Annotated in this window: 57 protein-coding genes, 9 tRNA genes and 1 rRNA gene (1 of these 67 running past the window's edge); 11 read left to right on the top strand and 56 right to left on the bottom strand. The window is 46.7% G+C overall.

Annotated elements, in window-relative coordinates:
* The 6 genes from tatC to FHS17_RS28275 all read right to left on the bottom strand — a co-directional run.
* Nucleotides 1–684, bottom strand: the 5' portion of a protein-coding gene (gene tatC / locus FHS17_RS28300; protein ID WP_167282646.1) for a twin-arginine translocase subunit TatC. 57 nt of this gene lie to the left of the window's left edge; only the first 684 of its 741 coding nucleotides appear in the window; the start codon lies at nt 682–684; its stop codon lies off the left edge, out of view.
* A gap of 106 nt (nt 685–790) precedes the next feature.
* Nucleotides 791–1,012: a twin-arginine translocase TatA/TatE family subunit gene (gene tatA, locus FHS17_RS28295; protein WP_167282505.1), complete on the bottom strand. Its 222-nt coding sequence runs from the start codon at nt 1,010–1,012 to the stop codon at nt 791–793.
* Between the two features lie 38 nt (nt 1,013–1,050).
* The gene (locus FHS17_RS28290) at nt 1,051–2,070 is read right to left on the bottom strand and encodes a molybdopterin-binding protein (RefSeq protein WP_167282504.1); all 1,020 of its coding nucleotides are present in this window, start codon (nt 2,068–2,070) and stop codon (nt 1,051–1,053) included.
* The gene (locus FHS17_RS28285) at nt 2,067–2,558 is read right to left on the bottom strand and encodes a MogA/MoaB family molybdenum cofactor biosynthesis protein (protein WP_167282503.1); all 492 of its coding nucleotides are present in this window, start codon (nt 2,556–2,558) and stop codon (nt 2,067–2,069) included. Before FHS17_RS28285 ends, FHS17_RS28290 begins: the two co-directional genes overlap by 4 nt.
* 36 nt (nt 2,559–2,594) lie before the next feature.
* Nucleotides 2,595–3,062 carry a cyclic pyranopterin monophosphate synthase MoaC gene (moaC, locus tag FHS17_RS28280; RefSeq protein WP_167282502.1) on the bottom strand — a complete coding sequence of 156 codons (468 nt, stop codon included), beginning with the start codon at nt 3,060–3,062 and terminating at the stop codon, nt 2,595–2,597.
* A 19-nt stretch (nt 3,063–3,081) separates the two neighbouring features.
* Nucleotides 3,082–3,678 carry a 5-formyltetrahydrofolate cyclo-ligase gene (locus FHS17_RS28275; RefSeq protein WP_167282501.1) on the bottom strand — a complete coding sequence of 199 codons (597 nt, stop codon included), beginning with the start codon at nt 3,676–3,678 and terminating at the stop codon, nt 3,082–3,084.
* Nucleotides 3,679–3,816: 138 nt separating this feature from the next.
* Here FHS17_RS28275 and FHS17_RS28270 point away from each other — a divergent pair, with 138 nt between their 5' ends.
* The gene (locus FHS17_RS28270) at nt 3,817–5,745 is read left to right on the top strand and encodes an ABC-F family ATP-binding cassette domain-containing protein (RefSeq protein ID WP_167282499.1); all 1,929 of its coding nucleotides are present in this window, start codon (nt 3,817–3,819) and stop codon (nt 5,743–5,745) included.
* A gap of 252 nt (nt 5,746–5,997) precedes the next feature.
* Here the strand turns inward: FHS17_RS28270 and FHS17_RS28265 are convergent, their stop codons facing one another.
* From FHS17_RS28265 to yyaC, 21 genes are all read right to left on the bottom strand, one after another.
* Nucleotides 5,998–6,654: a response regulator gene (locus FHS17_RS28265; protein ID WP_167282497.1), complete on the bottom strand. Its 657-nt coding sequence runs from the start codon at nt 6,652–6,654 to the stop codon at nt 5,998–6,000.
* Nucleotides 6,632–9,025, bottom strand: coding sequence for an ATP-binding protein (locus FHS17_RS28260; protein WP_167282495.1), 2,394 nt, complete (start codon nt 9,023–9,025; stop codon nt 6,632–6,634). The genes FHS17_RS28265 and FHS17_RS28260 overlap by 23 nt, the downstream gene beginning before the upstream one ends.
* Before the next feature lie 43 nt (nt 9,026–9,068).
* Nucleotides 9,069–9,242: a competence pheromone ComX gene (gene comX, locus FHS17_RS28255; RefSeq protein WP_167282493.1), complete on the bottom strand. Its 174-nt coding sequence runs from the start codon at nt 9,240–9,242 to the stop codon at nt 9,069–9,071.
* Nucleotides 9,243–9,369: 127 nt separating this feature from the next.
* Complete coding sequence (locus FHS17_RS28250; RefSeq protein WP_167282491.1) at nt 9,370–10,290, bottom strand: polyprenyl synthetase family protein; 921 nt, start codon at nt 10,288–10,290, stop codon at nt 9,370–9,372.
* A 30-nt stretch (nt 10,291–10,320) separates the two neighbouring features.
* Complete coding sequence (locus FHS17_RS28245) at nt 10,321–10,539, bottom strand: hypothetical protein (RefSeq protein WP_167282489.1); 219 nt, start codon at nt 10,537–10,539, stop codon at nt 10,321–10,323.
* A gap of 46 nt (nt 10,540–10,585) precedes the next feature.
* A complete protein-coding gene (locus FHS17_RS28240; RefSeq protein ID WP_167282487.1) occupies nt 10,586–11,314 on the bottom strand; it encodes an ATP-binding cassette domain-containing protein in 729 nt (242 codons plus the stop codon).
* Nucleotides 11,315–11,792: 478 nt separating this feature from the next.
* Nucleotides 11,793–13,334: a 2-isopropylmalate synthase gene (locus FHS17_RS28235; RefSeq protein ID WP_167282485.1), complete on the bottom strand. Its 1,542-nt coding sequence runs from the start codon at nt 13,332–13,334 to the stop codon at nt 11,793–11,795.
* Nucleotides 13,335–13,465: 131 nt separating this feature from the next.
* On the bottom strand, nt 13,466–13,633 hold the full coding sequence (locus tag FHS17_RS28230; RefSeq protein WP_167282483.1) for a hypothetical protein: 168 nt from the start codon (nt 13,631–13,633) through the stop codon (nt 13,466–13,468).
* Between the two features lie 588 nt (nt 13,634–14,221).
* Nucleotides 14,222–15,268, bottom strand: coding sequence for a tRNA (adenosine(37)-N6)-threonylcarbamoyltransferase complex transferase subunit TsaD (tsaD, locus tag FHS17_RS28225; protein WP_167282482.1), 1,047 nt, complete (start codon nt 15,266–15,268; stop codon nt 14,222–14,224).
* A complete protein-coding gene (rimI, locus tag FHS17_RS28220) occupies nt 15,268–15,756 on the bottom strand; it encodes a ribosomal protein S18-alanine N-acetyltransferase (protein WP_167282480.1) in 489 nt (162 codons plus the stop codon). Before rimI ends, tsaD begins: the two co-directional genes overlap by 1 nt.
* The gene (gene tsaB / locus FHS17_RS28215) at nt 15,753–16,553 is read right to left on the bottom strand and encodes a tRNA (adenosine(37)-N6)-threonylcarbamoyltransferase complex dimerization subunit type 1 TsaB (RefSeq protein WP_167282478.1); all 801 of its coding nucleotides are present in this window, start codon (nt 16,551–16,553) and stop codon (nt 15,753–15,755) included. Before tsaB ends, rimI begins: the two co-directional genes overlap by 4 nt.
* A gap of 2 nt (nt 16,554–16,555) precedes the next feature.
* Complete coding sequence (gene tsaE, locus FHS17_RS28210; protein WP_167282476.1) at nt 16,556–17,041, bottom strand: tRNA (adenosine(37)-N6)-threonylcarbamoyltransferase complex ATPase subunit type 1 TsaE; 486 nt, start codon at nt 17,039–17,041, stop codon at nt 16,556–16,558.
* 16 nt (nt 17,042–17,057) lie between these two features.
* Nucleotides 17,058–18,104 carry a thiamine-phosphate kinase gene (gene thiL / locus FHS17_RS28205; RefSeq protein ID WP_167282474.1) on the bottom strand — a complete coding sequence of 349 codons (1,047 nt, stop codon included), beginning with the start codon at nt 18,102–18,104 and terminating at the stop codon, nt 17,058–17,060.
* 22 nt (nt 18,105–18,126) lie between these two features.
* On the bottom strand, nt 18,127–18,999 hold the full coding sequence (locus FHS17_RS28200; RefSeq protein WP_167282472.1) for a YitT family protein: 873 nt from the start codon (nt 18,997–18,999) through the stop codon (nt 18,127–18,129).
* Nucleotides 19,000–19,175: 176 nt separating this feature from the next.
* Nucleotides 19,176–19,526, bottom strand: coding sequence for a hypothetical protein (locus FHS17_RS28195; protein ID WP_167282470.1), 351 nt, complete (start codon nt 19,524–19,526; stop codon nt 19,176–19,178).
* 88 nt (nt 19,527–19,614) lie between these two features.
* Entirely contained in the window at nt 19,615–20,700 is a 1,086-nt protein-coding gene (locus FHS17_RS28190; RefSeq protein ID WP_167282468.1) for an HD-GYP domain-containing protein, read from the bottom strand.
* Between the two features lie 152 nt (nt 20,701–20,852).
* Nucleotides 20,853–22,532, bottom strand: a complete 1,680-nt coding sequence (locus FHS17_RS28185) for a histidine kinase N-terminal 7TM domain-containing diguanylate cyclase (protein ID WP_243865589.1) — start codon at nt 22,530–22,532, stop codon at nt 20,853–20,855.
* A 97-nt stretch (nt 22,533–22,629) separates the two neighbouring features.
* Entirely contained in the window at nt 22,630–23,826 is a 1,197-nt protein-coding gene (locus FHS17_RS28180) for a class I SAM-dependent methyltransferase (RefSeq protein WP_167282464.1), read from the bottom strand.
* Between the two features lie 33 nt (nt 23,827–23,859).
* Entirely contained in the window at nt 23,860–24,504 is a 645-nt protein-coding gene (locus FHS17_RS28175) for a DUF6483 family protein (RefSeq protein WP_167282462.1), read from the bottom strand.
* A gap of 20 nt (nt 24,505–24,524) precedes the next feature.
* A complete protein-coding gene (locus FHS17_RS28170; RefSeq protein ID WP_243865584.1) occupies nt 24,525–25,355 on the bottom strand; it encodes an alpha/beta fold hydrolase in 831 nt (276 codons plus the stop codon).
* Nucleotides 25,356–25,376: 21 nt separating this feature from the next.
* Entirely contained in the window at nt 25,377–25,913 is a 537-nt protein-coding gene (gene yyaC / locus FHS17_RS28165; protein ID WP_167282460.1) for a spore protease YyaC, read from the bottom strand.
* 159 nt (nt 25,914–26,072) lie between these two features.
* On the opposite strand from yyaC, the gene FHS17_RS28160 reads away from it, so the two are divergent.
* Entirely contained in the window at nt 26,073–26,300 is a 228-nt protein-coding gene (locus tag FHS17_RS28160; protein WP_167282458.1) for a DUF1128 domain-containing protein, read from the top strand.
* Between the two features lie 227 nt (nt 26,301–26,527).
* Here FHS17_RS28160 and FHS17_RS28155 read toward each other — a convergent pair whose 3' ends face one another.
* The 4 genes from FHS17_RS28155 to FHS17_RS28140 all read right to left on the bottom strand — a co-directional run bounded on the left by FHS17_RS28155 (nt 26,528) and on the right by FHS17_RS28140 (nt 31,067).
* Nucleotides 26,528–26,995 (bottom strand): hypothetical protein, encoded by a 468-nt coding sequence (locus FHS17_RS28155; protein WP_167282456.1) that lies wholly within the window; start codon nt 26,993–26,995, stop codon nt 26,528–26,530.
* Between the two features lie 231 nt (nt 26,996–27,226).
* Nucleotides 27,227–28,816 (bottom strand): UDP-glucose--hexose-1-phosphate uridylyltransferase, encoded by a 1,590-nt coding sequence (locus tag FHS17_RS28150; protein WP_167282454.1) that lies wholly within the window; start codon nt 28,814–28,816, stop codon nt 27,227–27,229.
* Nucleotides 28,817–28,852: 36 nt separating this feature from the next.
* Nucleotides 28,853–29,839 carry a UDP-glucose 4-epimerase GalE gene (gene galE, locus FHS17_RS28145; RefSeq protein WP_167282452.1) on the bottom strand — a complete coding sequence of 329 codons (987 nt, stop codon included), beginning with the start codon at nt 29,837–29,839 and terminating at the stop codon, nt 28,853–28,855.
* Between the two features lie 58 nt (nt 29,840–29,897).
* Nucleotides 29,898–31,067, bottom strand: a complete 1,170-nt coding sequence (locus FHS17_RS28140; RefSeq protein ID WP_167282450.1) for a galactokinase — start codon at nt 31,065–31,067, stop codon at nt 29,898–29,900.
* Between the two features lie 186 nt (nt 31,068–31,253).
* Here FHS17_RS28140 and FHS17_RS28135 point away from each other — a divergent pair, with 186 nt between their 5' ends.
* The gene (locus tag FHS17_RS28135; protein WP_167282448.1) at nt 31,254–32,117 is read left to right on the top strand and encodes an AraC family transcriptional regulator; all 864 of its coding nucleotides are present in this window, start codon (nt 31,254–31,256) and stop codon (nt 32,115–32,117) included.
* A 55-nt stretch (nt 32,118–32,172) separates the two neighbouring features.
* On the top strand, nt 32,173–33,402 hold the full coding sequence (locus FHS17_RS28130; RefSeq protein WP_167282446.1) for an NAD(P)/FAD-dependent oxidoreductase: 1,230 nt from the start codon (nt 32,173–32,175) through the stop codon (nt 33,400–33,402).
* A gap of 52 nt (nt 33,403–33,454) precedes the next feature.
* Here the strand turns inward: FHS17_RS28130 and FHS17_RS28125 are convergent, their stop codons facing one another.
* A complete protein-coding gene (locus FHS17_RS28125; RefSeq protein WP_167282444.1) occupies nt 33,455–34,024 on the bottom strand; it encodes a general stress protein in 570 nt (189 codons plus the stop codon).
* Between the two features lie 164 nt (nt 34,025–34,188).
* Between FHS17_RS28125 and FHS17_RS28120 the strand changes: the two genes are divergently transcribed.
* Nucleotides 34,189–35,334, top strand: coding sequence for a magnesium transporter CorA family protein (locus tag FHS17_RS28120; protein WP_167282442.1), 1,146 nt, complete (start codon nt 34,189–34,191; stop codon nt 35,332–35,334).
* A gap of 4 nt (nt 35,335–35,338) precedes the next feature.
* Here FHS17_RS28120 and thrS read toward each other — a convergent pair whose 3' ends face one another.
* Nucleotides 35,339–37,252 carry a threonine--tRNA ligase gene (thrS, locus tag FHS17_RS28115; RefSeq protein ID WP_167282440.1) on the bottom strand — a complete coding sequence of 638 codons (1,914 nt, stop codon included), beginning with the start codon at nt 37,250–37,252 and terminating at the stop codon, nt 35,339–35,341.
* Between the two features lie 436 nt (nt 37,253–37,688).
* Here thrS and FHS17_RS28110 point away from each other — a divergent pair, with 436 nt between their 5' ends.
* Nucleotides 37,689–38,534, top strand: coding sequence for a lipase family protein (locus FHS17_RS28110; protein WP_243865583.1), 846 nt, complete (start codon nt 37,689–37,691; stop codon nt 38,532–38,534).
* 50 nt (nt 38,535–38,584) lie between these two features.
* Here the strand turns inward: FHS17_RS28110 and FHS17_RS28105 are convergent, their stop codons facing one another.
* From FHS17_RS28105 to efeO, 6 genes are all read right to left on the bottom strand, one after another.
* The gene (locus FHS17_RS28105; protein WP_167282438.1) at nt 38,585–39,289 is read right to left on the bottom strand and encodes a hypothetical protein; all 705 of its coding nucleotides are present in this window, start codon (nt 39,287–39,289) and stop codon (nt 38,585–38,587) included.
* A 69-nt stretch (nt 39,290–39,358) separates the two neighbouring features.
* Nucleotides 39,359–40,750 carry a glycoside hydrolase family 26 protein gene (locus FHS17_RS28100; protein ID WP_167282436.1) on the bottom strand — a complete coding sequence of 464 codons (1,392 nt, stop codon included), beginning with the start codon at nt 40,748–40,750 and terminating at the stop codon, nt 39,359–39,361.
* A 179-nt stretch (nt 40,751–40,929) separates the two neighbouring features.
* The gene (locus FHS17_RS28095) at nt 40,930–41,133 is read right to left on the bottom strand and encodes a hypothetical protein (protein ID WP_167282434.1); all 204 of its coding nucleotides are present in this window, start codon (nt 41,131–41,133) and stop codon (nt 40,930–40,932) included.
* A 43-nt stretch (nt 41,134–41,176) separates the two neighbouring features.
* The gene (locus FHS17_RS28090; protein ID WP_167282432.1) at nt 41,177–43,012 is read right to left on the bottom strand and encodes an FTR1 family iron permease; all 1,836 of its coding nucleotides are present in this window, start codon (nt 43,010–43,012) and stop codon (nt 41,177–41,179) included.
* Nucleotides 43,013–43,029: 17 nt separating this feature from the next.
* The gene (gene efeB / locus FHS17_RS28085; RefSeq protein ID WP_167282430.1) at nt 43,030–44,322 is read right to left on the bottom strand and encodes an iron uptake transporter deferrochelatase/peroxidase subunit; all 1,293 of its coding nucleotides are present in this window, start codon (nt 44,320–44,322) and stop codon (nt 43,030–43,032) included.
* A 3-nt stretch (nt 44,323–44,325) separates the two neighbouring features.
* The gene (gene efeO, locus FHS17_RS28080; RefSeq protein ID WP_167282428.1) at nt 44,326–45,183 is read right to left on the bottom strand and encodes an iron uptake system protein EfeO; all 858 of its coding nucleotides are present in this window, start codon (nt 45,181–45,183) and stop codon (nt 44,326–44,328) included.
* A 226-nt stretch (nt 45,184–45,409) separates the two neighbouring features.
* On the opposite strand from efeO, the gene FHS17_RS28075 reads away from it, so the two are divergent.
* Nucleotides 45,410–46,282: an SDR family oxidoreductase gene (locus FHS17_RS28075; protein ID WP_167282424.1), complete on the top strand. Its 873-nt coding sequence runs from the start codon at nt 45,410–45,412 to the stop codon at nt 46,280–46,282.
* 22 nt (nt 46,283–46,304) lie between these two features.
* Here FHS17_RS28075 and FHS17_RS28070 read toward each other — a convergent pair whose 3' ends face one another.
* Nucleotides 46,305–46,871 (bottom strand): hypothetical protein, encoded by a 567-nt coding sequence (locus FHS17_RS28070; protein ID WP_167282422.1) that lies wholly within the window; start codon nt 46,869–46,871, stop codon nt 46,305–46,307.
* Between the two features lie 324 nt (nt 46,872–47,195).
* On the opposite strand from FHS17_RS28070, the gene FHS17_RS28065 reads away from it, so the two are divergent.
* From FHS17_RS28065 to FHS17_RS28055, 3 genes are all read left to right on the top strand, one after another.
* Entirely contained in the window at nt 47,196–47,816 is a 621-nt protein-coding gene (locus tag FHS17_RS28065) for a hypothetical protein (protein ID WP_167282418.1), read from the top strand.
* Nucleotides 47,817–47,842: 26 nt separating this feature from the next.
* Nucleotides 47,843–48,775, top strand: coding sequence for a class 1 isoprenoid biosynthesis enzyme (locus FHS17_RS28060; RefSeq protein ID WP_167282416.1), 933 nt, complete (start codon nt 47,843–47,845; stop codon nt 48,773–48,775).
* Between the two features lie 75 nt (nt 48,776–48,850).
* Complete coding sequence (locus FHS17_RS28055) at nt 48,851–49,087, top strand: NHLP leader peptide family RiPP precursor (RefSeq protein WP_208420608.1); 237 nt, start codon at nt 48,851–48,853, stop codon at nt 49,085–49,087.
* A 46-nt stretch (nt 49,088–49,133) separates the two neighbouring features.
* Here the strand turns inward: FHS17_RS28055 and FHS17_RS28050 are convergent, their stop codons facing one another.
* From FHS17_RS28050 to FHS17_RS28030, 5 genes are all read right to left on the bottom strand, one after another.
* On the bottom strand, nt 49,134–51,011 hold the full coding sequence (locus FHS17_RS28050; protein WP_167282414.1) for a sensor histidine kinase: 1,878 nt from the start codon (nt 51,009–51,011) through the stop codon (nt 49,134–49,136).
* Between the two features lie 141 nt (nt 51,012–51,152).
* Complete coding sequence (locus tag FHS17_RS28045; protein WP_167282411.1) at nt 51,153–51,884, bottom strand: metallophosphoesterase; 732 nt, start codon at nt 51,882–51,884, stop codon at nt 51,153–51,155.
* Between the two features lie 166 nt (nt 51,885–52,050).
* The gene (locus tag FHS17_RS28040; protein WP_243865582.1) at nt 52,051–52,674 is read right to left on the bottom strand and encodes a ribonuclease H-like YkuK family protein; all 624 of its coding nucleotides are present in this window, start codon (nt 52,672–52,674) and stop codon (nt 52,051–52,053) included.
* Between the two features lie 185 nt (nt 52,675–52,859).
* Nucleotides 52,860–53,129: a YqkE family protein gene (locus FHS17_RS28035; RefSeq protein ID WP_167282409.1), complete on the bottom strand. Its 270-nt coding sequence runs from the start codon at nt 53,127–53,129 to the stop codon at nt 52,860–52,862.
* Nucleotides 53,130–53,182: 53 nt separating this feature from the next.
* Nucleotides 53,183–54,421, bottom strand: a complete 1,239-nt coding sequence (locus tag FHS17_RS28030; protein WP_167282406.1) for an aminopeptidase — start codon at nt 54,419–54,421, stop codon at nt 53,183–53,185.
* A 188-nt stretch (nt 54,422–54,609) separates the two neighbouring features.
* Here FHS17_RS28030 and FHS17_RS30760 point away from each other — a divergent pair, with 188 nt between their 5' ends.
* On the top strand, nt 54,610–55,098 hold the full coding sequence (locus FHS17_RS30760; RefSeq protein ID WP_243865581.1) for a YecA family protein: 489 nt from the start codon (nt 54,610–54,612) through the stop codon (nt 55,096–55,098).
* A 51-nt stretch (nt 55,099–55,149) separates the two neighbouring features.
* On the opposite strand, the gene FHS17_RS28020 is transcribed toward FHS17_RS30760, so the two are convergent.
* The 11 genes from FHS17_RS28020 to FHS17_RS27970 form a co-directional block, all read right to left on the bottom strand.
* Nucleotides 55,150–56,139: a Gfo/Idh/MocA family protein gene (locus tag FHS17_RS28020; RefSeq protein WP_167282391.1), complete on the bottom strand. Its 990-nt coding sequence runs from the start codon at nt 56,137–56,139 to the stop codon at nt 55,150–55,152.
* Nucleotides 56,140–56,246: 107 nt separating this feature from the next.
* Nucleotides 56,247–56,323 (bottom strand) — tRNA-Pro (locus tag FHS17_RS28015).
* A 19-nt stretch (nt 56,324–56,342) separates the two neighbouring features.
* A tRNA-Arg gene (locus FHS17_RS28010) sits at nt 56,343–56,419 on the bottom strand.
* 9 nt (nt 56,420–56,428) lie between these two features.
* A tRNA-Gly gene (locus tag FHS17_RS28005) sits at nt 56,429–56,503 on the bottom strand.
* 3 nt (nt 56,504–56,506) lie between these two features.
* A tRNA-Leu gene (locus tag FHS17_RS28000) sits at nt 56,507–56,593 on the bottom strand.
* A 22-nt stretch (nt 56,594–56,615) separates the two neighbouring features.
* Nucleotides 56,616–56,691, bottom strand: a tRNA-Thr gene (locus FHS17_RS27995).
* Nucleotides 56,692–56,708: 17 nt separating this feature from the next.
* Nucleotides 56,709–56,785, bottom strand: a tRNA-Asp gene (locus FHS17_RS27990).
* Between the two features lie 30 nt (nt 56,786–56,815).
* A tRNA-Met gene (locus FHS17_RS27985) sits at nt 56,816–56,892 on the bottom strand.
* A gap of 17 nt (nt 56,893–56,909) precedes the next feature.
* A tRNA-Val gene (locus FHS17_RS27980) sits at nt 56,910–56,985 on the bottom strand.
* 14 nt (nt 56,986–56,999) lie between these two features.
* A tRNA-Glu gene (locus FHS17_RS27975) sits at nt 57,000–57,074 on the bottom strand.
* A gap of 83 nt (nt 57,075–57,157) precedes the next feature.
* Nucleotides 57,158–57,248: ribosomal RNA gene (locus tag FHS17_RS27970) — 23S ribosomal RNA — on the bottom strand; the annotation flags it as partial.

The raw sequence follows: 57,248 nt of genomic DNA, 5'->3' as shown, positions 1-57,248 counted from the left end.
CACAGTGCCCGATAACAGCACACTTATTTCATACAAAATAATGAGCGGAATCGCAACCAAGCTATCGGATACAAAGTCCGGCGGCGTCACGACAACACCAATGAGAATCATAAGGAAGTAAGCAAGTCTTCTCATTTTACGAAGCCGGGTAGGATTCAGAATTCGGATAGCAGTCAGAAACATGATGACGAGCGGCAGCTCGAACAGTAAGGAAATAGGAATCAGAATATTAAACATAAACGAAAAATATTGTGTAATTCCGATCGTTTCTTCCAGATTCAAGTTTCCAGCTATTTTACGTGTAAAATGAAAGGCGAGTGGGAAAACAACAAAATAGGAAAACGCCAAACCAATCAAAAACATAATTAAAGCTAATGGTATGTATTTCAGTGTTGCACGTTGTTCATTCGGCTTAAGTGCAGGCTTCACAAATGCCCACAACTGATAAGCCGTAACTGGAATCGTTAATAGAAGGGCAATTACAAATGCGAACTTCATATAAATACCGATACCATCCCACAAAGAGAAAGCATGAAGCTGCAAACCTCTCGCAGGCTCTTGCTCCATTAAGAAGTTATAAGCCGGTTCGGCGATAACCAGTCCAATTATGAGGCCTACTACGATAACGATCAGCATGTAAAAAACACGCTTCCGCAGTTCGCCAAGATGCTCAAACAGCGGCATTAAACCTTCTTCCCGAATTCGAGCTCGATCGAACGGCTGACCGGAAGCTTCGTTTTGCGATGTGCTCACCTATAGTGGCCCCCTTTCAGCAAAAAAGCGGGCCCGGTTAGTCCGGAAGCCGCTTATTATCCGATTCAATATTTTCAGTCCGATTTACTTCAACACGTTTGTTATCCTTATCATCATCCATCATATCTCTTGCTCCTGCTTTAAACTCCTTCAGCGTGCGGCCGAATGCGCGCCCCAGCTCAGGCAGCTTGTTTGGTCCAAACAGCAGCAAAGCGACAAGTGCGAGTAAAATAAATCCTGTTGCGCCTATACCTGACATCGTTCATCTTCCTCCTCATCATTATACGCTTTATGTAACTAACCGTTGTTCAAACCGCCATATCCCATACGGACAATGTCTTCTCTCACGATAGTCTGACCAGCTAATATACGAGGCAGCAGTACATCGAAGGAAGTATACGGATCATGCATAACGCAGCCTGGCAATCCCATAATCGGCACGTCGTTCAAATATCCCATCAGCAGCATCGAGCCTGGCAGCATTGGTGTACCATAACTTACGATATCTGCCCCAGATGCTTTGATAGCACCAGGTGTGCGGTCATCTGGATCTACCGACATTCCGCCAGTCACTAGTATCATATCATAACGTTGCTCTAGCAAATAGTGTATTTCCTTGACAATTATTTGTCGGTCATCTGGAGCGAACCGCTGCTCTACGACTTCAGAACCAAAGGCTTCAAGCTTTGCCCGAACGGCTGGTCCAAACTTATCCTGAATCCGGCCCGAGAATACTTCTCCACCCGTTGTCAGCAGCCCAACCCGGAATCTCCGGAACGGGAGCACTCTTAATGGAGCAAGTCCTTGTCGAGTGTCTCTATATTCAGCTACAAGCCTCTCTACCTCTTCGACTTTCGCTTTCGGAACGGTAAGTGGAATCACTCTTGTTGCAGCAAGAGGCCTTCCTTCCTGAACGACAGAATGTGTCTTCACCGTCGCCAGCGCAATCTCCCCAAGATTATTAATTGCCTCTACAATAACTGGATCTACCTGTGCAAGACCAAGCATTTGAGACTTCAAGCTGACCTTGCCTTCATGCGGCTCAGATAACGTCAAGCCTTCGCCAGTAAGTGCAATAGCCATTCGTTTTGCTGCATCATCCTCATGAAGCTCATCATCTCCGAGCTCCATAATATAGATATGCTCTTTACCGATATCCAGCAGGCTAGGTATATCCGCTTCCGTGATGACATGTCCTTTTGTAAATAATCGGCCTTTAAACTCTCCCGGTATGATGCGGGTAAGATCATGAGCAAGTCTAAGACCAATGGCTTCATGCACCGGGACTTCTTTTAGAATCGTATGCGCTCTGCTCATTCGTGATCTCCATGTGTGCCGGAAACAATCTCCAAAGCATGCGGCAGTTGATCCATAATGGCCATCAAGCCCTCATGTACACCTTTGGGACTACCCGGCAAATTAATGATAAGCGCTTGACCGCGAATACCGCATACGCCTCTGGACAACATCGCCCTGCGAGTTTTCTTAAGCGCCCCAATCCGCATTGCTTCCGCTATACCAGGCACAAGACGATCCACTACCTTTAACGTTGCCTCCGGAGTTACATCTCTTGGTGCCAGCCCCGTTCCGCCTGTGGTCAGAACGAGATCAGCCTGATAATACTCGGTCATTTCGATCATTGCCGCAATTATCTCATCCTGCTCGTCTGGCACAATTCGATAATCAACAATTTCTCCGCCTAATTCTTCTTCTACCAATTCACGAATGACTTGTGCGCTTGTATCTTCGCGTTCTCCGCGTGAGCCCTTATCACTTGCCGTCAATATCGCTACTTTCCACCGCATCTATTATTCCTCCCATCCCTTATTCGTTCATGGGTGTCAAAGCCGATAGTCTCCGTTTTTGCCCCCGGTTTTCTCTACCAGGTAAGTTGGACCGATAATCATATCCTTCTGCAGCGCTTTGCACATATCATATACGGTAAGTGCTGCGGCCGATACAGCGGTCAAAGCTTCCATTTCCACACCTGTTTTACCAGTCGTCTTCACTATAGCCTCTATGTAAAGTTCATCTGTCCCATTATCCTCGAAGGTGACGTTAATACCCGTTAAAGGAAGCGGATGACACATCGGAATCCAATCCGATGTTTTCTTCGCAGCCATTATCGCAGCAACCTGCGACACCGCCAGCACATCCCCTTTGCCGATTGTACCTTCTTTAATTCGGGCCAGCGTACCCGGGTTCATCTTGACCATCGTACGTGCGGTTGCCGTTCTGGATGTTATTTCCTTGTCGCTTACATCAACCATCTTTGCCCGGCCTTGCTCATTAAAATGCGTCATTTCCATACCCGTTCACTCCAACTATTCAATTCACTTTCATCTCCGTTACAATTCCATCCATCCGTTTGTCATGAACCTGTATGGGGATCTCATCCACCAGTTGATCCTCGAATGCGATACCGAGCCACTTCACCGACCGATCCTCACGAAGACGCTCAGCGTAACGATCGTAGTAGCCTCCTCCATATCCAAGGCGACCACCTCTAAGGTCGAACGCAAGGCCTGGTGTTACAACCAACTGTGGAACATATAAATCCGGCATCGGCTGACATTGCAACGGATCAGGCTCCATAATCCCGTAAGCACCTGCTGCAAGCCCGGCCCAGCTCTCAAGCTTATACAGTGCCATCGAGCGATCGGCAGGATTGCATCTTGGCACACTGACCTCGACGCCGGTCTCCCAAGCCCACTCAATCAAATAACGCGTATCAAGCTCAGAACGGAACGGAATATAACACATAAAGCTATTCACTTGATGCTGCTTCATCCATTCTGATAAATTTCTACATGCCGCAGCTGATCGTAAGGCACGTTTTTCCTCGGCAATGCCGTCACGAAGCCTTGTCATGGCTTTGCGCAGCGCTGTCTTATCGAAATTTATATCATTTGGCTGTTCATTCATCTTGCACCCAGCTCTGCCTTCCCAAACATGCTTTTTCTTTAATTGTAGTTTACCATTGTTATGCAACTTTCGCCAATGGCGGCAACGGTTTGTGGTAATATATAATGAACGAGTCATTATCTGTTGGAGGTATCATTCATGCTGCTTCAATTATCCAATATCAGTAAAAACTATGGCATAGACGTCATATTGTCCGATATATCGATGCAAGTCCTTGAACGTGAACGAGTTGGACTTGTTGGCGTAAATGGCGCAGGCAAGTCTACCTTGCTCAAGATCATCGCAGGAGAGCTCTCCTATGATTCCGGTGCCATTCATAAGGCGAAAGAAACACGTATCGGTTACTTGGCCCAAAACAGCGGTCTTCAATCCAACCGCACAATCGACGAGGAAATGCGTGCTGTATTCGCGCATCTCACTGACACCGAGAAAGAGCTGCGCGAGCTGGAGCAGCAAATTGCTGATCCTGCGCTTCATGATAACCAGAAGCGCTATGAAGAAGTCCTTGACCGCTACTCTCGCAAATCCGACTGGTTCCGCGAGCAAGGTGGCTTCGAAATCAATACCCGTATTAACAGCGTCCTGCACGGGATGGGATTCGGAATCTTCCCAGCTGATACGATGATCAGCACGTTAAGCGGCGGCCAGAAGACCCGTCTTGCGCTTGCCCGCATCCTGCTGCAAGCACCCGATCTGCTTATGCTCGACGAACCAACCAACTACTTGGATATCCCTACTCTCACTTGGCTTGAGGGTTATCTGCGCAGCTATTCCGGCGCGATTCTAGTCGTTTCCCATGACCGTTATTTCCTTGATGCGCTTGCAACAACCATTATAGAAATTGAACGTCATGCTGCGAAACGCTATACCGGCAACTATAGCCGTTATATCGATATTAAAGCCGCTGAGTACGAAGCAAATATGAAGGTGTTCGAGAAGCAGCAGGACGAAATCGCCAAGATGGAGCAGTTCATTCAGCGTAATATCGTCCGCGCTTCAACGACCAAGCGTGCCCAAAGCCGCCGCAAAGCACTCGATAAGATGGACGTGCTCGACAGGCCGTTAGGGGATCTGAAGAAAGCCCGTTTCTCCTTCGAGATCGAACGTCAAACCGGCAAAGATGTTCTTGATGTAACAGATCTATCCGTTAAATTCCCGGAAAAGGAACGTCAGCTGTTCCAGCATGTTTCCTTTAAGCTGCAGCGCAGCGAGACGGTTGCACTTATTGGTCCAAACGGGATTGGCAAATCCACATTGCTGAAAGTATTGGTTGGACAAAGAGAGCAGCAAACCGGCAGCGTCCGTTGGGGAGCCAATGTAAAGCTTGGTTATTATGATCAGGAGCAGACTGGACTTACGCCTTCCAACACCGTTCTGGAGGAAGTTTGGGGCACTTACCCGCATATTGAGGAAGCCCGTATCCGCACGGTACTCGGCAATTTCCTATTCAGCGGAGAAGATGTCCTCAAGCGAGTATCTTCCCTCAGCGGCGGGGAGAAAGCTCGCGTATCGCTCGCCAAGCTGATGCTCGAACAAGCTAACGTCTTGATCTTGGACGAACCTACCAACCATTTGGACTTGTTCAGTAAAGAAGTTCTTGAATCTGCCCTTCTTGATTATGAAGGAACATTACTCTTCATTTCCCATGACCGTTATTTCCTTAACAAAATGGCGGAACGCATTGTCGAACTTGCTCCGACAGGAACCGAGCATTTCCTAGGAAATTACGATGACATGATCGAAAAGAAAGCGGAGCTTGAAGAAGCAAGACTAGAAGCTGAAGCTAAATTAGCAAGTAAGTCTAATCAGCCAATTGTCGAAGCTCCAACATCCTACGAATTAGATAAGCAAGCCAAGCGTGAAGAGCGCAGCCGGCAGCGCAAGCTGGAACAGCTGGAGCAAGATATCGCTTCGCTGGAAGAGCAAATTGCCGAGCTTGAAGTACAACTGACGGATCCTGCAATCTTCAACGATTACATGGCCATTCAGGAAATCCAGACTCAAATCGAAGCCAAACGTACCACGCTAACCACCGCTTATGAGCAGTGGGAAGCATTAAGTGAATAACTGTATAACCAGTGTATAGATAAGCCTCTCTAATTAATCCATGTGATTGTTTAGGGAGGCTTTTGCTATAGATCAAAAAAAGATGCTTACGCCATATAGACGTAAGCATTGAGAGGGAAACCAATAGTTAGGAAGGTATTGCAATTAAAACATGGGGGATACGATTCTGCCGCTTCAAGCTGCAGTTATCCCATATAGGAAGACATTCACGGTTCACTTGATGTGAATCGCCAATGATCGGGTAAGCAACATTTAAGTTAAAAATTGTTCCATTCGAATGAGTCCTAAACGCTTCGCTTCTACAATCGCTTCTGACCTCGAGCGAACACTTAATTTCTCGAAGATACGGGTTAAGTTATACTCCACCGTACGTTGGCTCATATGCAGCTTAGCGGCGATATCCTTATTGCTGCTGCCGTTAGCAACCTCTTGCAAAATATCTTGATCTCGCTCATTAATAGAGACCTCTTCAATGGCCTTCTCCGCACGAGTAATCTTCACTTCATTACGGCGAAGCTGCTTAAGCAGGGTGATTGGGATAACCGCCTCCCCACGCATGGCACAGCGAATGGTGTTATGCAGCTGTTCGCGAGATACCGTCTTGGAAATAAACCCGGACACACCACATTCGATCAGCAAGTTGTAGTGGGTACTAATTTCGTACCCGGTATAGATTAAGACTCTGCGATCAGGATCCTGCTGAATGAGCCGCTTGGCGAGCTCTAGCCCGCTTATCCCCGGCATATTCAAATCACATAAAATAATATCAAAGGGATCTTGGTTTACGGCATCAAGTGCTTCCATAGCGGATAACACAACCGTCACTTTCATCTCAGGATCCTGCTCGATCATCGTCTTAGTGCCTTCTCCTACGGATGGATGATCATCAACTAATAAGATACGAATCACGTAATAACCCCCTTTCCGAACGACCGGTCGTCATTGTCTCCGGCAAGTTGATCACAACTTCCAGGCCGCTTCCACGCTTCGACCGGAACGTGATTTCTCCTTCAAGACTTGCCACCCGTTCTTTAATCCCGGACAGCCCCATATGCTCGAAGGATGCTTTCATATAATCAACATCCATTCCAATACCGTCATCCTTGTAGCGGAAAAAGATTTTTCCTCTCCGCTGCTCAAGCTCGAGTGTAACCTGATTAGCTTGTGCATGCTTAGCAGCATTACGGAGCAATTCCTGAACGATTCGGTAAATAGCCGTAATTTGCTCTTCGTTAAGCGGATGGGTGAATGGCTTCGGCCGGAAATCAACAGCAAAGTTATCGCGCATTTGCGAATGCTCCACGATAGATTCAACAGCCTCAATTACGCCCATTTCTTTCAAGAGCGGCGGCCGTAATTCATTGCACGTCTCGCGAATCTGATGAATGACATCAAGCAAGCCTTCTTTGATCTCATTCAGCTCATTACCCAGCTTGTCCGATATCGGAAAGTCATTCATAACTCCTTCTAGCTTTCGATACCAGATCAGTTGATCCTGCAAAGCTGAGTCATGAAGATCTGCAGCCAGCTTCCTGCGTTCATTCTCCGACAAGCAGAATAATAAACGCAGCACCCAAGGGGCAGTCGTCTGCTCCTTCCGCACTTCCGATTCCAAATCCTCTATCAGACCTTCAATCAAGTAAAGATTCTCGAATACGATGCTTGAATAATTGGCTAGTGTCTTCAGCCAGCGCAGCTCATCCGAGTTAAAGCGGGTATGATTCGTCTTCGAACCAATCCATACGACATGGTATTTGGAGCGTTGGCGGCCAATGACAAGTCCAATGCCGTGAGGCAGCTCGACCATCTCTCCAACTTGCAGTGATTCCGCGACTTGGAGCAGGAATAAAGATGTACCTTTCTCCTCATCAGATTCACCAAGCTTCTGAACAGACCCGTCAGCTTGATCAACAAGTACAAAGTCAATGCGATTAACAGGCAGCAGATCACTAATCTCCTGCTTGAGCACAGCCTCCAAGTCCGCTCTCTTCATAACAGTCGCTACTTTACGGGAGAAGCGATCCAAGCTGTCCTGATAGCTATACATAGCCTTAAACAGCTTAGGACGAAACTTATGATCGATCTGCTCCTTGATGTACAAGAAGAGCGTCATGACAATATACGATGTCAAGAACATCTGAATGTAGCCAACCCACGATACTTCTGCCCTTCCGTTAAGTACCCCAATAATAGCAAGCGTTAACAGCAAAGCAGGCAGAACTGACAAAAGCGTATAATATTTAAACCTAGTCAGGATGAAGTCAATGTCAAAGAGCTGGTTAGATGTTAACAGGTAGAAATACACAATCGGCAGCACGAACAGGAACAAAGATGTAAATGCAGCCGGTAAAATCTGACCTCCGCCAATAAATAATGGCAGCAGGTTCATCGCCGTAAATGGCGTAAATGCCACAATATGCGATACAAGCGTTATTTTGAAAAGCGAGTTAAACTTCGTATTGCGATATTGCATAAACTTCCTGACTAACTGATAAATGCAAATGAAATTACCGATAATGAGTGTCCCGTAATACAACATTCGTATGTATACAACTGCATCGTTGGAGATCAGATCCGTCCAAACGTAAAGGAGCATACCAAGTTCAACTAGACCAAATGCACTAAGCATGCCGATTAATCCGGATTTGCTAATAAATACGACATTATACCGCTTCATATACTGGTTCATAAACTGCAGGAAAATAATCGGTACAGACGGCAATATGAGATAAATAATTGAGAATCCGACAGGATCACTACGATAGGACGCAGCTGAAGAATAATAGCATAGGCCAATCGTTGCAAAAAACAGCATAAGCATTAAAGCCGCATTATCATTTTTCCTTTTCGAGTATAGAAAAGAAGAAAACCCTGCGAACAGGATCAGAGAGATAAGCGGAATATACAGCTGTATGAACAATTCCCAGCTAGAATGATCTCCGTACCAACCCCGGTTAAATACGATTAATTGCTGCTCCTTACTGCTATGTTCAACAAGCACCGCACTAGATTTCTCAATTGAGAAAAACTTCTTCACATTGCTATAATCACCTGCCGGTGCACCATTCACAGTTATGATTCTATCGCCGACTAAGATGCCTTTGCTGACAGCTTGTCCGGCAGGCTCGAGAGCTTTCACGAAATACTCTCCCTTTGAACCTTCAACCAATTCGACACCTATAAAAGGCTCTTTAATAATCGTGAAGGTCAAATAGAGCAAAATGACGAGAAATGCAGCCAGGAAGAGAGGTGCTGAAATTCTATAAGTGGGTTTTAACATCGTCTAATCTCCTCCTGCACACGCATGAAGTCGTTTTAGCTAATTAGCCCCAAACAGCCAGTGTGTAGTTGCCTTTTTTCTCGTCTTGATTCTTAAGCGCATCTTGGAGTGCTTTGTGTTCAGCTGCGGATACGCCAGCCAATTGGAGTTGTCCACCCATCATCATCGACATTTTTTCTTTGCTTGCAGCAAGCGTACGGATAGCATCTTTCAACATTTAAAAATTCCTCCTCTGCTATATTAGAATCAAATCTGATTCTAATATAGCAGGAAATCATTCGACAGCAAACGCCAATCTCTCCCGTATTTCCCGCAACCCTCTTTGCGGTATGTGCAAGAAGGCCCTAGCTGGAGAAGATTTGTAGGAGCTTGTCCTTATCTGACGCGGCTTCCGGAACGTCATCCAGCAGTTCCTGGAACCGATTAAAGTGCATTCTCATGTGCACGGAGCCATATAGAGCTGCCCCTGTCCGATTACATGCCTCTTCCAGCATTTGCTGTCGATCCAAGACATCAGCAAGCGAAATTTTGCCTTCAAAGTAGTCTGCGATCCATTGATCCTGTTCCGCAATCTCCTCCAAAAGAAACAAAGTAAGCAGGGTCTTTTTACGCAGAATAAAATCATTCTTGTCGTCCCATCGAAGCAGGTCTCTAATATCATTTTTAATTTGAGCCGCCATACCTACTTCTTCCGCATATTCGGCCACAATAGGATGCCAGTCCCGTCCAGTAAGCATGACTCCAGTCATACAAGCAAAGACGATAAGGGCAGCTGATTTATGCTGAACTACTCTCAAATAGGACTCCTCATCGGTAACAGCATTCATCAAGTCAAGCATTTGTCCATTTGCCGCCTTCAGCAGCTGCTCATTCATCATTCGCATCACACGTATGAGCTCAGCCTGTCCAAACTCTAGCTCCAGTATTGCCTGCTGCGACAGCACAATTAAGGAAACAGCCACCTGCATCGCAGCGGCTGCCGGCACCTGGGACCAGGCTTGATGCGGTGCATCGCCATCCTGTAAATCATCTAGTATATCAGACGCTAATATAAATAGCTCAACTGCAGCAGCGGCCTGATAGATCGATTCGGAGTTCCCTCCAAACATTCGGTAATGCAGTACGGTTAATAGACCGAATCTCATGGATTCGGCCTGCTTTTCCCGTATAAAGGCACGAGCATATTCAGCAAGCGGCTCCGCCCAAAAATACTTATCGGAAATCCGCAGCATGTTTTGCCCGATTATAGGCATAATGTCTTCCATCTAATGACCTCCATCATGGTAGTGTCATCCTTATCTTATACGATGGAAGAAAATGCCGGCAACTATTTGCAGCAATCTGTCATTATTTCGCCCCTTCCGCTTCTGAGATACGTGCTTTGTTGTTTTGGATTGTTGGACAATCTCCTCCCCATTTAATTTATCAAGCAGTGCAGCAATCATCTCCATTCGCTTCTCTATCACTTGGCTTCGATGAACTGACGGACTCTCGATGTCGCTTCCATGATCCATGTACAGAAGTCCTCCTTCAAGCTAAGCCGCATAATCTAAAACAAGGTTATACTTCAGCGTAAGCGAAATGAACGTATACGCCCTCCATTGTCACGCAGCCTTCAGGAATTTGAGAGATGAGCTGCTGCGGCGAATCGCATTTCACGATATCCCCTTTGCGCAGCACCGCAATGCGGTCGCAGTTGCGCTGCATTTCCCCCATATCATGGGAGGCCATCACAATGGTTTTCCCTTGGCTTTTCAACTTCATAAGAAGGGACCAGTAGTCCGCTCTTGCCTGCTTATCGAGCCCGGTAGTTGGCTCATCTAGAAAAATAATCTTCGGATCATTCACCAGTGCGAATGCAAGCGCAATACGCTGCTGCCAGCCGCCGGATAATCTTTTAACAGGTTTATTCATATATGGCTCTAGTCCCAAATCCGAAATAATGGTATCAATATTGTTTTGTCTTACATAAAACGATTGGAATAGTTCCAGAGCTTCACGGACCGTCAAATTATCTACTAGTGAGTTGCTGTACATATGCATACCGATATATTCCTTCAATTGCTTTGCTTCCAAAATAGCATCCATGCCCAATACTTCAATTTTGCCTTGATCCGGTCTGCGAAGTCCCATGAGCATCTCAAGCAAAGTAGTCTTGCCCGCTCCGCTAGTCCCGATAATGCCGAACAGTTCACCGCTGTTCACCTCAAAAGAGATTTCATTTAATGCGTTGTACGGACCGTAGCATTTGCATATTGAGCTTACTTGAATGATCGCCTGTTTGTTCACTGTAGTTATCCTCCATTCAGGCCGGAATGCCTATTTGCCGCAACGTTTTCTTGTAATTCCACCTTAACTGAAATTGAAAGTGTTTTCACCGAAAACCATACTGCAGAATCACGCAATTTTATTGCGGTAGCGCAATCGAACTAAAAAAGCTCCCAAAACATAAAAAAAAACCCGAAAGCACAAAATCGTGCTTTCGGGGTAACTGTCCACCTTGTCCACAGGTTTATCCACATAATAACGTGAATTGTTAGTTAATTCTGTCGATAACAAAGCGTGATTTGTAAAGGTTAACGTCACTAATTACTTACAAATGCTTCCTAGCCTATTATTTTATCCACTTTATCCACATTATCCACAGGTGCCTGTGCAGAAACTATCCACGAATCACTCACATTTTTATTCACAGAGAAAAGGTTGTATTTATCCGTTTTTTTCCTCTTATGCACAGGTCAGCTATTTTTGTGGATAAGTATTCCAACTATCCGGCATTCTCTTCCACAATGCGTTTCCTGCCCGTCATTACGGCTTGATTGCAGGCTCCAACATACGCCTGAGCAGCTGCATAGATGATGTCCTTATGGATAGAAGTACCGCGGAATCTCTCACCTTCTATAATAATGCTCACGACTGCTTCGCCATGCGCATCCTCACCGGTCGATAAGGAATGCAGCTCCAGATCCTCGAATTGAGCTGCTACTGGAATCGCCTGCTGGATGCAATGAATAACAGCCTCGAGCGGCCCTTCTCCCATGCCGGAGTAAGAGCGTTCTGCACCATCTGCGCTTTCGCGGATAGTAACTGAAGCGATACGGGACTTCTGGCTGCCAGCCAATACTTGCAGATCAACCAGCTTGTAAGGGTCCGGCTGTGTCTCGGTCATTTCACCGGCAATGCGGATCAGTTCATCATCCGTTACGATTTTTTTCTCATCAGCTACTTGTTTAAAGCGGTTATAGACCTCGACTAATTCATCGTCAGCCACGTTAATGCCATACTCCGACAGACGATGTTTAATCGCATGGCGGCCGGAATGGCGGCCTAATATGATCATACTGCGGGAGATACCCATCGCTTCTGGATCCATAATCTCATACGTACTGCGGTCTTTCAGTAAGCCATCCTGGTGAATGCCTGATTCATGCTGGAAGGCATTGCGCCCTACAATGGGCTTGTTATATGCAATCGGATAATGCATGGCACGGCTGACCATATGGGATGTCGTATAGATCTCGCTCTGTTCAATATTTGTCTCAATCTGCAGCGCCGCTTTGCGTGTCTCGATCAGCATCGCCAGCTCCTCGAGCGAGCAGTTGCCGGCCCGTTCGCCAACACCATTAACCGTTACCTCTACCTGTGTTGCTCCAGCTTGAATCGCTGCCATACTATTCGCAACTGCCATACCCAGATCGTTATGGTTATGCGTGCTGTAACGAACCTTATCTCCGCCCCGCGCCTGCTGGCGGACTGAAGTGAACAGATCCACCATCTCATTTGGCAGCGCGTAACCCAGTGTATCAGGCAGGTTGATAATGGTGGCGCCGGATTCAATCGCCGCCTCCACCAGTTCAATTACAAAATCCCTGTCTGAGCGGGTCGAGTCCATGGCTGCAAATTGAATCTCGTCAACAAATTGCTTCGCATAAGAGATCATATCTTTTGCAATTTGGATAACCTCAGAGCGCGTCTTGCGAATTTGATGGCTCAGATGAATATCCGAGGAAGAGATGAACAGATGCAGACGGCGTTTCGCAGCATCCTGCGTAGCCTTGAGCGCAGCATCAATGTCAACTTTCACTGCACGTGCAAAACCACAAATTTCAACGTTTTGCAATTCACGTGAGATTTGCTGAATAGCCGAAAACTCACCAGGACTAGAAATCGCAAAGCCAGGTTCGATGATATCGACGCCCAGCTTAGCCAGCTGGCGTGCGATAATGATTTTGCGTTCAGGCTCAATAGATGCTCCAGGCGATTGTTCGCCATCACGTAATGTTGTATCAAAGATTTGAATTTTTTTCATGGGAATACCTCCGAATAGTTTTTTTTGATCTTAAAAATAGAAAAAACCTGTCGTCTCTTTGGTGTAAGAGACGACAGGCTGCCGTGGTACCACTCTCATTGGCCGGACCCTTCAGGCTGCAATAACAAAGCTTAGTAGCTTAGCAGCAAGCAGGTCCGAACCCGCTTGAACACCCGATTACGGAGGTATGCCGTAACGATGTACCTGCCATGATCCTGCTGCTTCCCGCATGCATTCACTCGGCTCTCCATCATTCCGCTCCCAGGCGAGTTCAAGCTTAAGCTTTGACTGCGTCGCACCAACCCGCAGCTCTCTGCAGCAGCGATTGTTATAACAATCGCGCCGTGTACCCACTTAATTGCTTTACTGATCCTGTTCTTAGCGTTTTGTATATGAATTATCATCCGTTATTTTATGGCACATCATTAGCCACTCTAATCCAATCTAGTCCAAAAAAACAACCAAAAAAGCCTGTCGTCTCTTATAAATCAAGAGACGACAGGCTATCATTAACCTGCGCGGTACCACCCTTGTTGACATCAATACTGCTGAATACACAGCATCTTAATGCCCACCTTAGGCACATTGCCAACTCCGGATGTTGACGAATGCGCACCCTTTTACGGGGGTTAACCGTAGCAATGTATTCATGGGCCTTACATGGTCAGCCGCATGTTTCCACTGCTCCGCTCCCAGGCGAGTTTCTGGTATCCTTCGACTGCGTTGCACCGTCCCGCAGCTCTCTAAACCCGGATTATCCGTACTACTCCTGTTCTTTGCGTTTGCACAGTATGGAGTTTGAACTATTGGTACCCATTATATTCCCCAATAAATATTCTGTCAATTCCAAGAAAAAATATTTCACACGTAAACAACTTTTTTATATTTTAGGACACGGATGGCTTAGCCCAGCCTTCAAGTGAAAAGTTTGGCTCTGCCTTCATATCAAGCGATGTAAATTCGCCCTGCTGCCATTTTAAATAAGCCGCAGCACCAATCATTGCCGCATTGTCCGTACACAGCTTATGCGGTGGTACAAGCAGCGGCATACCTTCCTTGTCGCATCGCGCGGCAAGTGCTGCGCGGAGGCCGCGGTTCGCTGCCACACCGCCGCATAACAGCAGCTGTTTGGCGCCAAAGGCGCGGACAGCGCGAAGCGCTTTTTCGACAAGCACCTCGATGACCGATTCCTGGAACCCGCGGGCTAGCGCTGCAGCATTAAGGGTCTCACCCTTCATATTCGTCTGATTGATTACAGCAAGAACAGCCGACTTTAACCCACTGAAGCTGAAATCATACGAATCCGGCTCAAGCCATGCACGAGGCAGCTCGATAACCTTTTCCGCTTCCGAGGCAAGCCTGTCGATATGAGGACCTCCGGGATAAGGGAATTTTAACGCACGAGCCACTTTATCATAGGCCTCGCCAACCGCATCATCACGGGTGCGGCCGATCATACGGAAGGAACCTTCACTCTCCAGCAGTACAAGCTCTGTATGCCCGCCGGAAACGACTAGCGCCATACACGGATACTCCAATTCATGGACAAGCTGATTCGCGTAAATATGTCCGGCAATATGATGTGTCCCGATAAAAGGCACATCAAGCGCCATTGCAAGGCTTTTGGCTGCTACGATCCCAACAAGAAGAGCACCAACAAGTCCAGGTCCCTGCGTAACTGCTACTGCAGAAATATCCTTTAAGGTCAGACCGGACTCCGTCACCGCCTGCTCGATCATCAGGGTAATAACCTCGACATGCTTACGCGAAGCGATCTCCGGCACAACCCCGCCAAATTGCTTATGAACCTCGATTTGACTCGAGATTACATTCGATAATATATGCTTGCCGTCACGAACAACCGCAACGGATGTTTCGTCACAGCTCGTTTCGATCGCTAATATAACGGCATCTTTGTTTGTATGACTCACCATTATTGCTCCTCTGCCTCGGAGCGGTATCGTTCCAGATCCGCCCACATAATTAACGCATCCTCGTTATCATCCGAGTAATAAGCTGGCCGGATACCGGCAGGTTTAAATCCAAGCTTCCGGTACAAGCGCTGTGCGATCTCATTGGATACACGTACTTCAAGCGTCATTTTGTTCGCGCCAAAAAAAGCCGCCGTCTGCTGCAGCTCGGTTAACAGTCGTTCCCCAAGCCCTTGTCCTCGATGATCAGCGCGTACAGCAATGTTCGTGACATGCGCTTCATCTACAATGATCCACATTCCGCCGTAGCCTATGATTTCATCATCATGTTCCATAATCATATAACGGGCGAACATGTTGCTTGTCAGCTCGTTCTTGAACGCTTCCGGAGTCCAAGGTGTTGTGAAGGCTTCCTGTTCAATGGCTACAATCGAGCTGATATCCGCCATGGTCATCGACCGGAACACGAGATTAGCCTGATTATTAATCATGAGGACTTCGCCTCCCCCTGCTGCTTCGCACGTAGAAGATTCGCTTCCGCTTCTGCCAACTGGGTATAATTTGGCGTCAGCCCATGAGTATCCGCAATTTCTCCTGCCTGCAGGCGATGCTGGCCAAGCTGTGCAATCGCACGACCCTCCAGCTCATAAGAGAGCAAATGAACTTCGATCTTATCCTCGCATAACGTTCTGAGACGATTCGCTTCGCCCTCATGAATCGTAAGATCACCAATAACCCAAATCCGCTTCACTTGGCCTGAAAGCTCAGCCGCCTCTCCAGCAATCCGCTCAACCCAGTCATTCATAAGCCGAACACCATCTGCTGCAAAGCTGCGCCACTGGCCGTCTGCCGACATGGCATAGCCACCTGTATATACTTGTCCGCGCCGTGCATCTATAATCGGCAAGATCCAGTCTTCGCCAGACTCTGCTTGGTCTTCCAATACACTTCCGTGATGCCAGCCACCGTAGGCAATAGCCTCCAGGCTAGATACACTGACAAGGGGCTTATTCCACACCCATGCCAATGTTTTCGCAGCAGCAACAGCAATTCTCATACCGGTATAGGAGCCCGGACCACTTCCAACCGCAATTGCTCCTATGTCTTCAGCCGTAACTCCGGCATCTGTCATCAGCTGTTTCACATGAGTAATAATATGGACGGAATGGTTTCTCTCAGCAAAAGACTGCATTTCACCAAGGATGCTGCCCTTGTCTATAATAGCTGCCGCAAATGCTGCCGTTGAGGTATCAAATGCCAATATTGGCCGTTCATTATGCTCTGTCATCGTTATTTCCCTGCTCCCATCTCATCCAAAGCCCCACACCAAGATGCATACGGCTCGCCGATCCCCGTTATTCGAATGTTCCGCTCCTCGCCGCCTTCATGCGCAATATACATCTCCAGCCGCTCCGGAGGCAGAAGCTCTTCAATTAGGCTTGCCCATTCCACAATCGTAACTCCGCTGCCGTAGAAATAGTCGTCTAAACCAAGATCGTAGGCTTCCTCAAGCGACAGACGGTACACATCCATATGATAAAAGGGCATGGAAGCCCCCTCGTATTCTTTAATTATCGTAAACGTTGGACTGTTCACCACATCATTTACGCCAATCGCTTTTGCGAATTTCTGCGAGAAAGTGGTCTTGCCTGCACCAAGATCTCCATCCAGCGCAAGAACAGCTCCTGGCTTAATAAGCTTCGCAATACGCTCAGCAAGCCATGCAGTTTCCTGTTCATTACGGATTGTAAAAACCGCTTGTCCCTTTATTGTCATCCTCTACACCTGCTTACTACTCAAAATGATTATAGCCCCGCTTCATAAGCGGCATTCGTAATTCACCTTTGTTCGTTGTCCGGATCATTTCCACGCCTGGCTTACCAGCCAAAGTTTCCCCAATGATATAAAAGGGCAGCCCTTCCGCATGGAAGGCCGCCTGTGCTGCGATTGCATCGCTGCTTTCCATCGTACCAAGCAATACATAATCTTCTCCGCCGTACAGCATCCATTCAAGTGGGTCAATACCTGCTGCCCCCGCGTACGCAGCCATGCTGCCGCTTCTTGGAAGCTGCTGCTCACGAAGCGATACAAGGAGTCCCGAAGCTTCAGCGATCTCCCATGCCTCGCTTGCAAGACCATCGCTCACATCATTAAGCGAATGACAGGTCCCTTGCGTAAGCAGCAATCGTCCCGCCCTTACTGAAGGCGATGGGCGGCGATGGGCTAGAACTAGCGACTCCGCCCGCTCCCCTGCGAGTGCAGCTATGCCGCGTTCCTGCTGCGCGAGCAGGAAATGCAGCCCGGCCGCCGATTTCCCAACGGGACCGGTCAATATAACAGCGTCACCGGGCTTTGCACCCGAACGTCGCAGTCCCTTCCCCGCTTCGACGGCACCTGTCACCGTCACCGCAATAACAAGATGCTGCGGCGACGAGGTTGTGTCACCGCCAATAATTGCTACGCCATAACGCTCCGCGCAGGTATACAGCCCATCATAGAGTCGGCGCATTGGCTCCGGCCCAAGATTACGCGGTACACTAACTGATATAAGCGCCTGCAGTGGAATACCGCCCATAGCAGCGATATCACTGACATTCGCTGCCAGAGCTTTATACCCAATATCCTCATAGGACATTGTCACTGCATTGAAATGCACCGTCTCTACCATCGTGTCCATCGCCATTATATATTCATACGGGGATCCCACTCCGGAAATGGGAGCGGCTGGATTAATGAGTGCAGCATCATCGCCTATTCCAAGCACGACACCACGTTCCCTCTGCCATTCCACGCCTTGCCGTCCTGAGGTCCAATGACGGATGCTTGCAAATTCATCCACTGCCTGATCTCCTTCATAACCCTTAGTGAATATCGCGTTTCTTGAATCTTCCGCCTTTTACATCATGGATGTTGCCAACGGCGAGAAACGCAGCTGGATCAAGATCATTAACGATTGACTTCATCTTCGCTTCTTCCAGACGTGTAATGACGCAGAAGATCACACGCTTCTGCCCGCCCGAGAAGCCGCCTTCTCCATGCAAATATGTCACACCACGCCCAAGTCTGTCCATAATAGCAGAACCAATTTCCTTAGCCTCTTCACTAATGATCCAGACTGCCTTGGATTCTTCGAAGCCTTCCATCGTAATATCAATCATCTTGTAGGCGATATAGTAGGCAACCAGCGAATACATCGCCCGATCCCAGCCAAACACAAAGCCTGCACTGCCAAGAATAAATAAATTAAAGAACATCACAATCTCGCCAACCGAAAAAGGAAGACGTTTATTAAACAAAATCGCAATAATCTCTGTCCCGTCCAAGGAGCCGCCGAATCGAATAACGATACCTACCCCAATACCAAGAATAACTCCCCCAAATATCGAGGCTAGAAAATATTCTTCCGTTAGAGGCGGAACAGGATGGAGCAGAAACGTACCAAGTGACATCACACTTACTCCATACAAAGTCGATAACGCAAATGTTTTGCCAATCTGCTTGTACCCAAGCACTAGAAATGGAAGGTTTAAAAGGAATAAGAAAAGTCCAAGTGGCAGTCCTGTCAAATGGGATACCATGATCGAAATCCCGACGATACCACCGTCAATAATATGATTGGGAACCAGAAAAATTTCAAGTCCCACCGAAACAAGCGCCGCTCCAAGTGTAATAAACAACACCCGGCGAAGAAGTTCCAGCTTAGGCAGCTTTAAATGCTGTGAGTGGCTTGGCATATGTAAGCTTGTTCCTCCCCCCGAACTCGCTAATTATAATTATTTTACCTTAATAAACAAGATATTCAAAGAGCGGCATCCTCAGAATATAGCAATCATCCGCGAAACTTGTCCTTTTCTATAAAAAAATCCGGCACCTCCCATTCAAAAATGGAAGGTGCCGGTTAGCTAGCTCCTTAGCCGATTACAGCAAACGTCTCTACACCAGATGGAATCGTTCTTGTACGGAACAAAGCACCATCTGAACTTCGGAAGATCCGAAGCGTAAAGGTAGCCGTCGTAAGTGTTGTTACGTTGTTAAACCGTACTACACCAAAGCGATCGAAACTAGCGGTTGAAACTATCGTATTTCCTCGTGATAATCTAGCAAAAAAACCTGTCGTATTAAATGGAATCCCGCCTTCAGTAACCCATACAACCGTTAAGCGGCTGAAAATGGGACCTGTTTGCTGCGGAGCCAATACAGCTCTTTTCACAACTTTCCCTTTAGAGGAACCAAGCATCTTTGGTTTCACTCTAGAAGCCATACTTTCACTCTCCCTCCTATTTCTTTAATAGGATATTCAGAGAGTGATAGCTTGGAATGGATGAACTCCTATGCCGTCCGTCCAAAGTTTATAATTCTTTAATGATGGTCAGATGCAGTTCATCTTTTAGTTCCAGATCATAAGGTGAGGCAGGCTCCCGGCCGTCAGCTTCCTTAATGATACGGATACGCGGCCGATGCAGGGCAAGCTCACTGTTATGAGAGACTACACCAACTTGTCCAGAGCTAAGCAAAACGGTAGTAGCAACCGGATAGATAGAGATATGTTTGCAGAACAGCTTAATGAGATCAAAGTCAAAGTAAGTATTGCCTGCAGCAAATAGAAACTCAATTGCCTCCGATGGCGTATGCCGTTTGCGATGTGGCCTTGGTGAGGTGAGTGCATCATAGACATCTGCAATCCCTACGATCTGGGCATACATATGAATCTCATCCTTCTTCAGCCGGCGAGGATAACCTGAGCCGTCATAACGTTCGTGATGCTGGAGTGCGCAATGGGCCGAAACGATAGAAATATCATGATATTTCCGTAAAATATCAAAGCCTTCCTTCGTATGGCTCTCCATAATAACACGTTCATCAGCCGTGAGAGGACCTTCCTTCTCAATCAGCTTTTGCGGGATCTTCGTCATGCCGATATCAAATAAGAGCGCTCCAATTCCAAGCTCCTCTAACTGATTACGATTATAGCCCTTTGCTATTCCCATAACCCCAGCGAGCACAGCAACGTTCACGGAATGATGAAATAAATAGGCATCTGCCACATGTATATTAGTTAAATTCACCATCATATTAGGTCTGGCTGTTAAGTCGGTCATAATCTGACCAAACACCGAGCGGAATGTCCGTCCTAGGTCTGGAGCAATTGCACGGCCTTTCATGACAACGGATTGGTCTTTAAAAGAATTCATTGTCTTGTAGATCACTTCTACTGCTTGCCTGCGTGTCTCATCCCCGATCGAATCCTCAGGAATAAGATCCTCCGTCTTGCCGTCTTCAATATAAACAATATCAATGCCTAAATTTTGAAGCCGATTTATATAACGATCATTTAATTCTACCCCATCACCCAGCAGAACCCGTCCATTATCTTGAAATATCGGTTTAGCAAGCTTATCCCCAGGTTTGACCGATCCAATTTGCATTTTTCTCATCGCTCAGTCCTCTTTCGATCATACTCAATCACCTGTATAAAACCTATTTTATCAGATATTTTTTGGGCTGACTATCTTGAGGGAGGTCTATGTCACATGTAAAAAAACTCGGCATCTCAAGGTTGTATATCCTTCAAGATGCCGAGTAAGCTTTAGGCCAGCTTCCGCTTTACAATCCGGTTGCGTCCGCTGTATTTTGCTTCGTATAATGCCGCGTCGGCTTGAGCCAGCAGCTCTTTTAGAAAGGCCTTTGGATTATCAAGCGCACGCTGATCGAACTGCTCGACCGAAACGACGCCCATACTAATTGTCACATTCACCGTCTGGCTGCCATGTCCCGTCTTCACTTCATTCTGCTCTACGGACTCCTTGACCCTATCCGCGATAATATCAGCCTGCTCACGGTTCGTATGCGGCAGGTACACCGTAAATTCTTCGCCGCCATACCGGGCAAGAATATCGGCTGCGCGCAGTGTACTTCTGACCGCATCAACCGTTGCACAGATCACTTCATCCCCAACCAAATGTCCGTGCTTGTCATTAATGGATTTGAACAAATCAATATCAAATAGGAAGATGGAGAAAGGAATGCCGTGTTGCACGTTTACCGCAACCTCATGCTCAAGCTGCTGCAGCAAATACCGCCGATTGTAGCAGCCCGTTAAACCATCCGTAATAGCCATATGCTCAAGCATTTTATTCGCTTGGAACAGCTCATCCTGCATGATAAGCAGCTCATTGTTCCGTTCCTGCAGCAGCTCATTTTGCGAATTGGTCTCCTCTACAAGCATCCGCAGCTCGGTTACGTCATGGAAGGTTAACAGCCGCCCTAGCAGCTCTTTTTTCTTCTGGCTTAATATAGGTGCAGACTGCACAATAATAAAACGATAATGACCGTCACTTAGAAGCGCTACCTCAAGCTCCTGCCGTTCCATCGGCCGCTTGCCCTGCTCTTCCAGAAACTCGTCAAATTCCTTCTTAATATGATTAGGGAAATGAACGGTTAATGCATAGGGTGTGAACTTCTCGCCAATGCGAAGCTTTAAGATCGACTTCATCGCTTTGTTGAATTCAAGTACGGTCCCGCTTTCATCCAGCACAATAATACCGGTGGAGATCGTGTTCATTACGTCACGCTGTACAATTTGAATGATGTCGAATACGCGGTGTCTAGTAATGGCGTGTACGAGGTAAACAGCAGATAAGGTAATCCCCACCGAGAAGATGGAGAAATACGAGGAAAAATAATGAATAAAGATAATATTTACTAGGAAATCACCTAGTCCAAACAACACAAGAACGAAAATACCGTTCATTGCTGTCTTGACCAGCATTTGCTGCCTGACAGAACCGCCACGACGGATCGAATAGCCCATCACGATTAAAGATACCAGAATATACGTGAACAGCTGAACAATCATATACCAGAATAAAGGACCACTCTGTTGCTGCTTTACGCCCAGATGTTCATTAATTGAGAGAAACAGCTCATTCGGATTCCATAGCACACAGACGACCGAAATTAAGGCCGGCAATGCCAGCATCATAATTCTGCGTGCTCGTATGACATTGGCTTGTCCCGTTAGAAACACGACGAAGATAAACCAGCCAACGCCAATAAGCGACAGCGATGCATACGAAGCAGAAAGATAAAAAAGCCTGTATGAAGAACCAGGCATAGTTTGAGCAATAAATTGAGTTAACGGCCACACGATAAGTATGAGATGCAAGACCAGGTAAATCTTGTGCAGCACGGTTATTGAACCAACAGCAAACACGTAAAAAAACAAACCGAGCAGTACGAGGAACATGCTAAAATCCAGCCACATCATCGATTCCAATACGGTTCACCCATCCATTGACTATCCATCTATTACCATTGTAGCAAATGTTTTTTCAATCGACAATTACTTCCATAGGTCTAGATCATTATTTTTTGACATCCGCGTCGGTTTTGGTAGGCCATAGGTCCGATAACATATGCTCTAATGAAGGGGATAAATGTAGGAAGCTGCGGAACTGCTCATACTGCTCCCATTTATCCTTCGATGCTGTCTGTCCGCTGCGCACTGCGCGAATAAGCAGATTTTTTGGTGTATGCTCCGGATCAACAAACTCCAGCATTTGCACTTTATAGCCAAGCACTTCAAGCAGCGTACCTCGTGCTGCATCCGTTGCAAGAGCAGCGAAACGCTCCTTAAGCAATCCCTGTGACAGAATCGGAGCAAGCACATCACTTTGAACCTGCTTGAACAATTCATGCTGGCAGCATGGAACTGACATAATAACGGAAGCTCCCCAGTTCACAGCCTTGGCAAGCGCAGCATCTGTTGCCGTATCACAGGCGTGCAGCGTCACGACCATATCCGCCTCGCTTAACTCCTCGTAATCAGCAATATCCCCTACAAGGAATTTCAGCTTGTCGTACCCAAGCTTATCGGCAAGCTGCTGGCAAAAGGCGATAACATCTGCCTTCAAATCAAGCCCGATGATAGAGATCTCCCGCTTCTGCTCTACCGCAAGCAAATGATATAAGGCAAACGTTAAATAGGATTTGCCGCAGCCAAAATCAACGATCGTCAGCGGTTTGTCCTTAGGAAGGCTCGGAAGCACATCCGTAACCATCTCCAAGAATCGGTTGATTTGCCGGTACTTGTCCTGCTTCTTTGCATGGACAGCACCATCGGCTGTCATAATGCCAAGCTCCACAAGAAACGGAGCCGCCGTTCCTTCGGCGATGACGCGGTTCTTTTGACGGTTATGCTGCATATCCGCCGCTTTAACACTGCCTGTTGGCGCCTTGCTAAGCAGCGTGGCTTTTCCCTTCTTATTGAACAACAGCTGGAGATCCGCCTTAGTTGTTTTGAACAACGCCTGCTTGTAGTCACCTTCTAGCAGCTCGATAATTTTGGCTCCTGCCAGATCCGGCAGTACATTCTCATGTGTTACTTTATTGCTATAGTGGTATTCGAACTGCAGGTGAAGTCCGTTCTTCAGCTGTACCGGACGCACGATTGTTTTCGGAGCCGCTGCCCCATCCTTCCGGCGCAGCTGACTAAGCGTACCTTGCAGCAGCTCTCCCTCTTCAACTACCTTGCTAATATTCTGCTGCCATTCTTCTGTCATTCGTACATTCACTCCTAATAATACTAACCGGCTCTATTTGGACACCAGTGCATGTAATCCGTGTTCGACTTCCTCGCGAGGCAATCCGCCTGCTTCCAGCTTTCCATCTTCACAAAACAGTAGGCGGCGGTAAAAAGCCTCCAATTCCTCTGACGTGGTTACGCCATCTTCCATCAGCTCATAGAGGACATCCTCAGCCCGATCGTACTGTCCTTCTCCCTCATGCCATTCCGCTTGAAGCTGCTTTGTATAAGAAGGCAGTTCATACGTTTTAAACCTTTCCAGCAGCTCCTCTGCTTCTTTCGAGGGGTTCGTGATTGTCGGTTCAGCGTCAACAAGCGACAGCCTCATGAAAAGCTGCAGCGCCTTTAATCCAGACACAAAGCTGGCGTCATCATTTCCTGTCTCAGCATGAAGGTCCGACTCTTGCTTGAGCGTGACCGCAATGGCTTGAATCTTATCCGTCTCAATTACACCATTCGTTGTAAGTACAGCCATCAGATCCTTATCGGACAAGGAGCGAATCAGCTTGCCGCTAATGCCAAACCTTTTATCCAGGAACTCATCTATAACAAGAAGTGCTTCCTGATGCTTAAGCTCCTTCTTCAGCTGCAGGATTTGCCCTACTGCTTCTGTCATTTGCTCGATCATATTCATTAAGTAATCACGACGAAACATCCGCTTCCCCACCCTCTCAATTAGCCAAGCTTCTTAATAAAGCCCAAGACTGCCTCTGAAAAAGCCTCCGGCTGCTCGATCATTCCCATATGTCCTGCATCAGCCAGCTTCACTTGAGTAACATGGCTTCCTTCAACAATAAACGTGCGCTCGGCAGGAATAATCTGATCCTGCTCGCCAGCAAGAAGAAGGAGCGGCAATGCCGTCTGCTTCAGCACCTCTGTGCGGTCAGGACGGACCTTCATCCCTTTTGCAGCACCAATAGCTCCAGCAGAACTTGTCCCCTTGCCGATGGCAATTGAGCGCTCCACTTGCTCTGCCATCGCAAGTTTATTATCCGGTGAATAAAGTTTTGGAACGAGGCCTTCTACAAACGAAGCCACACCATCCTTCTTAATAGCCGCGACAGCATTATCGCGATTTTCCTTGGCTGCATCCCCATCCGGCAGCGAAGTCGAGTGAACCAAGCCAAAAGCAGACAGCCTTTCTGAATAGCGCTCAGCAAAGGCTAAGGCGATATATCCGCCAAGCGAATGACCAAGAACACAGGCATTGGTTATTTTCAACTGATCCAGCATGGCAGCTAGATCATCGGCATACAATTCCATAGCGTTCGTCTCTTCCGTTCCGGTCTGATCCGAAGAACGGCCATGTCCGCGCAGATCCAGCGCAATAATGCGGGCTTCTTCACCTAGCGATGCCACGACTTGTTCCCAGTAAGCTGAGCTTCCGCAATAGCCGTGCAGCAAGACAACCACAGGTTTGTTTGCATCCAAAGAGTCATAATAAGCTAACGAAACACCGTTTGGCAGTGTCACCGATTGATTTGCTATGGACAATTGATTCATCATATATCCTCCTTATTATTCACACTATACTATGGTAGTACGAAAAGCCTCCTGCCAAGCTTTATCCACTGACTCCACAACCACTTCAGCCATTTGCATCACGGCATAAAGTGAAGTCGTTTGCAGCGTCATGTAAGGCTTATGACTGCTTGCATTCACGACACCAGCAATACTGTAATGTCCAACTGCCGGTAATTTGGCACCTGTCGCCTGACCTGGTGTAAGAGGACCCTCTGCCGTAATAAATCGTCCAATGGACTGCGGCTTTCCAAGGCAGGCATCAACCGCTATGACAACGGCATGCTCTTCTGATTGCTTCACAGCCTCTCTCACCCGGTGTGCATCACATGGCTGCTTCAAGGTCCCAATGACATGAGGCCAGCCGCGTTCCACCAGCTTCGATCCGACCAAAGGGCCAAAGCTGTCTCCAGTGGAACGGTCCGTTCCGATACATAGGAATAGAATCTGGCTGCGGTCAGGATGCCTTGTTGCGACTTCTGCCAAAAAACCGTGCAGGCTTTCCGTTCCAGTATCCGGTATGTCGCCTGTCTTCTCTAACATCAATACACCTGCTTTATGTTGTTCGTTGTTTGCTCTCATTGTACCCGAATCAAGAGGTAAGGTTCAATTTACAGGCATGGGCTGCGTGAAATATGTTACAATGACGGAACAATACAAGTTTAATCTGCTTTTTTCGCACACATGGAAAGGGGACTATATATGGTCAATCTGGAAGAACCAACTCAGCAAAATGTTGAATTTATGATCGAAACCATTAAAACAAAGCTTAGAATGGCGACAGCTGCAGCCATGCAGGCTTCTCACTTTAACGTTGATCAATACGAGGATATCCGCGAATTGTATGAGGTCGTTGCTTCGAAAGAAAAATTCAGTATCAGCGAAGTAGAAGCGCTTGTGTCAGAGCTCGGCAAACTTCGCGGCAAATAGCAGGAGATCAGGAAAGCACCGGGCAGCTACATTCGCCCGGTGCTTTCTGTGCTATTAGACTTAAGGAAAAAGCCCGCATCCCTAGAATTGTGTAAATCTGTCACGAAAAGTTAGTTTCTTAATTACAATAATTACCACTAACAGTCAGTATATAGCATTTTTCGACAAATGATTTAAACATTAAAAAGAGCTCCCTTATGTCTATTAAGGAGCTCCTCAAATGTTCATTATTCGTTTGTTTCTTCCGCTTGGGACGTTGCTGTCTCCGCCGATTCAATGGTCAAACTGATCTGAACCTGTTTCTGTTCACCCTTCAAGAAGAAGGCCAGACGTTCCAGCTTCTCCGCCAATTCTGAACCTGTAAGCGCGGTGTTCAACTGGTAGTTAAACCGGTCTGCAGGCTGATCTTCTTGCTGAGCATACGCTGGACGACCTCTCCATGCGCGTTCCTTGGATCCGCCTTGCTGCACTAACAATTGATCTTGCATCGGATAAAACTTGTCCGATTTATTGACAACCCGCTCATAAATACGAAGCTTCTTCAGAAGCATATAATATTGCGCGGAATGCTTGAAGTTCCAAGCCTCACGAATATCCTTCAGCGTGTAATCCATCTTCCACCGCTTCAGCTTCTCAATCTGTTCCTCGGCATTCAATTGCAAGAAATCATCTAATGGCATAATTGCTTCCGGCATATTGACCCCTCCGTTCAACCAAATTCAGATACACCTTTTAAGAAAAAGAACACGTATCTTTCAATAAATATATACTAATGCGAATAGTTTATATTTTCATATAAAAAATACCATAATTTTTTTCGTTTTACAAATTAATTTCTTTACAGATTTCTAGAATTTGCACATTCCTCATATGCGAAAGCCGCCATACTGTCCGAAATAGACAATACGACGGCTAATAAAGTTAAATTAAGCTGGTTTCAAGCCAAAATCAGCTAGGAAACGTTGGAATGCCGCATTTCCTTCTTCCGTTTGTTTGAATACGCCAGCGTCCTTAAGTACATCAGAAAACTTGGCACCGGTCTCGCTTTCCACGATCGCCTGTGCCTGCTCTTCCGAGCATGTTGTGCCGTAACGGGATAAAAGCGATTCAATCCACTCAGCATGAAGGCGAAGCGGATGGTTCGAACTGTGCAGCTCATCATGTACTGCAGCTGTCGCTCCAGTCAGGTAACCTGCAATTTGCTCCAGCTCGGACTTCAGTCTGCCCGGCAATACCGCCAGACCCATAACCTCGATCAGGCCGATATTTTCTTTCTTAATATGATGCAAATGCTGATGCGGATGGAAGATACCCATCGGATGCTCTTCGCTTGTCCGGTTGTTACGAAGGACCAGATCAATCTCGTAAATGCCGTCATCAAGCAGTCTTGCAATTGGTGTAATCGTATTGTGCGGCGTACGGGAGCCATCGCTGCTCTCGGTAAAAGCCAGGACGTCGGCAGCTTCATCGCTGTAGCCGCGCCATGCATCAAGCATACGGCAAGCCGCCTGCAGCACATCGTCTTTGGTAGCGCCATTCACACGTACAACCGACATTGGCCAGTTCACGATACTGAAGCGAACGCCTTCAAGCGTCGGATCAATAAATGAAGCTACTGCTTTTGCTTTCTCCATCGGGAAGGTATGTCTTCCTGCTTGGAAATGGTCGTGGCTCAAGATCGAGCCGCCAACGATCGGCAGGTCGGCATTCGAACCGATGAAGTAATGCGGGAATTGCTCAACGAAATCAAGCAGACGCTTGAAGGTACCATGAGAAATAACCATAGGCTCATGCGCGCCTTTAAAGACGATGCTGTGCTCGTTGTAGTACACATACGGCGAGTATTGGAAATACCATTGCTGGTTATCCAGTGTCAATGGCAGAATGCGCAGATTCTGGCGACCTGGATGATCGGCACGGCCAGCATAACCAACGTTCTCTGCACAGAGCAGACATTTCGGATAATGAGCCTGCGGCAGCGTTTTAAGCAGCGCAATTTCCTTCGGATCTTTCTCCGGTTTGGACAAGTTGATTGTAATCTCCAGCTCGCCATGCTCGGTTTCATGCAGCCAATATTTATTTTTGCGGATGCGATCCATCCGAATGTAGTTCGAATCAATGCTCAGCTTATAAAAAGCGTCCGTTGCCGCCTTGATGCCTGCTTCCGCAGTGGTCCGGCGGAAAGCCGCTGCCGCCTCGGAAGGGCGCGGCATAAGCAGCCCCATAATGCGGGCGTCGAGCAGATCACGGTAAGTCAGAATATTATCTTCGATCAAGCCGATCGAATAGCCGTAATCAAGCAGCGGCTCAAGCAGCGATACCGGGCTGTCCAGCTGTTCATCAGGGATGCCGCCTTCGTAAGGCTCCGTGAAGCGGAATAAGTCAAGCAAAGCATTCCGCGAAGCGCTCACATCAAGTGGTTCAATCATCCCTTGGTTAAGCGCGAACTGGACAAGCCTCTCGATAAGGACGAGCGCTTCCTCTGAGCTAACCAGAGTCTTTTCTTTGTCTGTCATGATGTAAAAGCTCCTCTCCATTCCTAACCGGGCAGCTTAGCCCTTGTAGCCGTTAGGATGATTGACATGCCAGTTCCAAGCGCTGCGGATAATATCCTCCAGGTTGTCGCGCGATGGTTTCCAGCCGAGTTCTTTGCGTGCACGCTCGGAGGAAGCAACAAGAGTAGCAGGATCACCTGCACGGCGCGGCTCAATGACTGCTTTAATCTCACGCTCGGTAACTGTACGGGCAATCTCGATTACTTCTTTGACCGAGAAGCCTTGGCCGTTGCCGAGGTTGTAGATCGCGCTGTCAGCACCTTCACGCAGCTTATCAACCGCAAGAACATGGGCGTCTGCCAGATCACTCACATGGATGTAGTCACGGATACAAGTACCGTCTGGCGTAGCATAATCATCGCCAAATACCGAGATATGAGGACGTTGACCAAGTGCAGCCTGGAGCACGATTGGAATCAAATGGGTTTCAGGGCTATGGTCTTCACCGATTTTGCCGCCAGCATGTGCGCCTGCTGCGTTGAAATAACGAAGCGATACGAATTTGAGGCCATGAGCCACATCGAACCATTTCATCATTTTTTCCATCGCCAGCTTCGTTTCGCCGTAAGTGTTCGTTGGAAGCGTACGGTCGAATTCATCAATCGGCACATTCTCTGGCTCGCCATAAGTTGCTGCTGTAGAAGAGAAGACGATTTTCTTCACATCATGCTCGATCATTTTCTCTAGCAGGCATAGCGTACCGTACACGTTGTTGTGATAATATTTGGCAGGGTTTGTCATGCTCTCGCCAACCAAAGAGTTCGCTGCGAAATGGATGACCGCATCGATATTGTTCTCTTTGAAGACAGTCTCCATAAAGTCTGCATCACGCAGATCACCTACATACAGTTTGCCGCCAGTTACTGCCTCGCGGTGACCTTGCTGCAGGTTATCAACAACAACGATCTCTTCGCCGCGCTCTGCAAGTGCTGCTACGGCATGCGAACCGATATAGCCCGCTCCTCCGGTTACTAATACTGCCATTCTCCTCATCCCACTTTCTCTATTTGTCTGTTATCTATTTAGGTTAATCACCATTGTTTTAGAGCTGTTCAACACCATTGCCGATGCTGCAAACATAGAAGTCAGGCGTAAGTCCTGTTGCTTCTGTATATTTGCGTCCTACTTCTTCCTTGAAGCGTTCAATGCTGTCTTCATGAACAAGTGATACCGTACAGCCGCCGAAGCCTGCACCTGTCATACGCGAGCCTAGAACACCTGGAACCTGGCGTGCAGCAGCAACCATTGCATCAAGCTCAGGACCTGTTACTTCATATAAATCACGGAGCGAATCATGTGAGCCGTTCATGTATTGACCAAATGTCGCCAGGTCATTTTCTTTAAGTGCATCCATCGAGCGAAGTACGCGGTCGATCTCTTCCACAACGTGCTGTGCGCGGTTGCGTACAACATCGTCTTTGATCAGATGCTTATTGCTATTAAACTGCTCCAGGTTGATTTGACCTAGAAGCTTCAGTTCAGGGAACGCAGCTTGCAGATCAACAACTGCTTGCTCACATTGCGCACGACGCTCGTTATAAGCAGAGTCTACAAGGCCGCGGCGTTTGTTCGTATTACCGATCACAAGCTTGTAAGCACCGGATTGGAATGGAACGAGTTGATATTCAAGCGTGTCGCACATAAGCAGAATAGCATGATCTTTCTTGCCGTTAGCAACAGCGAACTGGTCCATGATTCCACATTGTACGCCGTTGAATTCATTCTCCGATTTCTGCGACAGCAGAGCGATTTCAACCGTGTCGGTCGGTTGACCTTCCATTGTAAGCAGAGCAAATGCTGTTACCACTTCGATAGATGCCGAAGAGGACAAGCCTGCGCCATTCGGAATCTCACCGTGGTAGAGCAAGTCATAACCGCTGCTGAACGTAATGCCTTTTTGCTGAAGCTCGTAAACGATGCCCTTCGGATAGTTCATCCAGTCATCCGCTTCATCATATACGATCGTGTCGATCGAAAGGGACTTGGAGGAAGGGAAGTTTGTTGTTGCGAGACCAAGCTGACGGTCATCACGTTTGCGGACAAGCAGTGTTGTACCAAATGTAAGTGCGGCAGGGAATACATAACCGCCATTGTAGTCGGTATGCTCGCCAATCAGATTAACGCGTCCAGGTGCATGGAAAGCTTTGATCTCAGCGTCTTCTCCGCCGAATTGCTGTATAAATTGTTGTGTAAGCTGCTCGATAGATGCCATGCTTGCAACAGTCCTTTTTTGTATAATTTATGAAGCCTTTGTTCTTCTTCAGTATACCTTAACCATTCGTCTGAACAAAATGGCGCAAAATGCTTTTCACATGGATTTATGTGACTTTTAGAGACCGGTAGAGCATGATATGATGGTGCTATCCGATACCTTACCCTAAAGGCAGGTGCTGCAGCAATGAGGCAAGATACGTATAAAGTAGCTTCAAACCCCGTTATTACATACAACGAGCATATGAACGTATTGTTTGCAGGAGAAAGTCAAACCAAACCATCCCACCAGCGGGGACCTAAAGTATATGATTTTTACCTCATGCATACGGTACTTGAAGGCAAAGGGGAGTTTACCTGTAGTGGAACGAGCTATTCCCTGCAGGCAGGACATACCTTTCTGATTGAACCGGAGCAGCTTGTCAGCTACATGTCCGATTCAGATGAACCCTGGTTGTACCGCTGGGTTGCCTTTAATGGTCCGCAGGCCGCCGAGCTTGTGCAAGCCGCAGGATTTTCAATAGCTAATCCCGTTACCGAGACGTCGCAGATCAGACGTGTTGGTGTTTTATATAACAGTATTTTCAGCGTCTTCCGTAAGAGTGAGCCTGCCGCGCATATGAAAGCAGCCGGTTACCTGCAGCTCCTGCTTGCTGAATTTTGCAGTGTGTATCAGATGTCAGAGGATAACACAGCACTAGCTCGTGTAGATGACAGCGATAAACTGATGCAGCAAATGATCCATTACCTCTCCACGCAATATGCACAGCCCGTCTCCATCGAACAGATGGCAGAATCGTTTGGCTACAATCGTGCTTATCTTTCACGTTTATTCAAACGGTATACAGGCGTGTCGCCAATTACCTTCCTGCTCAATCTTCGCATTGACAAAGCACGTCAAATGATACGTGAACGTGAAGGACTCACCATCGAGCAGATTTCAGCTTCTGTTGGACTTCAAGATTCGCTGTATTTTTCCAAACAATTCCGGCGCCTCTATGGCTTATCCCCGTCCGCTTACCGTGAATCCATGCGTCAAATGAAATCTTAATGGGTAAACAAGGGTTAGTCCAAATTTGGACATATTAACGGGTGAGGTGATCATAATGAAGGAGCTGCATACCGGTCATTTGTTCTGGCCGACAACTTTGGAGCAGCATAAGACTTACCCTGCACTCTCAGAGGGGTTAAAGGTGCAAGTCGCTGTTATTGGAGGCGGGATGTCCGGCTCTATATGTGCTTACTTACTGACGCAAAGCGGCATTTCAACGGCGATATTGGAAAGGAATACAATCGCTGGCGGCAGCACTTCCGCTAATACAGGATTACTGCAATTCTCTAACGATGTCATGCTTTGTGATTTAATTGATCAGATCGGCAAACAGGCTGCTGTGCAATTTTACTCCGCTTGTGTAAAAGCCGTGCGGGAAATTGGAGAAATTGCCGCTAAACTTTCAATTAATTCGCATTTTCTTCCAAGAAGCAGTCTCTATTACGCAAGCTCGGAACAGGAGCTCCCTAAGCTTCGAAAAGAGTATGAGGCTTTGCGTCAGAATGGCTTTGACGTCGACTTCTGGGAGCCTGATACCATCTCAAAGCATTTTCCCTTCCGGCGTCCAGGAGCTATTATAACGAACGGTGATGCAGAGATTAATCCATTTCGATTTATTCATGGGGTTGCTGTTGCTGCCGCTGCAGGAGGCGCACATATTTATGAAGATACGGATGTGGTATCCCATGAGCGAACAGCTGATGGCAAGCATCATTTAAAGACTGCTAGTGGCCGTGAGATTGAAGCGGATAACGTTATCTACGCCATTGGGTATGAGCCCGAAGAGCTTCGTGGCAAGTTAATCAAACCTATACTTAACCGCTCGTTTGCAGCGGTAACGGCTGTGCAAGACAAGGATAAGCTGCTGCATTGGCATGAACAGATGTTTATTTGGGAAACCGCAAGACCTTATCTGTATATGCGCACGACAATGGAAGGACGCGTCATTATTGGTGGGCTAGATGAAGAGGTAGAGCATCCCATAGATGGAGTACGGGAGCGCAGCAAACGAATAAATAAGTTATATGATAAGCTTACCGCTCACTTCCCGATGCTGGATACTCCCTTTGAGTATGAATGGAGTGCCACTTTTGGAGAATCACGTGACAACCTTCCTTTTGTCGGAGAAGACCCCGCCATTCCAGGTGTTTATTATTGTTTAGGTTATGGAGGCAATGGTTCTGTCTACAGCATGATTGCCTCTCATATCATACGTGATCTCATTTCAGGACGTAGTCATCCGCTTGCCGATATTGTTGGACTCTCTCGTCCTACTCTTCAATAATAAAGAAGGGATTCGACACTTGGTCGAACCCCTTCTTTCATGTCTGTCACGGTCAAGAGCCTGTAAATATTCGGGAAGCTCCATTCTGTCTATATATTCCCTCAGCAATACCAAGTCGGGACAAGTCAGGTCCGCCGTCCTTATCAAGAAGGGATTTGCTATCATCCGTATCGATGACAACTAATGTTGCACCTTCCCTTATGGAATCCCTGCAAGAGGAGGCTTCTTGTTCATCAAGCCCAAGTGCGATTAAGGCGCCATGAATCCGATCTTCATCACCAATGATGAAATCTCCCGTCAAGTTACCGCCAATGGCTGTGAGCCCTGCGGCCGCAAATCCCGGATTCCATGATCCGCCCCCCGTAAGTCCAATAGCCGGAATAGCCGCCGCTGCAGCCCATTCCTGTCCACGGCTACCGTCTCCTTCTTGCCCGCTTATTGTCGAAGCCAGCTCCTCCAGTTCATCAACATGGACGTCGCTTTCCGCTTCAATACGCCGGGAATGTTCGCCGTCCTTGGCGATAATCTTCATTTCCCCTTGGACGAAACCCGCTTGCTCCAAAGCATTAATAGTATCGATAACTTCCTGTTGTGACGCAAAAGCGCCGATAATTTTAGCCATCGCTTTTGTCCTCCTTTAACTTCTTTCTAGGTAGTTATACCCTTAATAAGCAGCAATCAATCTCCCCTTACAGGAAGGTTGTGTAAGTACGCCGTTCGGGGTATGATGAAGAGTAAGCGACAAGGAATTCGGAATTAAGACAATAATGGTCAGGAGGCAAGTCGATGATTCATCGGATGCTCCGCTATCCCGCCAAATGGGAATGGCATGTTCTCCAGCTCGAACGTCCTCAATTGGAGACGGCTGAAGAGCTGCCAAAGCGTAAAGACAATCGAAAAAAGGCCGACTCGTCAAGAGCATCTATGACCTTCATCACGCCCCAAGAGACTGACGAGGCCGACGACGAACTTAAGGCTAGCAAACAGCTGCTGCCCGAATGTGCAGGTTGGCTCGATGAATGCTGGGACAGAGCGGCGAATCAAGTAACTATTACGCATTCAGCCAAGCAAGGAACAATCGTATCCGGCACCCTCATGCTCCAGGCATCTGAGCAGCAAACCGATGTTCAGCCCTTTCATTTCTGGCTGACAGAAGACAAGCTTGTCACTCTGCATAGCGATCTGCGCCTGATGATCCGCCTGCAAACGGATATCGTTGCCTCTCGCCTTACAGATTGCAATACAGCGCCAGAAGGCCTGTTCGTTATGCTGGGGCATTTGCTTGAGCCCTTCCATGAAGGACTCGACGGCTTTGAGACACGCCTTGGCGAGCTCGAGCAATCAATGCGTATATCGAACCGAACTGGGCTTCTTGATGTTATATTTGAAAGACGTTACGATTTATTGCACTGGAGCCATCTCTTTATTCCCATTAGAGAGCTATACGGTGCCGCGCAAGAGGCCTATATGGATACACTCACTGATACGGATGTATTTAAGCGCACAACTCATAAGCTAGACCGCATCGAATCACTGCTGAAACATTACGCTCTCGAGATCGACACCCTTATCTCCATGGATGATGCCTTATCCAGCTTCCGGGGCAATGATATTATGAAGACACTGACGATCTTCACGGTTATCTTTACACCTGCGACCGTCATCGGTGCCCTCTGGGGAACGAACTTTAATCCGCTCCCATGGGACACCCACCGGCTGGGCTTTATCGGTATGTGCGTCGTCGTCTTAATCATTACGCTGCTCATCTATTTATGGCTGTGGCGAAAAGGCTGGACCGGCGATCTACTTACCGGACGTGAATCTAATAAGAAGAAGCATGCACGCATTTTGATGCTTGAAGAGCCTGCCAAGAGCGAAATAGAACTGGATATTTCAACACTGTCGCGTAAGAAACGGACCAAATCCGTTTAATTACTCATCTGCGATGGTGAAGCTGTTCTATAATATCCGCCACTAAATCGGATATCTGTATAATAACTGCATCCGCTTCGCCGCGTTTTCTGACGGACACATTTCCTGCTAACTGCTCCTTTTTCCCAACAACAATCATATATGGTACTTTCTCAAGCTGGGCAATCCGAATTTTGTTGCCCAGCTTTTCGCTGCGCGTATCTACCTCCACATGAACCCCTGCACGAATAAGCTCCGCTTTTACCTGTAACGCATAATCAAGCTCATACTCCGAGACAGGGAGAATCTTCGCTTGAACCGGAGCCAGCCAGATCGGAAATGCCCCGCTGTAATGCTCAATCAGAATGCCAATGAATCGATCAAGCGAGCCATATACCGCACGATGAATAACAACCGGCCGCTGCTTCTTATTGTCTTCTCCAATATAGGATAGATCAAACTTCTCTGGCATTTGGAAATCAAGCTGGATAGTACCACATTGCCAGCTTCTCTTTAACGCATCCACGATATGAAAATCGATTTTTGGTCCATAAAAGGCCCCGTCCCCTTCGTTAATCCGATAATGCATACCATGGGCTTCAAGCACGTTCTGCAGCGACTGCTCAGCTGCATCCCACAGCTTATCCGAACCCATATAATCGTCTGGCCTCGTCGACAACTCCACGGAATAGGAGAAACCAAACACCTTATAAACCTCATCGATTAAAGCCATCACTTTTTCGATTTCCACTTCAATCTGATCCGGCCGGACAAACAAATGTGCATCATCCTGGCAAAACGTCCGTACCCTCATCATGCCGCCTAATGCCCCCGATAGCTCATGGCGATGCACTTGTCCGAACTCTGCCAGCCGAATTGGCAGCTCCCTATAGGAGCGAAGAGCATTTTTGAAAATGAGCATATGCCCCGGGCAGTTCATAGGCTTTAAGGCAAATTCAGCCTCATCCACCTTAGTGAAATACATATTGTCCTTGTAATGATCCCAATGCCCCGACTGCTCCCACATCCGCTTGTTCATCATGAGTGGAGTGCGTACCTCTTCGTAATCATTAAGATTTAACAGCTCTCTAGAGAAGTTCTCTAAAGCGGTACGCAGCACCATACCTTTAGGCAAATAAAACGGCATACCCGGCGCTTCCTCCGAGAACATAAACAACTCAAGCTCTTTTCCCAGTTTCCGGTGATCGCGTTTTTTCGCTTCGTCCAACTGATACAAATAGTCTGCAAGCTCTGTTTTAGTCAAGAATGCAGTGCCGTAAATACGCTGCAGCATTGGATTGTTCGAATCGCCACGCCAGTAAGCTCCTGCTACACTAAGCAGCTTAAATGCCTTGATCCGCCCAGTTGAAGGCAAATGGGGTCCACGGCATAAATCTATAAACTCCCCTTGCTCATAGATACGAATAACCTCATCATCTGGCAATTCTTGAATGAGCTCCAGCTTCAGCGGTTCCTCGCGCTCTGTGAATAAGGAGATCGCTTCTTTCCTGCTAATCACTCTACGTGTGATTGGCAAGTTCTCCTGAATGATTCTGCTCATTTCCTGTTCAATTGCTTCAATGTCATTGGTCGAAAGAGGCTCAGCAAGCTCCATATCGTAATAAAAACCATCTTCGATGACAGGTCCAATCCCAAGCTTTACAACCTTGCTGCCATATAAGCGTTTGATCGCCTGCGCTAATACATGAGCCGTACTATGACGGTATATCTGAAGCCCTTCCGGACTGTTCTGAGCAATCAGGTCGATTCTGCTGCCATTACAGGCCGGCTCAGTCAAATCGGTGATCGTTCCGTTGATTGCCCCCGCTACTATCGTTTTTTTCCAATTGGCATCCACTGATTCCGCAATTTGCGCGATCGTTGTGCCTTGCACATACCTCCCATTTGTTCCGCCTGGCCTTACAACATGAATCTCCATCTTTGCTCCTCCATTTCTCATGATTTTTGTGAACGCAAAAAAAACGCAGCTCTCCCTGCAAGGGACGAGTGCGTTCTGCTCGTGGTTCCACCCTAATTCCATCCTGTGCTAGGCACGAGGATGCTTCATTGGAATCCGCTAACGAGGATGAATCGGCGATCGCTTACTGCCGTATTCCGTTCAGGAATTACGGGTTCAACGTCACAGCTGCAAAGGGGTAATCTACGCCATGTCACCGAAGAAGCTTACAGCCAGGGCTTCTCTCTCTGAGCGGCTATTGTGATCGCGATCATGTCTTTGGTCATTGCCTGTGTATGAAATTAGTAATATACTACCTCGTTTTATTTTCAAAAGTCAATAGGAACTAGTTACCCTTAGAGACGCCCAAACATACTATACATAATCAGCCCATGGAAAGAGCGGAGGGATATCGGAAATGGCAAAAACAACGAGAAGGAGTAATACACCTTCACTCCCACGGCCAATGAGACAAGGCCAGCCGCAGCAATTTGATCTCCGCATCGCTATTTTTCTAGCCGGTATTGCTGGACAGACTTACTCCCAATTTGAGAATAAGGATGGCCTTTTTCTTGTTCCACGTGATTACCATCTAGTCGGGGATTTCTCGGCTAAAGCTTATGGCGATTTCGAACACCGATTTGGCTTTGTGCTGCAATCCGAGCGTTCCTCCGTACTTGCTTTCCGCGGTTCTGGCTCGGCTGTTGACTGGGTGTCCGACTTCATCGCCCAGCAAACCACTTATCGTCCAGTTAAAAATGCCGGGCAAACCCATAAAGGTTTTACCGATATCTATACCTCGGCCCGTTCTCAGGTATTGGATCTCGTCAATCAGCTGCCACCAGATAAACCGTTATTTATTACCGGCCACAGCCTTGGAGGAGCACTCGCAACGCTCGCTGCACTTGATATCGCTGTTAATACAGCTTTCACCGCACCTATTGTCTACACCTTTGGTGCTCCGCGTGTTGGCGATCCACGATTCATCCGGCTCTATAACAATACCGTTGAGACCCATTGGCGGCTGCAAAATGAATTTGATATCGTTCCTCACTTGCCGCCGCTCGTATACCAGTCACCGGATACAAATAAGACATATTACTATATGCATGTAAAAGGCGAAGTCAAACGGGCCTTCCGGATGGGCTCTGTCTCCGGCAACCATATCTTAAGCAGCTACTTTGCCGATTTATGCAGCGAGGAACCGCAATTTGCAACAGCGATCTGCTCGGAGCCGCCCGGCTGGTGTCCATTGCCTGGATAACAAACAAAACTCCGCATATGAAGCGGAGTTTTGCTCTGTGATTAAACAGATTAGGACCAGGACTGCAGAAGCCAATTGCGTACCCGATTAATGGTTTTATCCAAATTACATACTTCATCCTGATCGACATAAGGTGTCTGATGACTGAAATAATGGGCATGTCCGCCGATTAACGGAATCCCTTCAACAATAGCAGGAGAATATTTATACCTGTTCCAGTGCGGAACAGATGAGCCTTCTGATGTCCAGCCTCCCCAGGTTCCAATCCGGCTGATTGGATCGCTAAGCTTCCCTTCCTTATCAACGGAATGGAAGAAACATACCTTATCCCTCAGCTCAGGATGAATCGGAATCCGCGGCGAGCCAACCTGTACAATACGGAAGTTCCGGTTCAAACGCTGTTGATGCAGCATTTTTCCTGCTTGATAAGCGGCTGCTCCGCCCCCGCTATGCCCGATAAACAGCATCGGTTCATCTTCGCCCTGCATCGTTTCCTTCACCTGCTGGAATGCGGCGCGTCCGCCTATCCGTCCAATGGACATCCGATTTGTTAAGTCAGTGCCAACCTCGACAATTTGCCGGTAAAGATTACGGCTGGCATCTCCATAAGGGTGCAGAATGTGAATAATCGGCTCACGACCGTCCGCCCGAAACATTCGGTCAAGCTGATTCCGGCATTCATCAAAGTAGCCTTTGGTCGTTGCAACGCCAGCAAGCAGGTAAATCCGTATGGAAGAGCCGCTGATCGCTGTCATGATTCATCCCTCCGTTCATGCTGTGTTAATGGAATTGTGTACTTTCATTATGCGGGGGGACAAGCGATTTCATTCCTGAATATAGATGTGAATTCCATTCCAGTTTATCTGATAGCCAAGTTCTTGGGAAACCGTCAACAAAGGCAGTGCATTAATCTCCCGCCATAATGGGAATAAACCGTTTATTTTGTAACCGCTCCATATTTTATGCGGAAGGAAAGGCACACGCGCCACTCTTACCATCTCCCCGTCCCATCTGCTTAATTGAACCGTCCCGTCCTCGAGCATCTCCACATCAGCTTGCAGGATCTGACTGAAAAAAGCTTGATCCACGTACAGCTCCCCATCCTGTTCGAACACATGTCCCCGGTAAGTGAAAGGCTGGGTAACTTTGGCCCGTGTTCCTCCAGCTTCTTCGGACAGGCTGCTTAAATAATAAGAACTGGAGATGGCTTGTTGATAAACATCCTTAAGCTGCTGTTCATTTGTTATGGAATAATCATTGATACGTCGTGTCTCGTTTTGTTCTGTAATATTGTTCACATCAAAATAAAACACCGCCTTCACCCTCGGATAAAGCTCTGGCAGATTGGCGTATAACCGTTTTATTTTTGAAGCGGCATATTCAATATCCTTGATCCCATCGGTCGTCGTGAAATGGGTAACGCCAAACTCCGAAAGCTGAATTGGCTTAGTCCGGCTAAATCGGTTATAGACATAATCGATCATCTGTAAAGGGTCTTCGAATTCGGACGGCTGCCGTATATCTCCATTATGATACCTAACATTGTAGATGTTAAGTCCAACCCAATCGACGTAATCATCACCCGGGTAATAAGCCTCAATAGGTCGTTCAGGTACATTCAGCACCGTCCAGACCATTGCCGTCTTTGGCGCTCTTTTTTCGAAGATGTCATGCACCATACGCCAGGTTTTTATATAGAGATCCGGATCCCCGCTGTAATTCGTCCATGTTCCGTTCATCTCAGAAGCAAACCGGAGAAAGAGCGGCACATTCGCCTCACGTGCGGCATCAGCAAAGCCATGCAAATAGGCATCATCCTTTACTTCTGCCAAGCCATGATTTGGCTCCCAGGCAATATGCGGGAATGCGCCTTCAGCCTTCACTTCTTTCACCCATTCGGAAGGGAACGGCTCTCCATAACCAACATATTTGAAAAAGCTGGCATGTGTTTTGCCCGTGGCTTGGTTGAATTCCGCCATACTGTTATGAATCAGTGGATTTTGCAGCACATACGCTCCCAAATAAGCGCCTCTTACAGGCTCTATTTTCCCAAGCGTATAATTCGGATGCGTGGATGTGACATGGATCGTCCACTCCGAATAGCTTACATCTTCCCCCTCCGCAGCCGCATAAACACTTGCATCAGCAGGTGGACGATGCAGACTGGCAGCGCTGCCCGCTCCCTCCATCATGCAGAGAAATGCACATGCCAGCATAAGCCCAATCAGCTTGCGGCGGCGATTCGATAACCAATAGCTCAGCAGCGGAACCTCCCCCTCTTCTTATTCACAGGATTAGGCAAAGGAGAGGCAAATATACGTATCTAAACGAATGAAAAAGACTGTCTTCCTCTAGTCAAAATTTGACTAGCGGAGACAGCCTCTGCATGTTTTCATTAAACGCCCATTTTTTTACGTTGGTTGTTTACTTTTTTAGTGTTTTGGCTCTTCATAGCCTGCGTGGTCGTCGCTTGATGCTTCTGACCGGCTACTCCGTTTTGCCCTTGCTTCTTCTGTTGAAGCAGCTGCTTCGCACGCTCAGCTTGTGTAAGCGGCTTTGCTTGCTGCTCCTGAGCCTCATTATGTTCATTGGCGGACATATGATCACCTCGCTTTATTGTACTCAGCATAACAAGTGAGACGTCAATCGGCAAGCCCCCTGGCTGGTACTTTGCGAAGTTGTATGATGCTGACTCGCATCAGAATGACCACAAGCACCAAAAGCTGTGGAATTGTCGCCTCCCAAGTTGGGTAGACACCTAAGAAACTAATAGTCGTGAGAGACCCCGACGAATGAGCTGGCAGCCACGAGGCAACCTGAAGAGAGTGAATACTTTCGCCAAGGAAGCGGACAACCAGATAATAGATTAAAGCTGAAGCAACAAGGAAGAACGGCCGAATTGGCAGCTTCGCACTAAATCGGATGATGGCAAAGCCAATGATCAACAGGAGCACGAAAGTTACAACTATCCCAAGAATCATTTGAATCGGATCAATAGAACCTGCCATTCCGATATAAAAGATCGTCGTTTCGGCTCCTTCACGCAGGATCGCTAGACCAGAGACGATAAACAATGACCACAAGCTGCCTTTCGCCAAAGCATTGCTCATACGATCATCAATAAATTTGTTCCAAGCCTGCAAATTTGACTTCTTGTGGAGCCAGTTGCCAACGGAAAGCATCAGCAGTACAGAGACAAGGCCGGTAATCCCCTCCATCGCTTCACGGGTACTGCCCGCTGTCGCTTCTGCAATAACCGTTGTTAACACAACTGCTAACCCGATACTTAAGAGCAGACCGGTCCATACCCCCGACCATACCCAAATATTTTTCGACTGATTGTCTGTGCGCTTCAGGTAGGCAAGCAGGGCAGCTAAGACGAGAATCGCTTCAAGCCCTTCCCGCAGCAAAATCATCCCTGCATCCCAAGCCGTATACTTGGCCTCTGAGGTCATTGGCTCCAACCGGTTACGGATTTGCTCAATAACAGTCTCCGCCTTATCCGGTGACGGCGAGGCGGCCAGCAGATATTTTGAGACGTCGGTCATTTTAATCTCGATATCCTGATACGCTGCTGCTGAGCGGATCTGCACCTGACCTTCAACTGATGGCCAGCTGCTGATGAACGACTGCATCTGCCCATCTGCTTCCTCATAATGGCTCGCAGCTATATCTTTGGATGCTTGATTCAGCATGCTAATTAAGTCAGCAATCGTTAGGTCATCAGAAGAAGAATCGCTAGACGAGGCTGCGATTTTCCCATCCTTGTAATCCTGAATGAGGGAAATGAAGGTAGTCGTATGCGCCTGTGCATCTTCCGCCCGCGGGGGCTCCGCTTGAAGCGCAATTCGAATCATGCTCATGTCTGTCTCAAGCTTGCCATAAACGTTAAAATTCTCACTGCGGATCGACTGCTCAATTGGCGGCCAACTGTCGTTGATTTGTTTGTAGATGGCATTCGCCTGCTCCCACTGCCCGCCTTGAATGCTGCTAAGCAGCTTTTTCGCTAGCGGCAGCAAGCTTGCTGCCGCGTCTTTACCAGACAAGACCGGCGCTTCCGCTGCTTTCTCGCTTTTCATAAATGTATTGAATGCTTTAGCTAATGCAGATAAAGACGCTTTGGCTTCATCCGGCTTATCTGCTGCTTGGTCAAGTGCTTCTGTTGCATGTGCAAGAGCAGAGGATACATCAGCAGAGTTCGCTGATGTCTTTGTCTTCAGCTGCTCCCAGCTCTCCTCAGCCTGTTTGATATGATCCTTAGCATCCTGCCAGTCACCTTGCCCGGCAGCAGCCAGTGCCCCGCCAACGAGCGGAAGCAGCTTATCAAGCTGATCGCTTGCTCCCGCTTCGGCTGCATATGCTGCCTGACTGAAACCGAACATGACAGAGGCTGCTCCGGCTCCAAGTCCAAACCACACGGCAAAGAAAAGAAGAACGATACGAAGACAACTCGTTATCCCCTTATGTGTTGCTGCCATTCAAGTCAATCTCCCTTCTACAATAACGTATCACCGATATAGCCGCCTTCACGTACACCCGGGAAACAAGCAAATACGGCACTACCATTATGGACGATATATTCATTTAAGGCGTCATTTTGCCCAAGCTTCTGCTGCATCGGTATAAACTGTTTTCGTGTATCGCGGTTATAACAAATAAATAAGAGCCCCGCATCAAATTGTCCCGTACGGTTATCCATACCACTTGAATACGAATATGATCTTCGCAAAATTTTAATCGAGCCGTCTCCCCTCGCTAATGCAACATGGGAATGAACAGGAATAAGCGGCTTGCCGTTGTCATCCTTCTTGTTCAGATCAACCGGATCTAACTCGTTCTTTGATCCAATTGGTGCGCCGCTTCCGCGATGCCGGCCAAACGTCGCTTCCTGATCTCCAAGTGTGGATCGGTCCCATACTTCAACACGAATACGAATACGGCGGACAACCATATAACTCCCGCCTGCCATCCATGATGCTCCGTCTCCATTTTGCGCCCAGATAACGTCATTCATCAGTGATTCATCTTTCACATCCGGATTACCCGTACCATCTTTAAAGCCCATTAGATTACGTGGAGTGGAACCCGCTGGATCCGATCCACTCGTACGTTGAAAGCCTTCCTGTGTCCAGCGCAATACAGCCTTTCCTCTTGCGATACGGGCAAGATTACGAATCGCGTGGAAGGCAATCTGCATATCATTTGCGTTCACCTGTACACCAATATCGCCGCCACACCATTCCTCACGAAGCTCATCGCCGCCAAATGCCGGTAAATCAACTAGAGCCGCAGGCCGTTTAGCTGCCAGACCAAATCTCGAATCAAAGAAAGTTGGCCCCACACCAAACGTTATCGTTGTTCTAGACGGATTAAGTCCAGCCGCTTCTCCTGTATCGGAGGGTGGTAAATTCAAGTTCTCATTATTCTCGCCAATCAGGATTCCCTTCGCCATTGCAGCAGAAGCCACCGTCCATGCCTTAAATAGCTTCCGTACGTCATCGACTGAATCTGTAGTCAGATCAAAGGCAGCGAACATAAGAAAATCCTGTGCTGGTGTCGTGATACCCGATTGATGCTTGCCGTAAAAACCAATTCTATCCTCTTGGTCACTTTGTTTAGCTGCACCTAGGGCAGTCTTGCCTGTCGCGCCAAGAATCGCTCCAACGCCTGAAGCGCCAAGTAATAGCCCGGCGCCGCCAACACCAGCCAGCCGCAGAATATCTCTGCGGCTAATTGGTTTCTCCAGAATGCTGTCTCCTGCATTCCCCTTATTCTTCTCTTTTGTCATATCCTAAGCCCCCAGGATTGTTCCCATTTGGGACAATGGTTCAGCCAAGGCATCAAGCAGCTGGCTGAGCTTCTTCGTATCTTCCTCTTTCAGATCGAGGTAAGAAACGTAACCGTCACCACTCTTGTAAGCAGCAAGCGCTTGTTCCAGATTAGCGAAGCTTGTTCCGATTTGTCCTTCCAGCTCAGCATCTTGTTTATTCAATTCTGCTTGTAGCAGCTCATAGATTTTTTTTGCACCTTCCACGTTTGCCGCGAAATCATATAGGTCCGTATGCGAGTAACGCTCTTCTTCACCGGTTACCTTCGAGGAGGATACTTCATTTAGCAGTTCCACCGCGCCAGTCACGAGAAGGCTTGGCTCTACCTCTACCGTTTCAATTAGCGCACGAAGTGTCTTCGTATCATCTAGTAGCTGGGAAGCATAATCTTCCGCACCTGATGTCGTGTTATTCACCCATAGCGCCTGCTCGATGCGATGGAATCCGCGCCAGTCTTTCTCTTCTACATCATTCTCGCGGGCATCGATGTTCGGGTCCAAATCACCTAGCGCTTCCGCAATAGGTTCAATTCTTTCATAGTACATACGTGTTGGGGCATACAGCGATTTTGCTGTTTCTACATCCCCTGTTTTAACAGCCTGAACAAATTTATCAGTCTCCGCTATAAGCTTATCCGTCTGATCCAAAGCGAAGTCGCGGTATTGACCCGTAATTTCATCCCAATTCTCTACTTTCGACGCCGACTGCTCCGTATTGGTCGACGCTTCTTTTGCATTATTCGCTTGATTATTGTTATTGGAGCCGCATCCTGCAACTACAACTGTGCTGGCCAGTAAAACGGCTGCTAATTTGATCCTCATGATTAGATAACCCCTCATCCAAATAATATGTAATTCGTTAATGAACTACCAATGAGTATATTCATAATGATAATCATTGTCAATTAGAATATTGTCTTGTTTACTGCTCTTTGATAGACAGGCTTCCGCCTAATCCTCCACATCCGCTCATGCATAGTGTATAGCAGACCTCCCAATATCCCACACTAATAGCTAAGAATGGTATTCAAAAAGGAGGCTTTACCCTGTGTCACAATCATCCAGTAACAAAAAAGCGGTATTCCCGCCACAGCACCAGAACAAGCAGCCGGGCATAGAAGCAGAGATGAATCCGCTTCCCGTCTATAAATCCGAACAATATAAATCAGCGAACAAGCTAGCGAATAAAGCAGCCATTATTACTGGCGGCGACAGTGGAATCGGCAGAGCAGTAGCCGTAGCTTTCGCCCTTGAGGGCTGTGACGTCAGCATTGTCTATTATAATGAGCATGAAGATGCCCAAGTTGTTCAGCAGGAGATTGAGAAAGCGGGAAGGCGATGCTTGCTCATCCATGGTGATCTTGGCGATGAGTCATTCTGCCGCCATGCCGTTGACCATACGGTGATGACCTTCGGCAAACTAGACATTGTGATTAACAACGCTGCCGAGCAGCATGTGCAGCAGCGTCTAGAGGATATTACCGCCATGCAGCTTGAGAAGACGTTCCGAACAAATGTATTTGGCATGTTCTATCTCACAAGAGCCGCCCTTCCCCATCTGAAGCAAGGCTCCTCTATTATCAACACAGCATCCATTACAGCATATAAAGGTAATCCGACCTTAATTGATTATTCTGCTACAAAAGGCGCCATTGTTTCCTTCACAAGAGCACTTGCTGCCAATCTTGTTGACCGCGGTATACGTGTAAATGGCGTAGCTCCCGGCCCGATCTGGACTCCGCTTATTCCCGCTAGCTTCGATGAGCAGACGGTATCCACCTTTGGTTCAGATACACCAATGAAACGCGCAGGTCAGCCATATGAGCTTGCCCCTGCTTATGTCTATTTGGCTGCTGAAGATTCCAGCTATGTAACCGGCCAATTCCTCCATATTAATGGCGGTGAAATCGTAAACGGGTAAAAAAATAAGCGCCTTGCGAAGTTTACGCAAGGCGCTTTCCTATTTCATCATCCATCCGATTGTTTAATAAGTTCTGTAGCCGCCCTTCATAGACAAGCTCCAGCTTTGGTGTATTCTCTAGATCGCCCGGCCTCACGAGAAAAGAAGATTTATTAACAAGATCAACACCGCTTTTCTCAAATACCGATGCCACAAATTCCGAGCAGAAATAAGCGTAATCTCTCTTAATCAACTGAATGTTAAACATTACTCCAATGACACCTATCAAATTGTAGCGATACTGGTCACTGTTTCGGTCCATATCGGCAATGACGCTGCGCATCTTCGCATAAGCGGCCGGTTGAATCCGACAACGATATAACGCGCACGTAGCCTGCTCGAATAGCTCCCCTCGCATATTCTCCCTCACAAAGCCTGCGAAAAAGGGATTCTGAGGATTTTTGCGGCCAAAGCTATACACCTCATTCAAACCACTATCAAACGCAATAGATGCATGATTAAGCGCATCCTTCGTAAACCACTTAATCGTTCTCGTAAACAACGTTCCGGTATCCGTTAGGACAACGTAAACCTCCAACTCACTTGTCATGCCTAATAACCTCCACATTAAAGAAGTAACGCTACTATATCTAACTTTAATGCAGGAGCCATGGCTTCATAACCTTCTGAGGTACAGTCCTTATCCACGACCTTGGTCCTGTTCTAACTAATCTCTCCCTTTTATTTTAATGGAATTAACAGGATCTCTCAACCATAACTTAACAATTCCGCAGATAAGTGTAAATTAAAGTGTCATAGTCCTTACGAATGATCCATAGTGAGTATATGGCACTATTCGGATTTCTAGTATTATCCTTAATTATGCTATAATAAGCCACATTACAGCTAGATTATGAAGGAGATTACTATAAAAATGGAACTCAAGAGAACCTCAGGAAAGCCTATTAAGAAGAGCAGAGTCTTTTGGACTAGACTGCTTGCAATTATTATCGTGCTTGGTGTTATTGGATTCGCGGGCTATAAGATTGGGTTTCATTATTTGTCCAATAAAATGATGAATGAAATGGCTGATCAAATTTTGACTACCGATGAGGTGGAAGCTTTCAAAAAAGATCCTGCTGTTCAGAAGCTCATCGCGGACAACTCTAAATATTTTGATAAAAAAGCAGTCGAAGCTATTCAAGGCTCTACTCCTGCAGCTGCCAATGACAGCGATAAAAACACCGAACAGTCTGGTAAATCAGACTCATCTTCTACAGGCCAATCAACTGGAACAAAAGAAGAAACGAAACCAGCGGACAAGCCTTCAAACAATGATCAGCTTGTCGTCAAGACTAAGGATGAGGCCGCTGACTTACTGCTAAGCAAGTTTTCAATGAAAGAACTAACAGGATTAGCGGATAAGGCGAAGGATGGCTTAACACCGGAGGAGAAGCAGTCGATCAAAGAAACACTACTTAATCGGCTGTCAACGGAGGAGTTCAACTCCGTTAAGATTATCGCTTTGATGGAGATTATGAAGAGTGAGGAATAATTAACTAACAAATGGGGAACATTCAGATGAATTATTATGAACCATATGTATCCGAGCTTCATATCGTCTTCTCCGAAACCAGGCAGCGAATAGCGAACTTCCCTGAGCCGTTTAGACAGTCAGGATTAACTTATTTGGATAAATTCGATGTATTTAAACCGGACAGTTCGAAAAACTATATCTGTTATTTGCTGCCTTATTGGGTAAATGAGACAGCCTCCATTCCAATAGAACAATGCCGTAGTCTAGCCATCGCTAATGTATTCAACATGCTCTATTATTTTCTGCAGGATGATGTAATGGATGAAGCCCCCTCGGCTTGGAAGGAGCAGCTTGCTCTCGCTCACTTATGCCAAGCTGAACTAGACGCGATCCTTCGGGAGCTATTTGCAGCTGACTCGCCTTTTTGGAGCTATCGTCACAAATATGTGAATGAATGGGCACAAGCTGTCGTTAATGAAGATAAGCATGACTACTTTATGACAGATATTGTGAAAATAGCAAAGAAAGCTTCTCCTCTTAAATTAGCAAGCACAGGTGTACTTCTGCTGGCTGAGCAATCAGAACTTATTGAGCAGGTAGAGAAGCTTGTGGATTATAGTCTCGTTCTTCTCCAGATGGCTGATGATTTGAGCGATTGGGAGGATGACTTGAAAGAGGGGAATTACAACTGTCTGTTGTCGATGATTCAGTTCAAGAAGGCATCAGCACACCCGCTTCAAGTGCTGGAAGTTAAAGCTTACATCTATGATCGCGGCCTTCTATTGCCTTATTGCAATCGCAGTAAGGAAGTCCTGGACCATCTATTTAATAGCCTGCTTCTCATAAATCCGCTCCTATCTTTCAGCCAATTGATATACGCAGGCATTGCCTCCTATGCCGAACAGGTGGAACAAAAAAAGAAGTCTTTATTACTAGGCGGATTTGATTATATTTTGTCGAATAATCAGAAAAATTAGTATAAATTAACCAATAATTATGCTATAATTCTAGTGCTCAAGTGGTATTATCATAGCATAGTTGGAGGGGTTATTTTGTCGAATCAAATTACTCGGGATCAAATTATTCAAAAAGCTTGGGAAGACGATGCATTCATGCAACAGTTACTTCAAGATCCTAAATCAGCTATTAAAGACGCTTTTGGCGTAGATATCCCAGAGAATATTGAGGTTACTGCCGTTGAAGAAACACCAGAGCATGCCTACCTGGTTATTCCGCCAAAACCTTCCGCAATGAGAACCGCTTCAGCAGTAGAATTCCCTTCTTGGTAATTGAAGCATATGAAAAAACCCACTCCATCCTGGAGTGGGTTTTTATTTAAGCTGCAGGGAATGTAACAACAACTTCTGTCCCTACCCCTTTGCTGCTCTTGAACTCAATTTCTCCTTGCATTACTTCAATTATGCTGAAAGTAACCATGAGTCCAAGGCCTGTTCCTTTTGTCTTATTGGAATAATAGGGCTCTCCTAATTTGGCGAGTTCGTTCTCCGTCATACCCTCTCCATTATCTTTTATGCAAATGATAACCCGGTTCTCATCCATATAGCCGTTGATTTCTATTTCCCCGTCACCATTTAATGCTTCGATGCTGTTCTTGATCATATTAATGAATGCTTGTTTAAATTTCGAAGAATTACCTTGAATCTGTAAATTCTCGGGAACGTTCAGTTTAAGCTGACCTCCCTGTAAATTTGCTAAGGGAATAAGGATAGTTCCTATATGCTTAAACTCATTTGCAATATTTAATACTGTCACATGCTCAAGCTGTGGTTTGGCAAAGGTGAGGAAGTCGGTAATAATCTCCGATGCCCGGTCAAGCTCGTTAATGGCCAACAACATATAATTTTTCTCTTTGTTGCTGTTGCTTTTTTCTTCCAGAAGCTGCAAAAATCCACGTGTAACCTGCAATGGATTTCGCACCTCATGTGCAACTGAAGCAGCGAGCTGACTGATTATGTCCATTTTCTCTGAGCGCTGAAGCTCATTATTATAGATTTCAAGCTGCCTTGAATAGGTTACAACTTTTTCGAAACTGATAACAATCTGTCTGCCCAGCATAACCACTAAGGAGAATACAAAGCACACAATTCCCCATTTCCAATAGACGAACTCATAATTTTTCGACTGGGAATAATATTGTATGATGTCTGCCACCGTAAACAAGATAAAGAAACCAAGGCCAGCAGAAAGAATAAAGGCTTCCTTCTGCTTTTTAAAACTGTAAACGACTAAAATTCCAATTAGAATCAGGCTGCCTCCGACAACACCAAGAGCAAACATGACCGTCGATATGGAGTAGTATAAAGAGTAAAAAGCATTGTCCGTAAGAATGTTTAAAAATAAACCAATAGACGACAGGAGTACCGAGTACAAGGCATAATATTTAAAAATACGGATCAATGAATATTTGCCTCTGCCAAAGAGTGTCTCCATAAAGAAGAATAAAGCAGGCAAAAATAGATTTGATGACAGATCAAAGCCAGTCGCATAGATTAAACCATACTTATCATTCACCGTATACAAAAACGGGGAGTAGAAAATTAACATAAATCCAATAGATAAGATAATTAAGCTAAGTGACTTCCAACCTGCTACCTGGACTTTCTTCAGGAAGATCATACAAATAAACATTAGGGCAGCTATGAAAATAAAAGCTGCTCCAAGAATGATATTATCAAGTTCTTTTAATAGCATCGTACGGTAGAGTTTCTCGTAGTCACCAAGAACAAGACCAGTAACCCCAATATTACCTGTTTCATTATAAAGATAAACATAAAGGGTTTTATCAGTGGAATGCTCCACCGGAATAACAAATCGATTCACATCGTAGGAATGGTCTCTTGTCGTTTCATAAATACCCTTGCCATCAACATAGACAATGACATTTTGTGCATACGCTTTATCAACAAGTAGTCCTGCATGCGATTCCGTAATAGCAGGCAGCTCGATCTTGAGCCATAACGAGGTTGTCCCTTTCGGCAACACAGGTGCTGCTTCATTTCCCTTGACTGTAATCCAGCCCTCAGCCGGCGGTGTCTTTCCTTCATCATCCGTCCCAGGACTGATCTGCCATTCTGTGATTTGAACTTCTGGAGTTGCCTCTCCAGTATTCGCATAGGTGACTGTTGGACGCAATGAAGTGATTACTGCTAGGAATATAAGAACGAACATTGCATACTTCATAACTGCCTTCATTTCTTTACACCTCAGAATTTGGAAAATAGTTCTTAATGCTCACTAGTTCGACATATTTCGATCAAATCCTTCATTTCAATTCATTGGAAATTAAATTTCTTACATAAAAAAAGAGCGGGATCTCCGCTCTTCTGTTTCACCTTATATTACCGCTCTTCTTGCCGGTACCGATATCGCTCTGACTTTACTATCAATAATTTCAAGCGCATTCAATTGTAAGCCGCTCGCGCATCCACCATCGATGCCAATCTTGCCCTTGCCATACCAGACATCTGCTCGTCCATGCAAATCAACCGTCTTCGTATGGCCGAATACAACGACTTTATCAACCATTGTATCTTCCTTATGAAAGGAATCCTTAATATATAGAAAATCCCTCTTCGGCTGGTCCTTCCAATTCGGATATTTCGGATTAAGACCTGCATGTACATAAATATATTGTTCATCTTCGAAGTAATAAGGAAGCTCCTCCAGAAAATCGGCATGATGCGGGTAAAGCTCCAGAACCGTCTCTCTAAGCCTGGCCAGCAGATCCTCTTCGCTGCCTGTCATATCGAGTCCTCTCAAATAGCTGTATACGGTTTGGCGACCACCATGACGAAAGAACTTGTCCCTCGCATCTTTGGTTTTGTTACGGACAATGTCTACGAAACGTTCATCATGATTGCCTTGGATTGCGATTGCCCCGTCATCTCTGACCATATGGAATGCCTGCTCAACCACCTGCTTACTATCCGGCCCTTTACTGACGAAATCTCCTAACAAAATCAGCTGATCACTTACAGGTTCGTAATTTACCCGTTCCAACAGCCTGTTAAAAGCATCATAGCAGCCATGAATATCACTTATAACAAGCGTTCTTTCCTTCCCCATGACATCCCATCCTTCCCCTATACGTATTTGAATTCTACAGCTATAGGGAAAAACCTTCCTCACGAAAAAAACCGCAGGTCTAATGGCCTGCGGCTCTTCTGCTATCAACTTGTCCGGCGCTTTAACAAGCTGAATCTTACCTTGTGTTTGAGCAAAATATGTTCCTTTATACGAGTTCTTGTCTTTTTTTGAAATGGACAGGTTTTTTTGTGTGACGATTGGCATAAGCTGACGCAGCATACGAATCCGGCTTCACTCTGGCCGCATACGTGCCCATTCCTTTCACCCGATCAATCATCTCGTCTACATAGAGGTATGTCTTATTAATTGTAGGCTCTGTACCTGCGTCGATATCGATAAACAGATCAAGTGATGCCCCTTGGTATACAAAAGGCAGCAGCAGCTCCTCCATCTGCTGAATAGCTCCTTCCACGAAGTAGTAGGCTACTTCCTGGGATAACGCCGTTTCCATCGTCAGCTTCTCTTTCAGCGAGGTCAGCTCACGCGGCACCACTACCTGCCGGTAGCAGGCCCATGCACCTTTTCCCATACGCCGAATAATAATGCCTGTTACGAACTTCGTATATCCGTTAAACCCTTGGCTGTCTGTTCCAATTACAAAATGATACGCCGCCCGTGGATCACTCGCCATAAATTTCAAAATGCGATCATACACCTCTTGAATGGTCAGCCTGCTCTCCGTCACGTTCTGGAACCTCAGCTCTTCCGGTAGAAGGAGCCGTTTATTCGATTGATTTTTTCTCATCATCGTCACCTGTACAATGTACATTTCAGCCCTTTCTTATCAGCAATCGCCTAAATTCCATCTCTCTATACCCATGAGTATGCAGAAGGAGTTGTATTTTATTATTAATGTTATATGTGAACAAGCACGAATGTGGCACGGTCAAGGCACAAGAAAAATAGCCCCTTCACCGCAATGTATGCAGCTCAGGGGCTATTTCCTATTGATTCTTATTTAAATTTCCGCCAATCCTGCTTGCTGTTCTCCAGCAAGTAACCCATATCACTCTCAAGCCGCTTCTGTTCCTTTTTACGGGCTTCCTCGGCCTGCGCTCTAACCTCTTGCTTACGTTGCTCCTCAGCCGCCTTCATCTCGTCAGATTGCTGTTTCAGCTTCTGCAGCACATCTGCGCCAAGCAAATCCTTCAGCGTAGTTCCTTGCTCCTGCTGTGGGCTGGAACTAGCTCGATGATTTTGAGCTGTATGTTTCTTTTTCGGCATTGCTGTCATCTCCTTGGAATCCATTCATTGCCGAACATTATAGCATGCTCAGCTTAGAATGCCCAGTTGCCTTTACGGAAGATTGGCACAACCGAGCCATCTGCTTTAATACCGTCGATATCCATCACAGCCGAACCGATCATAAAATCAACATGTGTGATGCTGGCATTAACGCCATTCTCGGCAAGCTCTTCCGGGGACATCTTTTTACCGCCCTCAATATTAAAAGCATAACCACTGCCAATCGCTAGATGGTTTGATGCATTCTCATCAAACAAGGTTTGATAGAACAAAATATTCGATTGCGAGATCGGGGATTCATGAGGCACAAGAGCCACCTCACCTAGGTAATGTGAGCCTTCGTCTGTATCAACCAGCTTCTGAAGAATCTCCTGCCCTTGCTCCGCCTCAACCTTAACGATACGCCCTGCTTCGAATGTAATCTTAAAGTTGTCGATAATATTACCACCATAGCTAAGTGGCTTCGTACTGGATACATGACCGTTTACGCCGGTCTTCAGAGGCACTGTGAATACTTCCTCAGTCGGCATGTTGGCCATAAAGGGGATATGGTTCTGGTTCTCACTGCCTGCTGCCACCCAAATATGTTTGTCTGCAAGCTCGATGGTAAGATCGGTGCCAGGGGCCGTATAATGCAGCTTCGTAAAATGATTTTCATTCAGCGCCTCTGCTTTAGAATGGAGTGTTGCGTTATGCTCCTCCCACGCTTTTACAGGTTCTGCTGCATTCAGACGAACCGCTTTAAAGATCGCTTCCCATAACAACTTGACTGATTCTTCTTCCGTAGCATTCGGGAACACTTTACCTGCCCATTCCTTACTTGCCGCAGCTACTACTGTCCAGCTTACTTTATCTGATTGAACAGCTCTGCGGAATTGCTGTAACCCTTGGCCTGCTGCCTTCTGGAAGTTGGCAATCCGCTCCGAATCAATTCCACTTAGCAGATCAGGGTTCGAAGAGACAATGGAGATAAATACAGCGTTACGCTCTACAAAAGAATTCCGCTTCGCTGTTTCCCATTCTGGATAACGCGTAAACACGTCGTCCGCTGCTTTCTCATATTTCAGGCGGGACAAACTGTCATCTGTCCAATCCACATGTACATTGCTTGCTCCAGCCAAATAGGCCTGCTCGGCAACGAGTCGAACGAGATCTGCCTGATCAACAGCTCCTGTGATAAATACCTCTTGATCCTGCTGTACATTTACGCCTACTCTTACGATTAGTTCAGCATACTTCATCAGATTGCTTTTGAATGTTTCATTAGTCATGGCTCATTCCACACCTTTCTGGATATGTATAATCTTATTGTTTACTTACCGCCCCAGGCCTATGAATAATGGAACTTCACTGGGGTCAGGAATGGAAAATGTAGGTTTTTCGTTTTTCCATCCCTCTTTTTATGTTATTATATAGGAATGTACTCTTGCATAAAAGATTTTCGCATGAAGGAGCTATTATGTCTAAACTAGGTAGAAATGATCAATGTCATTGCGGCAGCGGCTTGAAATATAAAAAATGCTGCATGTCCAAGGACGAACAATCGGCTAGAACAAGTAAAGCCTCCAATGCTATTCGTCATTTTACAGAAGCTGAGCTGGTGCATTTGGTTGACCACGAATCCACGTGGGCTAATCCACAATACGCAGAACTGGCACATGAAGTAATTGCTTCCATGAAACAGGATTACAAGCCTAACCATATCGCGATGGCCGTTATGATCTGGCATGATTTCACCAATATGACGAAACCAACGTATCGCAAATCAGGCGCATTTTGTGCCGCGTTGGAATATATGGTATGTGAGGTTACCGAATCCGGCAAATCTAAGAACGAGCTTGCCGACAAATACGAAGTATCTGCTTCAACCATCACGAAGCGTTACCAAGAACTATCTGCATTCCTTATGCAGCAGTTGGAACAAAGCAACGAGCAAGTCGCACAATAATGGGACAGGCTGTTCTGGAGTTTAGTCCGGAACAGCCTGTTTTTTATCCAATTATTTCTGATCAGCCGGGAAAACAAGTCCGATTTGTCTACGTGCCTCGTCCATAATCTCCATAACCGTAAGAGAGTTTGCAAAAGAGTTAATTGGCGATTCAAGCTCGCCACGTTCAACTAACTCAGCAAACGATTGAATTTCATAGACCATCGAATTGCTCACCTGATCTCTGCTAACATTCTCTTCTTCACGACCATCGCGATATTGAATACGAACGCTCGAAGGCTGGCTGATTCGCTCGATAATCATATTGCCTTCTTCACCTTGGATTTCTGTCGGCATATTCGAGTTCGAGATCTTCGAGTGGAGCAGCACTGCTTCCATATGCCCATAATTCAAGATAAGACTGCCTTTACCGTCAACACCTGACTCCAGCATCACCGCGCTTGCTTTCACACTTTCCGGTTTGCCAAACAATACAACCAGCGGATAAATGCAATACGTTCCAATGTCCATCAGTGAGCCATTTGAGAGCTCTGGCAGGAATGCATTTAATACTTCTCCTGCTTTATATTTATCATAACGTGACGAATACTGACAGAAAGATGCGAAGAATGTACGCACTGTCCCGATTTTATGCAGATTCTCACGTACCGCGTCAAAATTAGGAACAAGTGTCGATTTCATCGCTTCCATGAGCAGCACATTATTCGCTTTCGCCGCTTCGATCATGGCTTGTACTTCAGCAGCATTCGAAGCAATCGGCTTCTCACATAATACATGTTTGCCATGGTTCATAAACGTAATCGCATGCTGCGCATGCATCGAGTTAGGACTAGCTATGTAAATCGCATCGATTAAATCACTTTGCGCCATCGCTTCCAGATCGGTAAAGGTATGTGGAATATCCTGAGCAGCTGCATATTCCTTAGCACGTTCCTCCGAACGAGAATATAATGCCGCTACCTTAACCTTATCGACCTGACGAGCAGCATCCATAAAAGTTTCCGTGATAAAGTTTGAGCCAATAATACCAATACGCAGCATTATGGTTTCACCTCTTCTTTCGTTAATAAAATCCCATTTTGCCAATAAACTAAAAAAAAGCCTGCCAAACGTATCAAGTACGTCTGCTGACTTCTAATGAATTGAAATGGTCGGGATGACACGATTTGAACATGCGACCCCCTGGTCCCAAACCAGGTGCTCTACCAAGCTGAGCTACATCCCGTTATTCAATTAAGAAAAAATGGCGCGGCCTAAGAGATTCGAACTCCTGGCCTTTTGATTCGTAGTCAAACGCTCTATCCAGCTGAGCTAAGGCCGCAAAAAAATATGGAGCGGAAGACGGGAATCGAACCCGCGACCCTCGCCTTGGCAAGGCGATGCTCTACCGCTGAGCCACTTCCGCATATGGTGCGGTCGAGAGGACTCGAACCTCCACGGCTGTTACACCACTAGAACCTGAATCTAGCGCGTCTGCCAATTCCGCCACGACCGCATGCATATTAAAGTTGTAAAAATGGTGCCGGCGATAGGAGTCGAACCCACGACCTACTGATTACAAGTCAGTTGCTCTACCAACTGAGCTACACCGGCATAATATTTGGTAAAAATGGCGGAGCTGACGGGATTCGAACCCGCGGTCTCCTGCGTGACAGGCAGGCATGTTAGGCCTCTACACCACAGCTCCATGCTGTTTCCGGATCTTGTCCGAAGAAATTGGTTGCGAAGACAGGATTTGAACCTGTGACCTTCGGGTTATGAGCCCGACGAGCTACCGGACTGCTCCACCTCGCGGCATTCTAAATCTTCTATGGTGGAGGCTGAGGGGATCGAACCCCCGACCCTCTGCTTGTAAGGCAGATGCTCTCCCAGCTGAGCTAAGCCTCCATATAAGTGGAAATTGGTGACCCGTAGGGGATTCGAACCCCTGTTACCTCCGTGAAAGGGAGGTGTCTTAACCCCTTGACCAACGGGCCTAGCTATCAAGATTTGAACCTTGAAAACTGGATGCGAAAGTGAAACTTCTTAAGCGATGTTTATGATTCATTCATAAACGTTTTAGGATAAGCCCTCGACCGATTAGTATTCGTCAGCTCCACACATTGCTGTGCTTCCACCCCGAACCTATCAACCTCGTCGTCTTCAAGGGG

This window comes from Paenibacillus lupini (assembly GCF_011761355.1).
Taxonomy (GTDB): domain Bacteria; phylum Bacillota; class Bacilli; order Paenibacillales; family Paenibacillaceae; genus Pristimantibacillus; species Pristimantibacillus lupini.
The sequence above is the reverse complement of the archived record's forward strand: the minus strand, read 5'-3'. Positions and strand labels throughout refer to the sequence as shown.

Bases quoted from the DNA above. Each gene is read 5' to 3' on its own strand.
- efeO (WP_167282428.1), bottom strand. From the start codon at position 45,183: ATGAGGATCAAATTAGCAGCCGTTTTACTGGCCAGCACAGTTGTAGTT.
- FHS17_RS28040 (WP_243865582.1), bottom strand. From the start codon at position 52,674: ATGTACATTGTACAGGTGACGATGATGAGAAAAAATCAATCGAATAAA.
- FHS17_RS28235 (WP_167282485.1), bottom strand. From the start codon at position 13,334: ATGAAAAAAATTCAAATCTTTGATACAACATTACGTGATGGCGAACAA.
- thrS (WP_167282440.1), bottom strand. From the start codon at position 37,252: ATGGAGATTCATGTTGTAAGGCCAGGCGGAACAAATGGGAGGTATGTG.
- FHS17_RS28195 (WP_167282470.1), bottom strand. From the start codon at position 19,526: ATGGCTTCTAGAGTGAAACCAAAGATGCTTGGTTCCTCTAAAGGGAAA.
- FHS17_RS28185 (WP_243865589.1), bottom strand. From the start codon at position 22,532: ATGATGTGGCTGGATTTTAGCATGTTCCTCGTACTGCTCGGTTTGTTT.
- FHS17_RS28135 (WP_167282448.1), top strand. From the start codon at position 31,254: ATGAGGCAAGATACGTATAAAGTAGCTTCAAACCCCGTTATTACATAC.
- FHS17_RS28245 (WP_167282489.1), bottom strand. From the start codon at position 10,539: ATGGATCATGGAAGCGACATCGAGAGTCCGTCAGTTCATCGAAGCCAA.
- FHS17_RS28285 (WP_167282503.1), bottom strand. From the start codon at position 2,558: ATGCGGTGGAAAGTAGCGATATTGACGGCAAGTGATAAGGGCTCACGC.
- FHS17_RS28175 (WP_167282462.1), bottom strand. From the start codon at position 24,504: ATGTTTCGTCGTGATTACTTAATGAATATGATCGAGCAAATGACAGAA.
- tsaE (WP_167282476.1), bottom strand. From the start codon at position 17,041: ATGACAATAAAGGGACAAGCGGTTTTTACAATCCGTAATGAACAGGAA.
- FHS17_RS28090 (WP_167282432.1), bottom strand. From the start codon at position 43,012: ATGGCAGCAACACATAAGGGGATAACGAGTTGTCTTCGTATCGTTCTT.
- FHS17_RS28105 (WP_167282438.1), bottom strand. From the start codon at position 39,289: ATGACAGCGATCAGCGGCTCTTCCATACGGATTTACCTGCTTGCTGGC.
- FHS17_RS30760 (WP_243865581.1), top strand. From the start codon at position 54,610: ATGTCTAAACTAGGTAGAAATGATCAATGTCATTGCGGCAGCGGCTTG.
- comX (WP_167282493.1), bottom strand. From the start codon at position 9,242: ATGTTGAAAGATGCTATCCGTACGCTTGCTGCAAGCAAAGAAAAAATG.
- FHS17_RS28035 (WP_167282409.1), bottom strand. From the start codon at position 53,129: ATGCCGAAAAAGAAACATACAGCTCAAAATCATCGAGCTAGTTCCAGC.
- FHS17_RS28045 (WP_167282411.1), bottom strand. From the start codon at position 51,884: ATGGGGAAGGAAAGAACGCTTGTTATAAGTGATATTCATGGCTGCTAT.
- FHS17_RS28250 (WP_167282491.1), bottom strand. From the start codon at position 10,290: ATGGAAGACATTATGCCTATAATCGGGCAAAACATGCTGCGGATTTCC.
- FHS17_RS28160 (WP_167282458.1), top strand. From the start codon at position 26,073: ATGGTCAATCTGGAAGAACCAACTCAGCAAAATGTTGAATTTATGATC.
- FHS17_RS28270 (WP_167282499.1), top strand. From the start codon at position 3,817: ATGCTGCTTCAATTATCCAATATCAGTAAAAACTATGGCATAGACGTC.
- tatA (WP_167282505.1), bottom strand. From the start codon at position 1,012: ATGTCAGGTATAGGCGCAACAGGATTTATTTTACTCGCACTTGTCGCT.
- FHS17_RS28120 (WP_167282442.1), top strand. From the start codon at position 34,189: ATGATTCATCGGATGCTCCGCTATCCCGCCAAATGGGAATGGCATGTT.
- FHS17_RS28020 (WP_167282391.1), bottom strand. From the start codon at position 56,139: ATGCTGCGTATTGGTATTATTGGCTCAAACTTTATCACGGAAACTTTT.
- FHS17_RS28100 (WP_167282436.1), bottom strand. From the start codon at position 40,750: ATGCTGGCATGTGCATTTCTCTGCATGATGGAGGGAGCGGGCAGCGCT.
- galE (WP_167282452.1), bottom strand. From the start codon at position 29,839: ATGGCAGTATTAGTAACCGGAGGAGCGGGCTATATCGGTTCGCATGCC.
- FHS17_RS28130 (WP_167282446.1), top strand. From the start codon at position 32,173: ATGAAGGAGCTGCATACCGGTCATTTGTTCTGGCCGACAACTTTGGAG.
- FHS17_RS28200 (WP_167282472.1), bottom strand. From the start codon at position 18,999: ATGCCAAGCCACTCACAGCATTTAAAGCTGCCTAAGCTGGAACTTCTT.
- tsaD (WP_167282482.1), bottom strand. From the start codon at position 15,268: ATGGTGAGTCATACAAACAAAGATGCCGTTATATTAGCGATCGAAACG.
- FHS17_RS28065 (WP_167282418.1), top strand. From the start codon at position 47,196: ATGGAACTCAAGAGAACCTCAGGAAAGCCTATTAAGAAGAGCAGAGTC.
- FHS17_RS28290 (WP_167282504.1), bottom strand. From the start codon at position 2,070: ATGAGCAGAGCGCATACGATTCTAAAAGAAGTCCCGGTGCATGAAGCC.
- FHS17_RS28110 (WP_243865583.1), top strand. From the start codon at position 37,689: ATGGCAAAAACAACGAGAAGGAGTAATACACCTTCACTCCCACGGCCA.
- FHS17_RS28275 (WP_167282501.1), bottom strand. From the start codon at position 3,678: ATGAATGAACAGCCAAATGATATAAATTTCGATAAGACAGCGCTGCGC.
- FHS17_RS28170 (WP_243865584.1), bottom strand. From the start codon at position 25,355: ATGATGAATCAATTGTCCATAGCAAATCAATCGGTGACACTGCCAAAC.
- FHS17_RS28050 (WP_167282414.1), bottom strand. From the start codon at position 51,011: ATGAAGGCAGTTATGAAGTATGCAATGTTCGTTCTTATATTCCTAGCA.
- FHS17_RS28155 (WP_167282456.1), bottom strand. From the start codon at position 26,995: ATGCCGGAAGCAATTATGCCATTAGATGATTTCTTGCAATTGAATGCC.
- efeB (WP_167282430.1), bottom strand. From the start codon at position 44,322: ATGACAAAAGAGAAGAATAAGGGGAATGCAGGAGACAGCATTCTGGAG.
- FHS17_RS28030 (WP_167282406.1), bottom strand. From the start codon at position 54,421: ATGACTAATGAAACATTCAAAAGCAATCTGATGAAGTATGCTGAACTA.
- FHS17_RS28260 (WP_167282495.1), bottom strand. From the start codon at position 9,025: ATGTTAAAACCCACTTATAGAATTTCAGCACCTCTCTTCCTGGCTGCA.
- FHS17_RS28060 (WP_167282416.1), top strand. From the start codon at position 47,843: ATGAATTATTATGAACCATATGTATCCGAGCTTCATATCGTCTTCTCC.
- moaC (WP_167282502.1), bottom strand. From the start codon at position 3,062: ATGGAAATGACGCATTTTAATGAGCAAGGCCGGGCAAAGATGGTTGAT.
- FHS17_RS28095 (WP_167282434.1), bottom strand. From the start codon at position 41,133: ATGTCCGCCAATGAACATAATGAGGCTCAGGAGCAGCAAGCAAAGCCG.
- FHS17_RS28190 (WP_167282468.1), bottom strand. From the start codon at position 20,700: ATGAGAAAAATGCAAATTGGATCGGTCAAACCTGGGGATAAGCTTGCT.
- FHS17_RS28150 (WP_167282454.1), bottom strand. From the start codon at position 28,816: ATGACAGACAAAGAAAAGACTCTGGTTAGCTCAGAGGAAGCGCTCGTC.
- rimI (WP_167282480.1), bottom strand. From the start codon at position 15,756: ATGATTAATAATCAGGCTAATCTCGTGTTCCGGTCGATGACCATGGCG.
- yyaC (WP_167282460.1), bottom strand. From the start codon at position 25,913: ATGTTAGAGAAGACAGGCGACATACCGGATACTGGAACGGAAAGCCTG.
- FHS17_RS28140 (WP_167282450.1), bottom strand. From the start codon at position 31,067: ATGGCATCTATCGAGCAGCTTACACAACAATTTATACAGCAATTCGGC.
- tsaB (WP_167282478.1), bottom strand. From the start codon at position 16,553: ATGACAGAGCATAATGAACGGCCAATATTGGCATTTGATACCTCAACG.
- FHS17_RS28125 (WP_167282444.1), bottom strand. From the start codon at position 34,024: ATGGCTAAAATTATCGGCGCTTTTGCGTCACAACAGGAAGTTATCGAT.
- FHS17_RS28180 (WP_167282464.1), bottom strand. From the start codon at position 23,826: ATGACAGAAGAATGGCAGCAGAATATTAGCAAGGTAGTTGAAGAGGGA.
- FHS17_RS28070 (WP_167282422.1), bottom strand. From the start codon at position 46,871: ATGACAAGTGAGTTGGAGGTTTACGTTGTCCTAACGGATACCGGAACG.